General features: G+C 49.6%; 51 protein-coding genes, 1 tRNA gene and 1 other RNA gene (2 of these 53 only partly in view). 41 read left to right on the top strand and 12 right to left on the bottom strand.

Translation table 11 applies throughout. The annotated features are described in order from the left end of the window. The 3 genes in view from AR333_RS20450 to larA are tightly spaced (at most 49 nt apart) and all read right to left on the bottom strand, a layout consistent with a single transcriptional unit that may run on beyond the window. On the bottom strand, positions 1–12 hold the 5' end (the start) of the coding sequence (locus tag AR333_RS20450; RefSeq protein WP_068777220.1) for a gluconate 2-dehydrogenase subunit 3 family protein. Its footprint begins 585 nt before the window's first position; only the first 12 of its 597 coding nucleotides appear in the window; it begins with the start codon at positions 10–12; the stop codon falls past the left edge of the window. 5 nt (positions 13–17) lie between these two features. Then, a complete protein-coding gene (locus AR333_RS20445; protein WP_068777219.1) occupies positions 18–410 on the bottom strand; it encodes a hypothetical protein in 393 nt (130 codons plus the stop codon). A 49-nt stretch (positions 411–459) separates the two neighbouring features. Further along, positions 460–1,698, bottom strand: a complete 1,239-nt coding sequence (gene larA / locus AR333_RS20440; protein ID WP_253735922.1) for a nickel-dependent lactate racemase — start codon at positions 1,696–1,698, stop codon at positions 460–462. Between the two features lie 99 nt (positions 1,699–1,797). On the opposite strand from larA, the gene AR333_RS20435 reads away from it, so the two are divergent. From AR333_RS20435 to AR333_RS20320, 24 genes are all read left to right on the top strand, one after another. Continuing rightward, positions 1,798–2,850, top strand: a complete 1,053-nt coding sequence (locus AR333_RS20435) for an MraY family glycosyltransferase (protein WP_367584858.1) — start codon at positions 1,798–1,800, stop codon at positions 2,848–2,850. A 216-nt stretch (positions 2,851–3,066) separates the two neighbouring features. After that, positions 3,067–4,167, top strand: a complete 1,101-nt coding sequence (locus tag AR333_RS20430; protein ID WP_068777218.1) for a CdaR family transcriptional regulator — start codon at positions 3,067–3,069, stop codon at positions 4,165–4,167. Between the two features lie 91 nt (positions 4,168–4,258). Further along, complete coding sequence (locus tag AR333_RS20425; protein WP_068777217.1) at positions 4,259–5,383, top strand: ABC transporter ATP-binding protein; 1,125 nt, start codon at positions 4,259–4,261, stop codon at positions 5,381–5,383. Positions 5,384–5,526: 143 nt separating this feature from the next. After that, on the top strand, positions 5,527–6,468 hold the full coding sequence (hprK, locus tag AR333_RS20420; RefSeq protein WP_068777216.1) for an HPr(Ser) kinase/phosphatase: 942 nt from the start codon (positions 5,527–5,529) through the stop codon (positions 6,466–6,468). Between the two features lie 59 nt (positions 6,469–6,527). Further along, positions 6,528–7,460: a prolipoprotein diacylglyceryl transferase gene (gene lgt, locus AR333_RS20415; protein ID WP_068777215.1), complete on the top strand. Its 933-nt coding sequence runs from the start codon at positions 6,528–6,530 to the stop codon at positions 7,458–7,460. Positions 7,461–7,564: 104 nt separating this feature from the next. Beyond that, on the top strand, positions 7,565–8,218 hold the full coding sequence (gene ppaX, locus AR333_RS20410; protein ID WP_068777214.1) for a pyrophosphatase PpaX: 654 nt from the start codon (positions 7,565–7,567) through the stop codon (positions 8,216–8,218). After that, positions 8,215–8,751, top strand: coding sequence for a DapH/DapD/GlmU-related protein (locus AR333_RS20405; RefSeq protein WP_068777213.1), 537 nt, complete (start codon positions 8,215–8,217; stop codon positions 8,749–8,751). The genes ppaX and AR333_RS20405 overlap by 4 nt, the downstream gene beginning before the upstream one ends. Positions 8,752–9,060: 309 nt before the next feature. Continuing rightward, positions 9,061–10,266 carry an ATP phosphoribosyltransferase regulatory subunit gene (locus AR333_RS20400; protein WP_068777212.1) on the top strand — a complete coding sequence of 402 codons (1,206 nt, stop codon included), beginning with the start codon at positions 9,061–9,063 and terminating at the stop codon, positions 10,264–10,266. A 12-nt stretch (positions 10,267–10,278) separates the two neighbouring features. After that, complete coding sequence (gene hisG / locus AR333_RS20395; RefSeq protein WP_068777211.1) at positions 10,279–10,920, top strand: ATP phosphoribosyltransferase; 642 nt, start codon at positions 10,279–10,281, stop codon at positions 10,918–10,920. Between the two features lie 110 nt (positions 10,921–11,030). Then, complete coding sequence (gene hisD / locus AR333_RS20390) at positions 11,031–12,311, top strand: histidinol dehydrogenase (RefSeq protein ID WP_068777210.1); 1,281 nt, start codon at positions 11,031–11,033, stop codon at positions 12,309–12,311. Between the two features lie 113 nt (positions 12,312–12,424). Further along, positions 12,425–13,048 (top strand): imidazoleglycerol-phosphate dehydratase HisB, encoded by a 624-nt coding sequence (hisB, locus tag AR333_RS20385; protein ID WP_068777209.1) that lies wholly within the window; start codon positions 12,425–12,427, stop codon positions 13,046–13,048. A 1-nt stretch (position 13,049) separates the two neighbouring features. Beyond that, positions 13,050–13,658 (top strand): imidazole glycerol phosphate synthase subunit HisH, encoded by a 609-nt coding sequence (gene hisH / locus AR333_RS20380; RefSeq protein ID WP_068777208.1) that lies wholly within the window; start codon positions 13,050–13,052, stop codon positions 13,656–13,658. A gap of 75 nt (positions 13,659–13,733) precedes the next feature. Then, entirely contained in the window at positions 13,734–14,468 is a 735-nt protein-coding gene (gene hisA / locus AR333_RS20375; protein WP_172798912.1) for a 1-(5-phosphoribosyl)-5-[(5-phosphoribosylamino)methylideneamino]imidazole-4-carboxamide isomerase, read from the top strand. Between the two features lie 67 nt (positions 14,469–14,535). After that, entirely contained in the window at positions 14,536–15,294 is a 759-nt protein-coding gene (hisF, locus tag AR333_RS20370) for an imidazole glycerol phosphate synthase subunit HisF (RefSeq protein WP_068777206.1), read from the top strand. Continuing rightward, positions 15,291–15,995, top strand: coding sequence for a bifunctional phosphoribosyl-AMP cyclohydrolase/phosphoribosyl-ATP diphosphatase HisIE (gene hisIE / locus AR333_RS20365; RefSeq protein ID WP_068777205.1), 705 nt, complete (start codon positions 15,291–15,293; stop codon positions 15,993–15,995). Before hisF ends, hisIE begins: the two co-directional genes overlap by 4 nt. Positions 15,996–16,323: 328 nt before the next feature. Next, positions 16,324–17,271 carry a ribose-phosphate pyrophosphokinase gene (locus AR333_RS20360; RefSeq protein ID WP_068777204.1) on the top strand — a complete coding sequence of 316 codons (948 nt, stop codon included), beginning with the start codon at positions 16,324–16,326 and terminating at the stop codon, positions 17,269–17,271. Positions 17,272–17,345: 74 nt separating this feature from the next. Then, entirely contained in the window at positions 17,346–19,097 is a 1,752-nt protein-coding gene (locus AR333_RS20355) for a lipopolysaccharide assembly protein LapB (RefSeq protein ID WP_068777203.1), read from the top strand. Positions 19,098–19,239: 142 nt separating this feature from the next. Further along, a complete protein-coding gene (gene trxB, locus AR333_RS20350) occupies positions 19,240–20,187 on the top strand; it encodes a thioredoxin-disulfide reductase (RefSeq protein WP_068777202.1) in 948 nt (315 codons plus the stop codon). Between the two features lie 170 nt (positions 20,188–20,357). Then, positions 20,358–21,305, top strand: a complete 948-nt coding sequence (locus AR333_RS20345; RefSeq protein WP_068777201.1) for an ROK family glucokinase — start codon at positions 20,358–20,360, stop codon at positions 21,303–21,305. Positions 21,306–21,371: 66 nt separating this feature from the next. Further along, positions 21,372–22,259 (top strand): RNase adapter RapZ, encoded by an 888-nt coding sequence (rapZ, locus tag AR333_RS20340; protein WP_068777200.1) that lies wholly within the window; start codon positions 21,372–21,374, stop codon positions 22,257–22,259. A gap of 12 nt (positions 22,260–22,271) precedes the next feature. Beyond that, complete coding sequence (gene yvcK, locus AR333_RS20335; RefSeq protein ID WP_068777199.1) at positions 22,272–23,258, top strand: YvcK family protein; 987 nt, start codon at positions 22,272–22,274, stop codon at positions 23,256–23,258. A gap of 6 nt (positions 23,259–23,264) precedes the next feature. Further along, a complete protein-coding gene (gene whiA / locus AR333_RS20330) occupies positions 23,265–24,206 on the top strand; it encodes a DNA-binding protein WhiA (protein ID WP_068777198.1) in 942 nt (313 codons plus the stop codon). Between the two features lie 273 nt (positions 24,207–24,479). Beyond that, positions 24,480–24,749 (top strand): HPr family phosphocarrier protein, encoded by a 270-nt coding sequence (locus AR333_RS20325; RefSeq protein WP_068777239.1) that lies wholly within the window; start codon positions 24,480–24,482, stop codon positions 24,747–24,749. Between the two features lie 151 nt (positions 24,750–24,900). Next, the gene (locus AR333_RS20320) at positions 24,901–26,661 is read left to right on the top strand and encodes a copper amine oxidase N-terminal domain-containing protein (protein WP_068777197.1); all 1,761 of its coding nucleotides are present in this window, start codon (positions 24,901–24,903) and stop codon (positions 26,659–26,661) included. Between the two features lie 109 nt (positions 26,662–26,770). Here AR333_RS20320 and clpP read toward each other — a convergent pair whose 3' ends face one another. Next, the gene (gene clpP, locus AR333_RS20315) at positions 26,771–27,370 is read right to left on the bottom strand and encodes an ATP-dependent Clp endopeptidase proteolytic subunit ClpP (protein ID WP_068777196.1); all 600 of its coding nucleotides are present in this window, start codon (positions 27,368–27,370) and stop codon (positions 26,771–26,773) included. A 232-nt stretch (positions 27,371–27,602) separates the two neighbouring features. Here clpP and AR333_RS25070 point away from each other — a divergent pair, with 232 nt between their 5' ends. Both AR333_RS25070 and AR333_RS20310 read left to right on the top strand, forming a co-directional pair. Next, positions 27,603–27,854 (top strand): hypothetical protein, encoded by a 252-nt coding sequence (locus AR333_RS25070; RefSeq protein ID WP_172798901.1) that lies wholly within the window; start codon positions 27,603–27,605, stop codon positions 27,852–27,854. Then, positions 27,838–28,176 (top strand): DUF2085 domain-containing protein, encoded by a 339-nt coding sequence (locus AR333_RS20310; RefSeq protein ID WP_253735921.1) that lies wholly within the window; start codon positions 27,838–27,840, stop codon positions 28,174–28,176. The genes AR333_RS25070 and AR333_RS20310 overlap by 17 nt, the downstream gene beginning before the upstream one ends. A 176-nt stretch (positions 28,177–28,352) precedes the next feature. Here the strand turns inward: AR333_RS20310 and AR333_RS20305 are convergent. Next, positions 28,353–28,424: transfer RNA gene (locus AR333_RS20305), tRNA-Arg, on the bottom strand. A 245-nt stretch (positions 28,425–28,669) separates the two neighbouring features. Between AR333_RS20305 and AR333_RS20300 the strand changes: the two genes are divergently transcribed. The 11 genes from AR333_RS20300 to ssrA all read left to right on the top strand — a co-directional run bounded on the left by AR333_RS20300 (position 28,670) and on the right by ssrA (position 42,400). After that, positions 28,670–29,698 carry a sugar-binding transcriptional regulator gene (locus AR333_RS20300; protein WP_068777194.1) on the top strand — a complete coding sequence of 343 codons (1,029 nt, stop codon included), beginning with the start codon at positions 28,670–28,672 and terminating at the stop codon, positions 29,696–29,698. A 54-nt stretch (positions 29,699–29,752) separates the two neighbouring features. After that, positions 29,753–30,757: a type I glyceraldehyde-3-phosphate dehydrogenase gene (gap, locus tag AR333_RS20295; RefSeq protein WP_068777193.1), complete on the top strand. Its 1,005-nt coding sequence runs from the start codon at positions 29,753–29,755 to the stop codon at positions 30,755–30,757. Between the two features lie 435 nt (positions 30,758–31,192). Further along, positions 31,193–32,374, top strand: a complete 1,182-nt coding sequence (gene pgk / locus AR333_RS20285; protein WP_068777191.1) for a phosphoglycerate kinase — start codon at positions 31,193–31,195, stop codon at positions 32,372–32,374. Positions 32,375–32,397: 23 nt separating this feature from the next. Continuing rightward, positions 32,398–33,150 (top strand): triose-phosphate isomerase, encoded by a 753-nt coding sequence (gene tpiA, locus AR333_RS20280; protein ID WP_068777190.1) that lies wholly within the window; start codon positions 32,398–32,400, stop codon positions 33,148–33,150. A 1-nt stretch (position 33,151) separates the two neighbouring features. Then, complete coding sequence (gene gpmI / locus AR333_RS20275) at positions 33,152–34,693, top strand: 2,3-bisphosphoglycerate-independent phosphoglycerate mutase (RefSeq protein WP_068777189.1); 1,542 nt, start codon at positions 33,152–33,154, stop codon at positions 34,691–34,693. A 159-nt stretch (positions 34,694–34,852) separates the two neighbouring features. After that, positions 34,853–36,145: a phosphopyruvate hydratase gene (gene eno / locus AR333_RS20270; protein ID WP_068777188.1), complete on the top strand. Its 1,293-nt coding sequence runs from the start codon at positions 34,853–34,855 to the stop codon at positions 36,143–36,145. 57 nt (positions 36,146–36,202) lie between these two features. Further along, positions 36,203–36,943 carry a M50 family metallopeptidase gene (locus tag AR333_RS20265; protein WP_068777187.1) on the top strand — a complete coding sequence of 247 codons (741 nt, stop codon included), beginning with the start codon at positions 36,203–36,205 and terminating at the stop codon, positions 36,941–36,943. A 183-nt stretch (positions 36,944–37,126) separates the two neighbouring features. Continuing rightward, the gene (gene secG, locus AR333_RS20260; RefSeq protein WP_068777186.1) at positions 37,127–37,366 is read left to right on the top strand and encodes a preprotein translocase subunit SecG; all 240 of its coding nucleotides are present in this window, start codon (positions 37,127–37,129) and stop codon (positions 37,364–37,366) included. Between the two features lie 547 nt (positions 37,367–37,913). Further along, positions 37,914–41,048: a ribonuclease R gene (rnr, locus tag AR333_RS20255; RefSeq protein ID WP_084783883.1), complete on the top strand. Its 3,135-nt coding sequence runs from the start codon at positions 37,914–37,916 to the stop codon at positions 41,046–41,048. 336 nt (positions 41,049–41,384) lie between these two features. Beyond that, entirely contained in the window at positions 41,385–41,864 is a 480-nt protein-coding gene (gene smpB / locus AR333_RS20250; protein WP_068777185.1) for an SsrA-binding protein SmpB, read from the top strand. A 170-nt stretch (positions 41,865–42,034) separates the two neighbouring features. Beyond that, positions 42,035–42,400: a transfer-messenger RNA gene (gene ssrA / locus AR333_RS20245) on the top strand. An 848-nt stretch (positions 42,401–43,248) separates the two neighbouring features. Here the strand turns inward: ssrA and AR333_RS20240 are convergent. The 3 genes from AR333_RS20240 to AR333_RS20230 form a co-directional block, all read right to left on the bottom strand. Continuing rightward, the gene (locus tag AR333_RS20240) at positions 43,249–43,836 is read right to left on the bottom strand and encodes a dihydrofolate reductase family protein (RefSeq protein ID WP_068777184.1); all 588 of its coding nucleotides are present in this window, start codon (positions 43,834–43,836) and stop codon (positions 43,249–43,251) included. A gap of 75 nt (positions 43,837–43,911) precedes the next feature. Further along, on the bottom strand, positions 43,912–44,880 hold the full coding sequence (locus AR333_RS20235; protein WP_301336132.1) for a sigma-70 family RNA polymerase sigma factor: 969 nt from the start codon (positions 44,878–44,880) through the stop codon (positions 43,912–43,914). Between the two features lie 624 nt (positions 44,881–45,504). Next, on the bottom strand, positions 45,505–46,431 hold the full coding sequence (locus AR333_RS20230) for an NAD(P)-dependent oxidoreductase (protein WP_253735920.1): 927 nt from the start codon (positions 46,429–46,431) through the stop codon (positions 45,505–45,507). A gap of 326 nt (positions 46,432–46,757) precedes the next feature. Here AR333_RS20230 and AR333_RS20225 point away from each other — a divergent pair, with 326 nt between their 5' ends. After that, a complete protein-coding gene (locus AR333_RS20225; protein ID WP_172798907.1) occupies positions 46,758–47,363 on the top strand; it encodes a TetR/AcrR family transcriptional regulator in 606 nt (201 codons plus the stop codon). 313 nt (positions 47,364–47,676) lie between these two features. Here AR333_RS20225 and AR333_RS20220 read toward each other — a convergent pair whose 3' ends face one another. The 4 genes from AR333_RS20220 to AR333_RS20210 form a co-directional block, all read right to left on the bottom strand. Continuing rightward, complete coding sequence (locus tag AR333_RS20220; RefSeq protein ID WP_367584863.1) at positions 47,677–48,255, bottom strand: oxalate:formate antiporter; 579 nt, start codon at positions 48,253–48,255, stop codon at positions 47,677–47,679. Further along, positions 48,159–48,464 (bottom strand): nucleotidyltransferase domain-containing protein, encoded by a 306-nt coding sequence (locus AR333_RS25815; protein WP_367584845.1) that lies wholly within the window; start codon positions 48,462–48,464, stop codon positions 48,159–48,161. The genes AR333_RS20220 and AR333_RS25815 overlap by 97 nt, the downstream gene beginning before the upstream one ends. A gap of 239 nt (positions 48,465–48,703) precedes the next feature. Further along, positions 48,704–49,288: a TetR/AcrR family transcriptional regulator gene (locus AR333_RS20215; protein WP_068777182.1), complete on the bottom strand. Its 585-nt coding sequence runs from the start codon at positions 49,286–49,288 to the stop codon at positions 48,704–48,706. A gap of 249 nt (positions 49,289–49,537) precedes the next feature. After that, on the bottom strand, positions 49,538–49,990 hold the full coding sequence (locus tag AR333_RS20210; RefSeq protein ID WP_068777181.1) for a VOC family protein: 453 nt from the start codon (positions 49,988–49,990) through the stop codon (positions 49,538–49,540). Between the two features lie 350 nt (positions 49,991–50,340). On the opposite strand from AR333_RS20210, the gene AR333_RS20205 reads away from it, so the two are divergent. The 3 genes from AR333_RS20205 to AR333_RS20195 all read left to right on the top strand — a co-directional run. Next, entirely contained in the window at positions 50,341–54,981 is a 4,641-nt protein-coding gene (locus tag AR333_RS20205) for an S-layer homology domain-containing protein (protein WP_068777180.1), read from the top strand. A gap of 651 nt (positions 54,982–55,632) precedes the next feature. Continuing rightward, entirely contained in the window at positions 55,633–56,907 is a 1,275-nt protein-coding gene (locus AR333_RS20200) for a BNR-4 repeat-containing protein (RefSeq protein WP_216638990.1), read from the top strand. A gap of 274 nt (positions 56,908–57,181) precedes the next feature. Then, positions 57,182–57,671, top strand: partial view of a sensor histidine kinase gene (locus tag AR333_RS20195; RefSeq protein ID WP_068777179.1) — the 5' portion only. 1,304 nt of this gene lie beyond the right edge of the window; 490 of the gene's 1,794 nt are visible here — the first part of the coding sequence; its start codon is at positions 57,182–57,184; its stop codon lies off the right edge, out of view.

Here is a 57,671-nt window from a genome sequence, read left to right as displayed (position 1 = left end):
CATTTTTCTCATGAATGCTACCTCCCGTAAATGGCGATAAGCCCCAGTAAACCTATAGCCGTATAGAGCAGCGGCATAACGACCGGAGGGCCTATCAGAAAATTGCGCGGAGCGTAATCTCCGACTCTTTTACCGACGCCTTTAACATGCAAATAAAATCCGTATAGACCGGATAGAACACCAAGCCACATGCAGATATGAAAAAGTGTGAAAAGCCAAGAGCGGTTCAGAAGGACCAGGGCTATCCCGACTACAAAGTAGAGGGGTGCACTGATGACAGGAGCCAGCATGATTTTCTGATGAAAGTTTTGCCGATAATGCGACATGGTCACCTGAACGGCGACCAGCAGATAAGCGGCAGAAGTAAATAAAACAAGGGTGCGGTCTAAGGTCCAATCAGTCCATACCATAGAGAAGTCTCCTTTTTATACAAGCTGCGAAGTGGCGTAATACTCGGAATTATTCGGTTTTGCTAAAAGTAAGCCCTCCATAAGGCATGAAGGCGATATCTGCAGCAGTATCTGAGGCCCAGGCGGCAATTGTCTCCTCCAGGGAGACAACAGGTTTGAAGCCGATCAGCTCAATAAGGGGAGGCGGTACGTCCGAGTACAGGAACACCTGCCTGTCCTGCAGGATCGTATGGATTTGTTCCAGCTTGTGAGCGCCGAGGACGAATCGCTTGCCGAGTTCTTGAAGCAGTTTTTTACGATCGGGATGATCTTCGACTGCCTCGGCAAACTTGGGATGCCCATACAGTTCTTGGCAGCGCGCAACAAGAAGAATACGGCCGCCCTTCTTCACGAAAGCAGCCGCGTTTGTCAGTGTTTTGACAGCTTGATAGAGCTGGGCGTCTTTGGGATAGCCGCCTGCCGATACAATCACGGCATCGTAGAGCCGGGAACGCCGGACAAGAAAGGCGGAGTTGGCCAGCTTCACTCCTGCGGTGTGAGCGAGGGCCACGTCTCCCGCAAATACACCAAGGAGCCGGCGCTCCATGTCCACCACCGTATTAAGCAGGAACGGTGCGGGCACAAAGCGGAGCGCCTCCTCCAGATCGCGGTGAAGAGGATTATCGACGCAGCCTGGCTTGGCCTTATAAGACTTGGATAAGGCATGGTGCAGCTCTATGGAGCGCCTGGAGGCGGCACCTGGCATCAGGGCTTTCACACCGCCGGAAGACCCCACGAGCAGGTGAGGTTCGATGTTGCCGGTGATGATCAACATCCCCGCTTCAACAACTGCGCGGTTCAGCTCTATCGGTGTTCCGAGCGAGGTTGTGCCGACGAATACGCATTCCTCCGCGTTGGAGGAATGGTTGAGCACGCGGACACGCTCATAGACATCGTCACCTGTCAGCCGCCGCAGCTCACTCTCGCTCTGCTGCCGGTGCGTTCCGAGCGCAACCAGCACGGTGACCGCGTCATCCGGAATGCCTGCTGCGCCTAGCTCTTCCAGCAGCGGAGGAAGAAGGCGTTCGCTGGGGCTGAGTCTGGTGCCGTCGCTGATCAGGATGACGGCTGAACGTTTGCCGGACGCAAGCTGCCGCAGCGGCGGGCATCCGATAGGCGCCCGAAGTGCACTTTGTATCGCCTCATCCGGTAGGGGATCAGGCAGCGCGGGAGCAATCAACCGGGGTAGACGACTCTCCGGCCAGGAGATGTTAAGCTGCTCCGTTCCATAGCACAGTTGGAGTATCACAATATCGCATCCTTCCAACTTCTATTTTTTCCAGAAACAGCCTGTTTAACCGTTAGCGGCTGGAAATTAAACAATCTTAATTCCCAGGGAGCAAGAAGTATGGGGGATTTTCAAATAGGAGACGCTAACAGTGCGGAGAAGCGAAGGGCGGCTTACGAGAGAGGCTTGCTCCGTAATTGTGAAATGCCGGCAGGGGGTAACCTATTGCAATATTTTATTTCTTTATTGATCAGCTTCGCAGTCGTCATGCTGCTGGTTCCCATCTTGAGAAAGTTTGCGCTAGCCACGGGATTTGTAGATCGTCCTAACAATCGGAAAATACATAGTGCTCCTATTCCGCTGCTGGGTGGAGTTGCTATTTATATCGCCTGCGCGGGTTCGATTTTGTTGTTCAGCAGAAACAGCGACCTTACGAAAGCGGTTCTCATCGGGGGCACGATTCTAATGCTAACAGGCTTGACCGATGATTGGTTTAAGACCAGGGGCAAAGATTTCCCGGTGTGGCCGCGGTTATTGATCTATATCGGCGTTTCGACAGTTCCCCTATGGTTTGGGATCGAAATCATCGGTGTTTCCAATTTACAATTCACGGGAATGGTTTTTTTTCCGGTCTGGCTTGTCTGGCTGGCTACGATGGCGTGGGTTTTTGGAATTACGAACATGATTAATTTTATTGACGGGGTAGATGGTTTGGCCTCGGGGATTGTTACGATTGCCTCTATAGCTCTGCTTGTTGCGGCACTGGTCAAAAGGCAGGAGGATTCCGCCATGCTGGCTGCAATCCTGGTCGGAGCGGGTCTTGCATTTCTTGCCTTTAACTTCTATCCCGCTAAAATTTTCATGGGAGATGCAGGCGCTATCTTTCTGGGATACACCATTGCAGTCGTTGCGATTGATGGCGCTTTTAAAAGTGCGACTTTCGTTTCCATTCTGGTTCCAGTTCTGGCATTGGGCGTCCCGATTATGGATACCGTCATTGTTTTTACAAGAAGACTCCTTAAAGGAAATGGACTCCATCATGCGGATAAACTTCATACCCACCACAGTTTGATGAAATGGGGACTTTCACAGACTCAGACGGTCTCGTTTCTTTACCTCATCGGTGCACTGTTCTCATTGCTGTCTATTATTGTCGTTCTGATGGGGATTTGAGACTTTCTTCATGGCAATCGCTGGTGCAGCCTGGCCTGGATTCGGATATCCGATGAAAGGCTTTTTTCTTGGTATATAAGGAATAAGTTTGTTTGGATGAAAGGGAACAGAGGGATGCTGTCTTCGTTCCCATGAAGTGAATCGCTTTCTTACCTGTGTTACAATAATAGGAAGCAACGCAGCAGCTTCGATATTACACAGAGGGAGCTAACTCAGATGGATTGGGAAAGGCTGAAGAAACAATTGGAGTCGATCGGCAAAAGTCCGGTCCGGCTGGTTACAAAAAAACCGGCAGAGTGGGAACGTATGACGCAAAGCGGCGAAAAGCCGCCTAAAGATAAAGGAAGCTTTCTGATCGATAAGGATGTGTATTTCCTTCTTCAGAAGGATGATCAGCAGATTCAGGCTATCTCCATCCCGGAGGAGAAGCTTCATGGCAATGAACGAAGTCTCATCGAATGGATTATCGAATCATCTCAGCCGGAGAAGAAACAGCGGAACATGCTTTTTCTGGAGGAAGAGAAGAAGCTCGCTGCGGTTCGGAGCTGGCTCCTGGAGCATGCGGATTCGGAAGGCAACGTAGAAATGCCGGATTCCATTGCATCTCAGGCGTCCCTGTACTCCAATAAAATTCCCTTTCTTCTATATGGGGATTATTCCCCTAATATCCGTGTATCCTACCGGGAATTAAAGAAGTTATTGGAGACATTTTTTGATACCGAAATCATCCTGGTTCCTCTTCTTGAGAAAGAGTGGCTGATTCTCGCTCCGGATAATCTACTGAATGTCAGCCAAGAGGACAGGCTGGATGTCCAGGAGGAAAGCACGGAGCAGATGCTGGATGCCCTTGCTTCCGGTCTGCATGAAATGCTGGCGAGTGAATGGGTAGGTGAAAGCCATCTGGGCGTCCACTATCCGATTCAGCCTGCACAGTCGCTTCTCAGCTCGATGGTATCGCTGCGCGGTACGATAATGCTGGGCCGCCTATATAACATGGCCAGCAATATTCATATGCCGTGGCACCTGCAGATGGAGAAGCTCCTTCACCAAATTCCTGAGCTGGAGAAGAACCAATTCCTGGAGCAGGTGCTAAAGGATTATGCCCTGGATTCGGAGACGCAGTCTACGCTGGAGCATTTCTTCGCTCTGGATTGCAATGTCAGTGAAACGGCAAAGAAATTGTATATCCACCGGAATACACTTTTGTACCGTCTGGATAAGTTCAAGAACGAAACCGGTCTTGATGTAAGGACGTTTCATGATGCGGTTCTGGTTAAGCTTGCTATCGTATTGTACAAAGTAACAAAAAGAAAGTGAGTTTTTTGTGAAGATTGTGCATAGTCAATCTCCGGGTATTTAGGCTAAGATGAACCTATACAATGAATTCAAGAACCAGGGGGAATGAACTATGGCAGGCGTTCGTCTTAACCATATCGTAAAGAGGTACCCAGGCAACAATGAAGCAACCGTTAAGGATTTCCATCTTGATATTCAAGATAAAGAGTTTCTAGTATTAGTAGGAGCATCCGGTTGCGGTAAATCCACAACACTGCGGATGATTGCCGGTCTTGAAGAAATCTCCGAAGGCGAACTGTACATCGGCGACCGACTTGTGAATGACGTAGCACCGAAAGACCGCGACATCGCGATGGTGTTCCAGTCTTACGCCCTGTACCCGCACATGAACGTATACCAGAACATGGCATTCGGTCTTAAACTACGTAAATTCAAAAAAGCCGATATCGACGCACGCGTGCGTGAAGCGGCTAAAATTCTCGATATTGAACACCTTCTTGACCGTAAACCGAAGGCTCTCTCCGGTGGTCAGCGTCAGCGTGTTGCCCTGGGCCGCGCAATCGTCCGTGAACCGCAAGTGTTCTTGATGGATGAGCCGCTTTCCAACTTGGATGCTAAACTTCGTGTACAAATGCGTGCTGAAATCTCCAAGCTTCACAAGCGTCTTGGCGTTACGATCATTTACGTAACACATGACCAAACAGAAGCAATGACAATGGGAAGCCGGATTGTCGTTATGGACAAAGGCATCATTCAGCAAGCAGCTTCACCGGAAGAGATCTACAACTTCCCAGTTAACATGTTCGTTGCTGGATTTATCGGATCCCCTTCCATGAACTTTGTCAGCGGCTCGCTGAAAGACGAAGGCGGCTCCCTGCACTTCAAAGCTAAAGGCGTTGACGTTGTGATTCCGCAAGGTAAAGCTCAAGTACTTCGCGACAAAGGCTATGCAGGCAAAGATGTTGTTCTGGGTATTCGTCCAGAAGATATCCATGATGAGCCTGTATTCCTCGAAGCATCTTCCAACACGGTTGTAAATGCTTTGATCGAAGTATCCGAGAACCTCGGTCACGAACTGCAAGTTCACCTTGCCGGTATCGGTGAAGGTACAGTAGTTGCCCGTGTTGACGGACGTTCCGGTCTGAAAGACGGCACTAACGTTAAACTTGCTCTGGATATGAACAAAGTTCATTTCTTCGACAAAGAAAGCACACATTCCATCCTGCTTAACGGATAAGAATGTCTTATAAAGGCCAGTCCATTGCGACTGGCTTTTTTATTATTTTCAACAAGTTGCAGGAGGAATGAGCGGAGCAGGTTGATTTTGACCCGGCAGTTGAATTACGATGGAAGCAATGGGAAAACAAAGGGGAATGAACCATGGGCAAAAAAGTGAGAGTTTTAGAACTGGTTGAACAGTTCAACCTGGAGGTCATTTGCGGGGAGGAAGGTCTGAAACGGACCATACCTGTAGATGATCTGTACCGCCCAGGTCTAGAAATGGCAGGGTATTTTAATTACCATCCGCAGGAGCGGGTTCAACTGCTTGGCCGGACAGAGATGTCCTTCTTTGAAACGCTGGATGAGACAGTCCGGCTTCACCGGGCCCAGCAGCTCTGTGCCAGTGAAGAAACTCCCTGCATTATCGTAACCCGTGGACTGGATATTCCGGCAGAGCTAGTGGAAGAAGCGAAGAAGCATCAGCTTCCGGTTCTGCGCAGTCAGGTAGCTACAACCATTCTAGCAAGCCGTATAACGAATTTTCTTGAGAATAAGCTGGCTCCTTCGACTACCATTCATGGTGTCCTTGTCGATGTATACGGAGTCGGAATGCTGATTACAGGCGGCAGCGGCATCGGTAAAAGTGAGACGGCTCTTGAGCTCGTTAAGCGCGGTCACCGCCTTGTTGCGGACGACGCGGTAGAAATCCGGCAAACGGCGGATAACATTTTATACGGGAACGCACCGGATCTGATCCGTCATTTGCTTGAAATTAGAGGCGTAGGCATAATTAACGTGATGACACTTTTCGGGGCAGGCGCAGTACGTAATGTGAAGAAGATCTCGGTGGTAACACGGCTGGAGACTTGGCAGCAGGATAAACAGTATGACCGCCTTGGATTGGATGAAGAGACAACACGTATTATCGAAACGGACGTTCCGCTTATTACGATTCCGGTACGCCCGGGCAGAAACTTGGCTGTAATCGTGGAAGTGGCGGCGATGAACTACCGGTTGAAGCGGATGGGATTCAATGCGGCGCTTCAGTTTACAAACAAATTGACGGAGACGCTGGCAGAAGATCTGGATGATCTGGACTAAGACCGGCAGGGATAGAGTCTGTTTTATTTAGGAAAGGTATAGGAGGAATACAACCGTAGATGATTAATCCAATCGCTTTTTCACTGGGACCTATCAGTGTGCACTGGTACGGAATTATACTCGGCACCGCTGCGCTTGTGGGCCTGCTTCTCGCCATCCGCGAGGGTAAACGATTCAATATGGAACCCGATTTTTTCATGGATCTGCTTCTGATCGGGGTTCCATCGGCTATTATCGCGGCGCGCATTTATTATGTAGCTTTTCAATGGGAGAACTATAAGAACAATTTTGTTGATGTTTTTAAAATCTGGGAGGGCGGAATCGCGATCTATGGTGCGCTTATCGGCGCTATTATCGGCGCACTCTTCTATGTCCGGCGTAAAGGCGTATCCTTCTGGCGAATTGCGGATATTTGCGCTCCGGGCTTGATTGTGGGCCAAATGATCGGCCGCTGGGGTAATTTCATCAACCAGGAAGCCCACGGCGGTCCGGTTCAGGAATCATTCCTGCGCGGGACGCTCCATCTGCCGGACTGGATCGTGAATCAGATGAATATTCAGGGAACGTTCTACCACCCGACATTCTTATACGAATCACTGTGGAATCTGGCAGGCCTGCTGCTCCTGTTCTGGCTTCGCCGCAGACCGTTCCTTCGTGCAGGCGAATTGTTCATGAGCTATTTTATCTGGTATTCGCTGGGCCGCTTCTATATCGAAGGCCTTCGCACGGACAGCTTGGATTTCACGGGCCCAGAATGGCTCGCATCCTTGATGAACAGCCTGTGGTCCCCGATGTCTCTGCTATTCGGTGAAGCCGGCGCGATGACTTATGGGGGGAACATTCGGATTTCCCAACTGCTTGCCCTCCTCATTATATTTGCGGCTATCGTCATTATTGTCGTGCGCCGTAAGATTGTGCCTGGGCTGCCTAAGTACAGCGATCCGATCGAAAGAAAAGCAATCAAACCGGTGTCTGCAAACAGCGGAAAATAATAAAGATGGAACGATCAAGCGTGCTGCAAGGTGCAAAGATGTACAGAAGTCCTGTTATTCGGAGCCTATCGTGCAGGTAGTGAGCCTATTCTAAGGAGTACAACATGAAGCATACGGTATTGTTTGATTTGGATGGTACGATACTTGATACCAATGAGCTGATTATCCGTTCATTCCTGCATGCGCTGGAAGGGAGGGCCCCAGGCCCTTTTTCAAGGGAGCATATTATCCCGCACATGGGTCGTCCGCTGGTTGATCAGCTTCAGTTTTTCAGCGGTCTGGATGAAGTGAACGATCTTTTGCTCATGTATAGGACGTATAATCTGGAGCATCACGATGAGTTAGTCCGGCCATTTCCACATGTAAAAGAGGTACTTGCCCGGCTGCATGCTTATGGCGTCCGAATCGGAGTTGTCACGAGCAAAATACGCAAGACGACCATGCTCGGTCTTGAATTGTGTGAGCTGCTGCCTTACATACACAGTATCGTGACCGTGGAAGATGTCGTGCAGCCGAAGCCGGATCCTGAAGGGATACTTAAGGCTCTGCAGGAGCTGGAGTCTGAGCCGGTGCAAGCTATCATGGTAGGCGACAGTCACTATGATATTGAAGCAGCCCAAGCTGCAGGAGTCGATGCAGTCGCCGTCAGTTGGTCATTGAAGGGCGAAGAATATCTGAAGCAATATTCGCCTGAACATATTATCGGAGACATGAGAGATCTATACACACTGTTCGGCATTCCGGAGGAGAGCTCTTGAGAAAGACTGAGAAATATCCCGTCGAAGGGCCGAATGCCCTATGGCAGATTTACCGGACAGTCAGTAAGTGGAAAGCTGTCAAAAATTTTGCATGGATACAAATTAGCCGCTACTGCCCTTCACTTCCCGTAAAGAATTGGATATACCGGCGTATGCTTGGTATGCAGGTAGGGGACCATACGGCGTTTGCCCTGATGGTAATGGTGGATGTATTTTTCCCTGAGAAAATTAAAATCGGGTCTAATACCATTATTGGGTATAACACCACGATCCTGGCTCACGAATACCTGATTCGCGAATACCGTCTGGGCGAGGTGAATATCGGTTCCCATGTGATGGTCGGAGCCAATACAACGATTCTGCCGGGTGTAACGATCGGCGATTATGCGGTTATCGGTGCCGGCTCGGTCGTGCATAAGGACGTTCCTCCGCATACTTTCGTTGCGGGCAATCCGATGCGGGTCATAAGGAGCAATGCTTCAGACGGGTTAGCGGGAACGGCGGATGTGTCTGATCCTTTAACGGATCAATGACGTGAGAAGTGGAAGGAAATCAGGTCTTATACAAGCAGTTTGTCTTCTGGGGGGAGGACGAACTGCTTTTTTGTTGTGGGGAGAGGACAATATGTATTTAGGACGAATTAATAATAAGGCACATGAAAATAGGCCCTTTCAATCAAGGCGGAGGGCGGCTAGTTAAAATAGACGGGGATAAAGAAACGAAGGAAATTGACGGACCTAATATTCCGTGATAAACTTACGAAATAACTTCAATTTGGTAGTATGGTAGCGCACTAAAGTGCGGTAAAAAATAGAAGTGCACCGGTAGCAGGAGGGACAGTTATGTCTAAACCGAAAGTATTTGAGAAGCCTACTGGCTTTAAGGATCTGCTCCCGGAATCTGTAGCAAGATTCCGTCAGGTCGAATTTAACGTGCTCGAATGTATGGAGCGGTGGGGCTACAATCAAATTGTTACGCCTACGCTGGAATTTTACGACACGGTCGGCGTAGCAAGCTCTATCGAAGACCGTAAACAGTTTAAACTCCTGGATCGTAACGGCAAGACACTTGTCCTGCGATCCGATATGACGGCGCCTATTGCGCGAGTGGTTGCATCGCTGCTCCGGGAAGAGCGGCTGCCTGTAAGGCTGTGTTATCACGGCAATGTCTTCCGCGCTATGGAAGAAGAAGCGGGCCGTGACTCGGAATTCATTCAGACGGGCGTTGAACTTGTCGGGGACGCCTCCGCCGAAGCGGATGCGGAGGTCGTTGCACTGGCGATTGCCTGTCTGCAGGCGGCGGGTGTTCAAACATTTAAGTTTGCACTGGGACATGTAGGCTTTCTGCACGGATTGTTCGAGGAAGCTTTGAAGGATTGCCCGGATGCACAGGTAGAGCTTAAGAGCTTCCTCCTGGGCAGAGATTATGTGGGTTATCGCAATGCAATCCGCCAGCTTGATATCGATGAATCCCGCCGCCAAGAGCTGGAGAGCATTCTCAGGCTGCGTGGAGGCAAGGATATTTGCGAGCAGGCGCTAGCAGTAACCGCAGATCCTACGGCACAGACAGCCATTGACCATCTGTGCAAGGTATGGAACGTGCTTGAAGATTATGGAGTTAGCGAGCATGTCTTGATCGATTTAACAATGATCGGTAACTTCTCTTACTACACCGGTCTTACATTCGAGGGTTATGCAGCCGATCTCGGATTTCCGCTGTGCAGCGGAGGGCGTTATGACAATCTGCTGGCGCAGTTCGGGCGTCCGGCTCCGGCTACAGGCTTTGCGCTTAAGACGAACCGGATACTGGAAGCTGCCGGGACCAAAGATGTGTATCAGCCAAGCCGGGTGCTCATCGTATATACGGCGGAACATCGGCGTGATGCCCTCCACCATGCTCAGACACTGCGGGCAGAATCAGGGAATCAAATTATAACTCGCCTTATTCCCGACCATACATCATGGGATGCGGGCCATATCGACAAGCTTGGGGACGGCCGAAGCAGGCTGGACGGCGTCTTGTACACAGACGTTATCCCCTTTGTATAGGAGGCAGGACGGATGCAGGAAATGCTCAAAGTAGCCATGCCTAAAGGGCGTATTTATAAACAGGCCTTCAAACTGTTCCGCCGTGCGGGATTGCCGATGCCGGAGGATAGTGGAGATGACTCACGCCGCTTGATCGTGACATTCCCGGAAGCGAATATGGAATTCATTCTGGCAAAACCGGTTGATGTGCCTACTTATGTGGAGTACGGTGTAGCCGATATCGGAGTTGTCGGCAAAGACGTGCTGATGGAAGAGAACAGAGATGTGTATGAACTTCTTGACCTCGGGATAGCACGATGCCGGATGTCGGTTATCGCAATGCCAGACTGGCAGCAGGTTCTGAACCCGCGTGTCGCTACCAAATATCCGCGTGTCGCATCACAGTATTTCCGTGAGAAGGGCCAGCAGGTTGAGGTCATTAAATTGAACGGATCCATTGAGCTTGCCCCGATGATCGGGCTTGCGGACCGCATTGTGGATATGGTGGAAACCGGCCAGACACTGCGCGAGAACGGGCTGGTTGAATATGAGGAAATCTTCCCGATTACAAGCCGTCTGATCGCAAACCGCGTCAGCTACCGGATGAAGAACGAGCGCATTCAGCAGCTCTGCGATGCTCTGCAAGCAACCATCGCCCTGCCTGAAGAGGAATAAGAGAACGGAACGCAAGGGTGTATATAAAATAATTCGGCTATTCAGCCCGCGGGGACTGTAAGGCCTTATATAAAATCGACGGCACTCCCGTCAGGAAAGGATGATGGCGTATGAAGATCGTTGATGCGAATGAATTTAAGCTGGACCGCGAAGTCGATTACGGTACACCGGAGCAGAACGAAGCGGTAAGAACGATCATCGCTGCGGTCCGCAGCGAGGGCGACCGGGCACTGAGGCGCTTGTCGAAAGAGTTCGACGGTGTCGACTTGCAGGAACTCCGCGTGAGTGAAGCGGAGATAGAGGCGGCTTATGACCATGTAGACGCCGAATTTATCGAGGCCCTGCGTCAAGCGGCCGCCAATATCCGCGCATTCCATGAGAAGCAGAAGCGCGTATCCTGGATGGACCTGCAGGACAACGGCTCCTTGCTGGGCCAAATCATCCGGCCGCTCCAGCGGGTCGGATTGTACGTCCCCGGCGGCAAGGCGGCTTATCCGTCCTCCGTTCTCATGAACGCGATTCCGGCGCTGGTCGCCGGGGTTCCTGAGATCGTGATGGTGACGCCTCCGGCTACAGCCGGGGAAGAGGGCATCAACCCGCACATCCTGGTGGCGGCAGCCGAGGCCGGCGTGCGGGAGATCTACCGCGTCGGCGGCGCACAAGCCGTCGCCGCACTTGCCTACGGCACGGAGTCGATCCGTGCGGCGGATAAGATCGTCGGTCCCGGCAATATTTATGTCGCTCTCGCCAAACGCGCGGTGTTCGGCGTTGTCGACATCGACATGATTGCGGGACCGACGGACATCGTGGTCCTGGCCGATGAAGCGGCGGACCCCGAATTCATCGCCGCGGACCTGCTGGCCCAGGCGGAGCACGACGAGCTGTCACCGGCTATTCTGGTGACGCCCTCACGCACACTTGCCCAGCAGGTGCGCAGCGAGGTGGAGCGGCAGCTGGGCTTGCTGCCGCGTAAAGCGATCGCCGCCGTATCTGTGGCGGAGAAGGGTGCCATCGTGGTCGTGGCCGACCTCGATGAAGGCATTCGCGTGGTCAACGCGATTGCGCCGGAGCATACGGAGCTGCTCGTCGCGGACCCGTTCGCGGTGCTGCCGCGGATCGAGAATGCCGGCGCCATTTTTCTCGGCGCCTACAGCCCCGAGCCCGTCGGCGATTATTTCGCCGGCCCGAACCATGTCCTGCCTACCAACGGAACGGCAAGATTCTCTTCGCCGTTGAACGTGGATGATTTTATAAAGAAATCAAGTGTTATTTCTTATAGTAAGGAAGCGCTTCTGGCAAATGGCCGGCAGATTATGACGTTGGCCCGCAATGAAGGACTTGAAGGGCATGCCAGGGCGATAGAGGTACGGCTGCAGAAAGAAGGCAAGTAAATCTCTCTGCGATCCCGTGATAAGACGCGTTGAAGAACACTATGGGAAACCGGGCTGAGATCAGCGAGATGGAGCATTTATAAGAAGCCGGGTTTGAAAGAGGAGGAGCGGAAATGGGAATCGAGACAGAAGCAGGAACGGGAAAAGCCGCCGTACGGTCGGCAAGTGTAGCCCGGAAGACGAATGAAACGGATATCACGCTGTCTTTTGGAGTGGATGGTACAGGTATTACGGATTTAACGACCGATGTTCCTTTTCTGAACCACATGCTGGATTTGCTTACGAAGCACGGTCAGTTTGATTTGCAGGTGAATGCCCGCGGAGACATTGAGATTGACGACCACCACACCGTGGAAGATATCGGAATCTGCCTGGGACAGGCTTTGAGAGAGGCACTTGGAGACAAGCGTGGAATTAAACGGTATGCCAGTGTATTCGTACCGATGGACGAGGCACTTGCTCAAGTGGTGATCGACATCAGCAACCGTCCGCATTTTGAATACCGCGCAGAATATCCTTCTCAGCAGGTAGGCAGTTTCACAACGGAGCTGGTTCAAGAATTCTTATGGAAGTTCGCTTTGGAAGCGCGTATTACCCTTCATGTTATCGTCCATTACGGGCAGAACACGCATCACATGATTGAAGCGGTATTTAAGGCGCTCGGACGTGCACTTGATGAAGCTACCGTCATCGATCCGCGGGTTCAGGGTGTCCCTTCTACGAAGGGAGTTCTCTAGCATGATCGCCATCATCGATTACGGCATGGGTAATCTGCATAGTGTCAGCAAAGCCGTGGAACGGCTCGGCTGCGCATCTGTCGTAACGGCTGATCCGAAGGTTTTGGCGGAAGCGGATGGTCTAATTCTGCCGGGGGTAGGAGCATTCGGCGATGCGATGGAGCAGCTGCGCTCTCTGGAATTGGACCGGCTGCTGCAAGGGCTCACTTCCGATGGCAAACCGCTGCTGGGGATCTGCCTCGGCATGCAGCTTCTTTTCACAACCAGCGAGGAGCATGGAGACCATGAGGGTCTTAATCTCCTTCAAGGCAAGGTGGTTCGCTTTCAAGGCGATTACAAAGTGCCTCATATGGGTTGGAACCAGCTGGAGTACCGGCAGCAAAGTCCGCTTTTCGAGGGATTGGAAGAAGGGCATGTTTATTTCGTCCATTCCTATCATGTGAAGCCGGAAGACGATAAGGACCTGCTTGCCGTAACGGATTATAATCAGCCGGTAACGGCTATCGTCGGCCGTGGTTCTATTTATGGCATGCAGTTTCATCCGGAGAAAAGCGGAGATCTGGGTATGCAGCTGTTGAACAATTTTGTCCGGTTATGTGGAAGTAAATAAAGTACACGGGTAACACGGTTCATGCAATCGGATAGGAAAGCAGGCCCCCGAAGGCCTAGACAGGTGGAGGAATAAATAATGTCTTTTATCATATACCCGGCAATTGATATACGGGACGGCAAATGTGTCCGTCTTGTCCAGGGCGATTATAACCAGGAAACAATCTATAACGAAAATCCGCTGGCAGTGGCTGAAGAATGGGAAGCGCAGGGCGGACAGTGGATTCATCTGGTTGACCTGGATGGAGCGAAAGCAGGCCATCCTGTTAATGATAAACTGATCGGCGAGATTGCCAAAAGCGTGAAGGTACCGGTGCAGGTCGGCGGCGGACTGCGTACCGAAGAAGATGTAGACCGTCTGCTATCCCTGGGTGTATCAAGGGTTATTCTCGGTACGGCAGCGATCGAGGACCGCGCCTTCGTTCAGAAACTCCTTGCTAAGCATGGAGAAAAGGTAGCGATTGGCATTGATGCGCGGGATGGTCTGGTAGCAACGCGAGGCTGGCTGGAGACATCCGCAGTAAAGGCGGAGGATCTGGCCGTACAGCTTGCTGAGCATGGCGCCAAGACATTTATCTTCACGGATATTTCGCGTGATGGTATGATGGGCGGACCGAATGTAGAGGCGATCGTCCGTCTGGCACAGGTTTCGGGTCAGACCGTAATCGCATCGGGCGGGGTTAGCCAGACAAGTGACCTTCAGAAGCTCGCTGCCGAGCAAACGAACGGAGTCGGCGGCGCGATTGTCGGCAAAGCACTATACACCGGCAGCATCCAGTTGAAGGACGCGTTGGAGCTTGTCAAACAGTAGCAAGAAAAGTCAGAGAACTGACTGGAATCGGGCGGACTCCGCAATATTTATGAAAGGGGAAGGTCATATGCTGGCTAAACGGATTGTTCCCTGTCTAGACGTGAAAGACGGACGGGTCGTCAAGGGAGTTAACTTTGTGAATCTGAGAGACGCCGGCGACCCGGTTGAACTGGCCTCGATCTATGATCGGGAAGGTGCGGATGAACTGGTCTTCCTCGATATTTCCGCGTCGGTTGAAGGACGGGCGACGATGGTTGAAGTCGTTAAGAAGACGGCAGGTGAAATCACCATTCCCTTCACGGTCGGCGGCGGAATTTCGAATACGGAGGATATGAAGCGTCTGCTGCGTGCGGGAGCCGATAAAATCGGGATCAATACAGCCGCGGTTCTGAATCCTCAGCTCGTTTCGGACGGAGCCCGCAGGTTCGGCTCCCAGTGCATCGTTGTCGCTGTCGATGCGAAATACAACGAAGCTTGGGGCGAGTGGGAAGTCTATACGCACGGCGGCCGCAATGCTTCCGGCATCAAGGTTCTGCAGTGGGTGAAGCAGATGGAAAGCATGGGTGCCGGCGAGCTGCTTCTTACCAGCATGGATGCGGACGGTACGAAGGACGGCTTTGATTTGCCGCTGACCAAGGCGGTTACGGATTCCGTGAGAATACCTGTTATTGCCTCAGGCGGCGCAGGGAACGAAGAGCACTTTTATGATGTGTTTACGAAAGGCGGGGCGGACGCAGGTCTCGCCGCAACGATTTTTCACTATAAAGAATTGACGGTACAAAGCGTAAAAGACAGTCTGAAGCACAAAGGAGTGGAGATTCGATGATTAATGCGCAGCTAGATCGTATCCGTTATGATGCCCAAGGACTTGTACCCGCTGTTGTACAGGATGCTGTTAGCAAAGATGTGTTAATGCTCGCTTATATGAACGCCGATTCGCTTCAGCGTACAGTTGATACAGGCAAGACCTGGTTCTGGAGCCGTTCACGCGGCGAGTTATGGAACAAAGGGGCAACTTCGGGACACACCCAGCAGGTTGTATCGATGAAGTATGATTGTGATGCGGACACCTTGCTCGTGCTTGTGAACCAGACAGGACCTGCTTGCCATAACGGAACGTATACTTGTTTCAGTACGGAGATTGAGGTGGCGGGTGACGCGGGTGTGAAGAAAACTGACCTCAATAGTGATTCCCCGGACACCGGTAACGGTGATCCGATATCGGAAGGGGACAGATTCTCGATCCTCTCGAAACTGGAATCCGTCATCGCCTCGCGTGAAGCGGAGAGACCGGAAGGGGCTTATACGACTTATTTATTTGAGAAAGGAATCGACAAAATTCTCAAAAAAGTCGGCGAAGAAGCGGCAGAAGTTATTATCGCGGCTAAAAACCGTGACCATGACGAACTACGTTATGAAACAAGCGATTTGATCTTCCATCTAATGGTGCTTATGCGTGAATCCAAGCTGCCTCTTGATGACGTGCTGGCAGAGCTGGGACGGCGTCATATAAGCAAATCCAAGTAAATGAAAAAGAGCGGTCTCTGAACCTTACCTGCTAATTGGCAGGGAGAGGAACGGATGCCGCTTTTTTGCTTCCTTGTTCATAAACTAGTCACAATTACCCACGAATTGGCTGCGGCCGTGCTTTTTAATTTCGACATGTTTCATGTATAATGGTGTGGGGTATAAAATCCCCCTTATAGATGAAGAAGGATCAACTCCTTCAGCTTAGTTACTCAGACGCTGTAAGCGTATTAATGTATGCGCAAAGCACAGCGGTATAATAATAAGAAATTGATCAGATTGACCCTGTGTACGATCCCAATTTATCAAAAACATATCGGAGGTAACCATGGATTCCAACATTAAAATTTTCTCCGGCTCTTCAAACCCGAAGCTGGCACAGCAAATATGCGACGAGCTGCACGTACCGCTTGGTAAAATCAAGCTGTCCCGGTTTAAAAGCGGGGAAATTTATTGTTTGTATGAAGAAGGTGTACGTAACTGTGATGTATTCTTGGTTCAAACCTTCTCTCATCCGATCAACGAGCATCTGATGGAATTGCTGGTAATGATGGATGCGGCCAAGCGTGCATCTGCACGTACGATTAACTTGGTTCTGCCTTACTATGGTTACTCCCGTCAAGAGAGAAAAGCAGCTCCCCGTGAGCCGATTTCTGCGAAACTTGTCGCGGATCTCGTTGGAGCTGCAGGAGCTGACCGCCTTATTACGATTGACCTGCACGCCCCGGCAATCCAAGGTTTCTTCGATATTCCGGTTGACCACTTAACGGCTCTGGATCTGATCAGTGATTACATCACGAAGAAGAATATCGTAGATCCGGTCATTGTATCCCCGGATGCCGGACGAGCTACAACTGCGGAAAGACTTGCGAATATTCTGGATGCCCCGTTTGCTATGATGTTCAAGAAGCGCCCGGCTCATAACGAAGCTGTCATTACTCACGTTATCGGAGATGTGGAAGGCCGTACGCCGATCATTATCGAGGATCTCATTGATACCGGAACGACTATTGTCAACGTAGTAGAAGGACTCAAGGAACGCGGAGCTAATGATATTTATGTGTGTGCTACACATGCCGTGTTCTCCGGTCCTGCCCTGCAGCGGCTTGATCACCCTAACATTCGTGAAGTTGTTATTACGGATTCCCTTGCGATTCCGGAAGAACATCCGGAGCGTTTTAAAGTCTTGTCCGTGGCTCCGCTGCTCTCGCATGCGATCCGTATCGTTAGTGACGGCGGCTCTCTATCCTCGCTGTTTAAGTACGGCGGCGTTTAAAACGTGTTTTTGAAACCTCGGGGACTATGCTATACTGGATCATATGATCTCAAAGTACCGGAGGTGCCTACTTCATGGAAAAGAAAAAGCGTGTCTCCGTAAAGCCGGAACCAAAAATAATTCCTATCAGCATGGATGCCACGTTCTTTTTCGAAAGAGCGGTTCAATCGCTCGATCGTTTCCATTATGATAAGGCGTTGAAATACTTCCGGCGTGCGGTGGAATACGAACAGGATAACCCGGTCAACCATTGTAATCTGGCAGGTGTTCTGTCGGAACTTGGCAAATACGAGGAATCTAACGAGATCCTGAAAGAAGTTCTGGATCGGATTGATTCCTCTATGACCGAGTGTTATTTCTATATGGCTAACAATTACGCCAATATGGATCAGCATGAACTGGCGGAGGAAGCGCTTGTTCGTTATTTAGAGAATGATTCAAGTGGCCAATATTTAGAAGAAGCCGAAGAAATGCTCGATTTCCTCAGCTATGAACTGGAACGTCCGACTAAGCTGAAGACAATTAAATCCCGCGAGGGATTGTACGAGCATGACCAGGCGCGACTGCTGCTGGAAGAAGGCAAATTTGCGGAAGCGGTTCGCCTTTTGGAGCAGATCGTCGAGGAACACGGCGAATTTTTAGCGGCGCGTAACAATCTGGCGCTGGCCTATTACTACACAGGTCATTTTCAGAAGTCGCTGGAAGCGATTCTGGAAGTACTGGATATAGATCCCGGCAATCTTCATGCCTTGTGTAATCTGGCAATTTTCTACCAGCACTTGGGGCGCAAGGAAGAACTCGCCGAGCTGTCCATAACCCTTCGCAAGACTTTTCCGTTCCAACAAGAACATGTCTTTAAGCTGGCTACGACAATGGGGATTCTAGGCGACCATGAGAAAGCGTATCAGCTTTTTAGACGTCTTCACAAGACCAGCGAGACGTCTCTTGATCCTTGCCTGTATCACTACGCGGCAGTGGCTGCTTGCAATATCGGAAGATTTCATGAGGCCAGAAGTTTCTGGAAACAGGTGGATAAGCTTGACCCGGGTTCGGACATCGCGAGATTCTATCTGGAACAGTTGAACCGGCGCTCGGACGACCGTCCTATGTCGCTGAGCTACCACTATCATCTGCCTTTTGAGGAGCAGTTCCGGCAACTGGAGCAGTCTCCTGAATCAATCCCGGATCAGATAGCCAAAGATCCTCTTGTCAGGAGTTCATTCTTCTGGGCACTCCGCCATGGAGATGTCGAAACGAAGCTTCAAGTACTACAGACATTCGGACACATTGGCGATAATGAAGTAAAAGAAGCGCTGTCTGAATTTATCGCAGATCCCAAAGAAGACGATTACCTGAAGAAGGTCGCCTTGTTTGTCCTGCGTAGTATTGGTGTAGATGAACCGCTGGAAGCGCATTTGGATGGCGGGTTAAAGACGATTCAGAGCACGGTCCATGCAGCAGATCTCCCTAAATGGGAGCCGAAATGGCAGGTTGTGATGGAAACCGCCCACCGTCAAATGCACCAGCGTTATGATATGATTCAACAGCATGACCTGCAGACGCTGTGGGTAGAATATTTGAGCAGGGTTTATCCGAGTGTTCCGCGTATTACAAAAGTGGAGGGCTGGTCGGCCGCGCTTGAATATCTCGTTGCCAAAATGCACCGCCGGTCCGTTTCCTATCATGAGGTGGCCAGCCGCTATCATACAACCGTGTCAACAGTGAGTAAGAACGTGAAGCTTATTGATGAAGCATGCGGTTTGAAGGAGAAGATGGACGCCATTCTTCCGAAGCTTTGGAGTGTGGATAACAAGGGCAGTGAGTAAACAACTTGCATACAATAGTAATTTAAATTAGAATTATTTTAAATAGAGAATGATTGCAGCGAAATAGAATCCGGGCCATTCTGCAAGCAACTGTATATTATGTCTTTGCAGAATGACTCATTTGAAGGAGGAGAGGTCATTTATGTATAAAACAATCGTTGTGGGAACCGGCCCCGCCGGTTTAACAGCTGCCATCTACCTGGCACGCGCTAATCTCAATCCATTGGTTATCGAAGGACCTGAACCCGGCGGGCAGTTAACCACAACTACCGAAGTCGAGAACTTCCCGGGCTTCCCTGAAGGAATCATGGGACCGGAACTTATGGATAATATGCGCAAGCAGGCTGAGCGTTTCGGTGCTGAGTTTAAAACCGGCTGGGTGAATAGCGTTGATATGTCTAAACGTCCGTTTAAACTGTCTGTAGAAGGCATGGGAGAGATCGAGGCGGAATCCCTGATCATCTCCACGGGCGCCTCCGCTAAGTTGCTGGGAATCGAGAGCGAGCGCGAGAACATCGGCCGCGGCGTAAGCACATGCGCAACCTGTGACGGGTTCTTCTTCCGGGGGAAGAAAATCATTGTCGTAGGCGGCGGAGACTCGGCTATGGAAGAAGCGAACTTCCTGACGCGTTTCGCATCGGAAGTTAAGGTGGTTCACCGCAGATCGGAGCTCCGCGCTTCCAAGATTATGCAGGATCGTGCGCGTGAGAATGAGAAAATCACTTGGAACCTTAATGCTACTCCGCTTGGAGTTGTAGCAGGTGACAAAGGTGTTACAGGCCTCAAGGTGCGTAACAATGAAACAGGAGCTGAAGAAGTACTGGAGACCGATGGCATCTTCGTAGCGATCGGACATACTCCTAACACAGCTTTCCTGGGAGGTCAGATTACTACGGACGAAACGGGCTACATTCTCGTGAAACCGGGTACGACCGAAACCAATATTCCGGGTGTATTCGCTTGCGGGGATGTACAAGACTTGAAATACCGTCAAGCGATTACAGCTGCCGGAAGCGGATGTATGGCTGCTCTAGACTGTGAGAAATTCCTGGATGGACATATGGTTCATGACTGGAGCAAATCCTTGTAATTTAGAATTTCACTAACCTATAAAAAGACGTGGAACGGCTCAGAACCTTCCACGTTTTTTCAATTTGCGATCCTTGACCTTCCCAAATCCTTGGCTTATAGTGGGTACAGGAGCCGTACGAAGTAGTGCGAGACCGGAAATAATTTAACTCTTCACTGAGGTGACATTGCATGACACAACGGATTTATGTCGGAGTGGATTTAGGGGGCACCAGCATCAAGGTAGGCCTCTGCGACGAAGAAGGCAAGCTGGTTCAGACTTTTGAAGGCCCGACCGGTACCGAGCATGGTCCCGACTATGTGCTTGATCGTATTGAAGAATACGTCCGCAAGCTGGTTAGCGATTCGGCGTATGAATGGGAGCAAGTAGCGGGAATAGGTGCGGGGATAGCCGGATTCTTGGATATCCCGAACGGATTTGTAGAATTGTCTCCAAATCTGGGCTGGCGTAACGTCGCAGTCAAGAAAACCCTAGAAGAAAAGCTCGGCAAAACCGTCACGATAGATAACGACGCTAACGTCGCGGCGCTTGGAGAAGCGTGGGGCGGTGCAGGCCGGGGGATTGCGAACCTAGTCTGTTACACACTTGGAACCGGTGTCGGCGGAGGCATTATTATAAACGGCAAGATTTATCAAGGTTACAACGGAATGGCCGGCGAGCTAGGTCATATGTCGGTTGTACCGGATGTGGAAGCGATCGCTTGCAACTGCGGACAGACGGGTTGTCTGGAGACCGTTTCTTCAGCAACGGGTATTGTAAGAATGGGCAATGACGCTAAGGAACGGGGAGACCGCACCAGTTTAGCTCTGATTGATACAATCACAGCCAAAGATGTGTTTGATGCGGCTAAAGCCGGAGACGAAGTGTCCACCCGGATTGTTAACCGCGCCGCATTTTATATCGGGAAATCTATGGCTGCTGTTGCAATTACGGTTAACCCTCAGCGCTTTATTCTTGGCGGAGGCGTTTCAAAAGCCGGTGAGATTTTATTTAATCCGATTCGTGAAACGTTCCACAAATTAGCGCCTGAACGTGCGTATAGCGGTGTCGAGGTTGTCCCGGCCACACTGGGTAATGATGCCGGTGTTGTAGGTGCGGCAGGCTTGAACTTGCGCTAGATCTTTGGTCTGATATGGCTTCCGCCCTACTGGGTACCCCTAAAACGGATGAGGGAAGGTGAACTCATGGAAGAAAGCAATGCGGCTGCCAAGCTTGTGATTATTACCGGGATGTCGGGCGCAGGCAAAACGATCGCTGTACAAAGCCTCGAAGATCTCGGGTTTTTCTGCGTGGACAACTTGCCTCCGGTGCTCATTCCTAAATTTGCAGAGTTAATTGAGCAATCCCATGGTAAGATCGGCAAAGTAGCACTTGTAATTGATCTCCGGGGCCGTGAGTTTTTTACGGCGCTGCAGGAATCGCTGCGTTCGATCAAAGAAGATTACACGTTGACCTATGAGATTCTGTTTCTTGATGCGACAGACTCCACACTAGTTCAACGCTACAAAGAGAGCCGGCGTCGTCATCCGCTTGCTCCGAATGATGCCCCGCTTGAAGGTATTCTTATGGAGCGGAAGCTGCTGGAAGAATTGAAGGGGCTTGCTTCGCAGGTGATTGACACCAGCACCATCAAACCGGTCCAGCTCAAACAGAAAATTGCTTCACGGTTCACCAATCTGGAACGTGACAGCATATCTATAAATGTCATCTCTTTTGGATTTAAATATGGCATTCCTATTGATGCCGATCTGATTTTTGATGTGCGATTCCTCCCTAATCCGCATTATATAGATACACTGAGGCCTCATACAGGTCAGGATGGGGAAGTCTATGATTATGTGATGAAATGGAATGAAACGCAGGAGTTTCTGGCTAAATTGCTGGATATGCTTCATTTTCTTGTTCCCCAGTACAAAAAAGAAGGCAAAAGCCAAGTTGTTGTGGGCATCGGTTGTACGGGCGGTAAGCATCGGTCCGTAGCTATTGCAGAGTATTTGGGCAAAGTTATGGGAAATAGCGAGACAGAATTCGTCAGAGTCAATCATCGAGATGCGGAACGCGACCGACCATAAGAGGGTGAAACGATGTCTAAAGTATACTCCCCTGCTGACATTCCGCGGATTGTCGTCATTGGAGGCGGCACAGGTCTGTCTGTCATGCTTCGAGGGCTTAAACAAAAGCCTCTGGACATAACGGCCATTGTTACGGTAGCGGATGACGGTGGAAGCTCGGGGATTCTCAGATCGGAGCTTCATATACCTCCTCCGGGCGACATCCGCAATGTGCTTACGGCACTTGCGGATGTCGAGCCGCTGCTTTCCGAGATGCTGCAGTATCGCTTCTCGGCCGGCACCGGACTCGCCGGCCACAGTCTGGGCAATTTGATTCTCGCGGCGATGAAGGACATTACCGGTGATTTCGTTACCGGTATACGTGAGATGAGCCGCGTGTTCGCCGTCCGTGGACGGGTGCTTCCCGCTTCCCGGCAGGCGTTCTCTCTGAAAGCGATCATGGAGGACGGCTCCGTTGTGGAAGGGGAATCGAAGATTCCCAAAGCAGGCGGAAAAATCCACCGAGTTCTACTTGAACCTGCGGACGTTACTCCTCTTGAGGAAGCGATCGAGGCGATTCAGGAGGCTGATGCGATTCTTTGCGGGCCTGGCAGCCTGTATACCAGCATACTGCCTAACCTGCTTGTTCCGGGAATTGCAGAAGAGATTTTGAAATCAAACGCTGTAAAAATGTTCATTTGTAACGTGATGACCCAGCCGGGAGAAACGGACGGTTACTCTGTAGGGGACCATTTGGCCGCTGTACACGAGCATCTGGGGCATCACCTGTTTGATTATGTCATTGTAAATAACGGGGAGATTCCTCCCCAGGTACAGAACAAATACGCCGAGAAGGGTGCCAAGGCCGTCCATCTGGATCTTGACGAAGTGACGAAGCGGGGTTATCACGTCATTGCCGACAAGCTGGTACTGTTCCGGACCTATCTGCGTCACGATGCGGATAAATTAAGCGAGCATATTTACCAGATCGTAGAAAGCTGGATGCTCAGGAAGAGGTGAGTCCCCATGTCTTTTGCGGCGCAGACCAAGAAAGAATTAACGTTAATCGAAGCGGATGACTGTTGTGAGAAAGCAGAGCTGTCGGCGCTTATCCGGATGAATGGCTCTGTACAGCTTACCAATCAGCGTGTTGTTCTCGATATTTCGACGGAAAACGCCGCGATCGCCAGGAGGATTTACTCGCTTCTTAAGAAGCGGTACAAAATTCATATGGAACTTCTCGTCCGTAAGAAGATGCGGCTGAAGAAGAATAACGTCTATATCGTCCGGGTTCCGAATCAGGTCCAAGAAATGCTCCAGGATCTTCATATTGTGTTCGAAGGATTCCAATTCACCCCCGGGATCGACAAGAGTATCGTCAAGTCGAACTGCTGCCGGAGAGCTTACCTGAGGGGTGCGTTTCTTGCGGGAGGTTCCGTTAACAATCCGGAAGGTTCCTCCTATCACCTTGAGATTGCTTCCATGTACCAGGAGCATTGCGAGGCTCTCTGCCAGCTGGCTAACCGTTTTGAGCTTAATGCCAGATGTATAGAGCGCAAGAAGGGCTTCGTTTTCTATATCAAGGAAGGCGAGAGAATTATTGAATTCCTAAGCATTATCGGCGCCCACCAGGCACTGCTCCGTTTTGAAGATGTGCGGATTATGAAGGACATGCGTAACTCAGTGAACCGGATCGTGAATTGCGAGACGGCTAATTTGAACAAAACGATCGGTGCTGCCGTGAGGCAAATCGACAATATCCGGCTCCTCGAGAGAGAAATCGGTCTTGAGAGCTTGCCTGACAAGCTCAGGGAAGTTGCTGAAATTCGCCTGAAGCACCCGGACATGAACCTCAAAGAGGTTGGAGATATGCTGCGCGGCAGCGTCAGTAAATCTGGCGTAAACCACCGCCTTCGTAAAATCGACGAAATGGCCGAGAAGATACGTAATGGTGCGCCAGCCAGATAACAATGGGCCTTAGGAACTTTTTTCTAGAGTATTTCGTTCTAAAATGGTATAATCTAAAGCAGAATACACATTTTACGGCTTTCGCGGTATTTCATAGACAAGCGCCGCCGGACGCAAGATCCCCAGTTTCGTTGGCCTTCTATACAGATATGAATAGAAATCATCATGCCTGATGCCTAACCGACATAAGTTTACCGTAAGGGGAACCTCCGAGCGATTATGCCGGGGATGCTGTATATACTGCAAATTAAGAACGTAGGGGGAATCCATTCCATGTCGAGACGCCCAGTAGTGGTGAAGTTGAAAACAGGTCTTCACGCCAGACCCGCTGCTTTGTTTGTACAAGAAGCGAATAAATTTTCGTCCGAGATTTTCGTAGAAAAGGATGAAAAGAAGGTTAATGCCAAGAGTATCATGGGCATTATGAGTTTGGCGATCAGTACTGGAACTGAAATTTACATAAGCGCAGAAGGTTCGGATGCAGAACAGGCTGTAAACGCTTTAGTATCTCTAGTCAGCAAAGAAGAACTCGAAAATCAATAAGGCCTGCAGCTTCCTGACAAGGGAGCTTTTTTATTTTGGCACGATAAGAAACCTTTTCCAATCCAAAAGCGTCTAAGAAATGGGCGAATGATCGGAAAAGGTTATTTGTCATGTCTTTTTATAGAAAAAAGCACGGAAAAGGAGTAGGAGAATGGTTCAATGGAAAAAAGAAGTATCGCTTCTGACCGCGTTAATGGTGCTGCTTGCAGCAGTAATCCTGCCGGCTCAAGCGAAGGCGGTATCGACCTCGTCCTCATTGATTGTCTTATATCTGGACAATAAACAAGCTTTTGTTAATTCAGAGCAGTTGGAATTGGAATCCCCTGCAACCATCATTAAGGACAAGACATTCGTTCCGGCTAAGTTTCTTGGCGACAGTTTTGGCTTCCCGGTTGTCTGGGATGATGCCGCCCGTACCATTACGATGCAGCCGCCGGGCTACAAAATCGTACTGAGCAGTGATCTCAAAAAAGCTTACATTAACGGAGAAGAGGTTCCATTTGATACCGTGGCTGCCATCAAGAACGGCAAGCTCCTCGTGAAGCTTACTTGGGTAGCGGATTACATGGGCGCGAAGTATACGTACTACGGCGATTCCCGTAAGGTTGAAATTGTACATGTACCGAATCCTGGCGGTATTTATGACCCTGGTAAGAATAATTCCAATCCGGTAGCCAAATTCACTACACACAAGGAGAAGTACCGGCTTGGGGAAACGATCAAATATATTGATCTCAGCTATGACCCCGATGCCGAAGGTCTTCCTAAATTTGAATGGACCGGCAAAAAAGATGCTTTTTTCAAAGCAGGGACTTATCCTGTCTCCCTGAAAGTATCGGACCGCAATGGCAATGTAAGCAAGGCTTTCACCAAGAACATCGTTGTCGAGGATGTACCTTATCTGTCAGAAGCGGAATATCCGGTCTACCACCAATCCATCGGAAGCTTCTACAAACTGGACTGGAGTACGCTAACCTCTTATTTCTACAACCTGCCGCAATTGACTAAAGATGTGACTAATGTGACCGGTCGTAAGCTGCTTGTCAGCGACAGTCCGGAGACGTTCACAGAGCCAGGTATTCTATACCAGGACACGGTAGGCGGCAAATCCCGTCTATATGTGGACCACATTAATGGAACCGATAAGAAGATGACCTTTGCCATTCTGGCAACGAATACGACGGACAAGCCTATTACTGTCAAAACGACTAACAAAGGCGAAGTATGGCCTTCCGTTTATGCTAACCTGATTGGAAGCGAAGCTTCCGTCGATTTCCTCCTCGGTAACACGTACAACGAGAAAATGACAATTCCGCCGAAGGATACCTTGGTGTACCGTCAGCTTCCTGACTTTTACCCGGGTTACGGCGTTAACCTGTTCTACGATTTGGAAACGGACGGAGATGTCCAGTTCTCATTCGTAGCTACAGAGGAATTGTCAGCGGAGACGCTGAGCCAAAGCAAGCATCTTGCTTTTAACGGCCATGTCAGGGGTACCTTCGACGTCTCGGAGATTAAATGGGATATAGACGGGACATCTTTCACCAAACCGTCCAGGCTCATTATAGGGGACGGGAAGACAGACCCGTTTGTTGACGGATACGACGTAATGCGCAAGGAGAACGTGAAGAACGGCGGCAACTACGGCGTCGTATACAAAATTCACGCGGATAAGCCTCGCAAGATGGCTATCATGCTGCTCGCACGCGGAGGCGTCTTTAAGGGGCCGATCAAAATCAACGGTGAAATCCAGTCGATTCCTTACTCCGGCGTGATTACAGCCTTTGACGGCATGCAGATTCTGCACCGAACTACGGGTAACGAGAAGTCTCTGGATATCGAGTTTACGCCTCCGGCAGGCTCTGCATTCCCGGTTGATCTCATTTTCTATCCGCTAGATGATCTGGATTGATTCATACTTACATTATTCGCCCAATGAATAAAGAGAAAACCCCGGATAACCGATCATGATCGGTTATCCGGGGTTTCTTGCATGCTGTTAAAGCAACAAGAAGGCATTCTTACACGCCGACGCCTGCGTCAGTTTTCTCAATCACTTTGTCGATGAGTCCGTAAGCGGCAGCTTCTGCTGCGCTCATGAAGTAATCGCGGTCGGTATCCTTGTCAATACGCTCCAGCGGCTGGCCGGTACGTTCAGCAAGAATTTTGTTCAAGTTCTCACGCATTTTGAGAATACGTCTAGCGCGAATCTCGATATCTGTCGCTTGACCTTCGGCTCCGCCGAGCGGCTGGTGAATCATGACTTCCGAGTTCGGCAGCGCATAACGCTTGCCTTTGGCGCCTGCAGCGAGCAGGAAAGCGCCCATAGAAGCAGCCATTCCTACACAAATTGTAGAGACATCTGATTTGATGAACTGCATGGTGTCATAGATCGCCATTCCAGCTGTGATAGAACCGCCGGGGCTGTTAACATACAAATGAATATCTTTGTCCGGGTCCTGTGCATCCAGGAAAAGCAGTTGAGCGATAATCGCGTTGGCAACCTGATCGTTCACCGGTGTTCCCAGGAAAATAATACGGTCTTTAAGAAGACGGGAGTAAATATCGTAAGCGCGTTCTCCTCTTGCATCAGGCTCGACAACCATTGGAATAAAACTCATCTTGAACCCTCCTTAGATAATACGCCACTATAACTGCGTTAAATTTCAGTATCTACAAATATGATAACGAAAAAACGTCCCAAGGTCAAGAAAGGTCAAACTTATTTGGAAAAAGCTCTCTTTCCTTTCCCCGAGAGGGCTGTGAACGAAACATTTTTTTTACGCAACTCGTATACATGGTAGGAAATATATGGTGTTTTCGAGACAGTTATATCAAAAAGGGGGAGTGGTTTTGTTTTTTCTTATTCTAACTCTGTGGCTTATTCTGCTGATTGCCGGAATTGCCTTGGCTTCAAGCAGCAGCGTGGCAGGAATCATCCTTATAGCGGCGGGTCTCCTCATCTTAGTGCTGCAAATTTTCTACTATCGGAGAAGGTCTGGGCGAAGTGCGGCTAGTGATTATTGCGGTGATATTCCTGTGATCAACTTCCTGAATTGCGATGGAACCGACAAGGGTGGGCTGGATTGTGATTGTTGTAAGTAAGTTCCTGGCAGCAGTGCCGTGTCACCGGATGAGTTCACGCTCATTCCGTCTGCGCGGCGTACAGCTTCCTTTGTGCGCCAGATGTATGGGAATCTTGCTTGGGTACCTGGCGCTGCCTCTGTTTTTGCTATACAGAACGGAGTATGAATATAAGATAGGCCTGTTATTGTGCCTGCCCCTGCTTATAGACGGGTTTACGCAAAAATGGGGATGGAGAACAAGCAGCAATATGCTGCGGATGGTTACAGGGCTGATGTTCGGGGTGGGGCAATGTATCGTCATTGCCGCTTCCGTCGCCATCTTGATACGTGTTCTTTCTTAAAGGAGGAAGCGGCTGAGTTGCAGCCTTGCCGTGATTAATGGAGGACATTGTCAGATTTATTAATACAAAGAAGCGGGAGGTAGACATTGTGAATGGAAGGATAGACTTAATAGGGAGCAGGTGAATTAAAAAAAAGCCCTTGTCCGAAGACAAGGGCTTTTCCTAACAATCTTATACGCGCCCGCGAGGAATCGAACCTCGATCTCAGGCTCCGGAGGCCTACGTCATATCCATTGGACCACGGGCGCATGTTGTTTCAATAAGTAACAGCAATGGTTATTATATGATAGGGGTATAGAAAAAGCAAGTCTTTATGCCCATTTTCTTTTTTTAGGCTTCCTTCATAAAAAATCAAACTTTGCACGCATTGATTCTTTTATACGAACTGGGTATAATGATGTTGTGCAAGGCAAGTTTTTTTTAATCTATGTGGGACTTAAAATGCACTCGCGGGACATAATGAGTCCAAGAAAGCTTTTTAGGAGTGTATTACATGAGAGACATTCTCGACATTCAAAAGCAGCTATTGCCGGATATGCTGGAGGTTATGAACAAAAGGTACCGAGTTCTCCAGCATATTCTTCTCCTTGGTAGCGTAGGCCGCAGAACGCTGGCCAGTGCGCTGGATATGACAGAGCGGGTGCTGCGGAGCGAAGTGGATTTTCTTAAAGGTCAGGGTCTGATCGAGACAGAAACCTCAGGAATGCGCATCAGCGAGTCAGGGCGTGAGCTGCTGGAGAAGCTGCAGCCGCTTATCAAGGAAATGCTCGGACTCAGCGAGCTGGAGAAACGGATTCGCGAGCATTTTGGTGTCGAGCAGGTCGTTGTCGTGGCCGGAGATTCGGACACTTCTCCGTTCGCCAAGAAGGAGCTGGGCCGTGCTGCCGCACTGATGCTGCGCAAGCACGTCACCAAGCACGATGTGATCGCCGTAACCGGCGGCTCGACCATGGCGGAAGTAGCCGAGCACTTGTCTACGACGAGTGCGCTCAAAGGCAGCCTATTCGTGCCGGCTAGAGGCGGTCTTGGCGAAAGCGTGGAGCTGCAGGCGAATATGATCGCCTCGAAGATGGCGAAGAAGACAGGCGGCAAGTACCGGCTGCTGCATGTACCCGACCACCTGCGGGAGGAAGCCTATCAATCACTGATTCAAGAACCGAATATTCACGAGATGATGGATGTTATACGGAGCTGCCGTATCGTTATCCACGGAATCGGAGATGCTTTAGTCATGGCGCGAAGGCGCAAGGTAGATTCGGATTCCATTGATAGTCTCCGCAGTGAAGGTGCTCTTGCAGAAGCCTTCGGATACTATTTTGACCCGCAGGGCAGGGTTGTACACAAGATGCCGACAGTCGGACTCCGGCTCGAGGATATCCAGCACTGTGAAGTCGTAATCGGTGTTGCCGGCGGGTCAAGTAAAGGTGCGGCTGTCGCTTCGGTTTTAAAATACGGCCAGGAGGACATTCTGGTAACGGATGAAGCGGCAGCTGTGGAAATGCTCAAACATGCGTTATCTTGACGGGCCATAGGCACGTCTTGAAATATATATTTCACTATGGGAGGAATCACAACAATGGTTAAAGTGGGTATTAACGGATTCGGTCGTATCGGACGTAACGTGTTCCGCGCTTCTCTGAACAACGCTGAAGTAGAAATCGTAGCAATCAATGATCTGACGGACGTAAGCACGCTTGCGCATTTGCTCAAGTATGACACGACTCATGGCGTACTAGATGCAACAGTTGAAGCTGGCGAAGGCGAGATCAAAGTAAACGGCAAATCTATCAAAGTATTTGCTGAGCGTGATCCAGGAAACCTGCCTTGGGGCGAATACGGCGCTGAGATCGTTGTAGAATCCACAGGTATCTTCACAGCTAAAGAAAAAGCGGAAGCTCACCTGAAAGGCGGAGCTAAGAAAGTTATCATTTCCGCACCTGCAACTAACGAAGATATCACAATCGTTATGGGCGTAAACGAAGACAAGTATGATCCGTCTGCTCATACTGTAATCTCCAATGCTTCTTGTACAACTAACTGTCTGGCTCCTTTCGCGAAAGTACTGGACGACAAGTTCGGTATCGTAAAAGGCATGATGACGACTGTTCACTCCTACACGAATGACCAGTCCGTACTCGACCTGCCACACAAGGATCTTCGCCGTGCACGTGCGGCAGCTGAGAACATTATTCCTTCAACAACAGGTGCTGCTAAAGCTGTTTCCCTGGTTCTTCCACAGCTTAAAGGCAAGCTGAACGGTATGGCTATGCGCGTTCCTACACCTAACGTATCCGTAACGGATCTGGTTGTTGAGCTGGACAAAAACGTAACGGTTGACGATGTGAACAATGCACTTAAAGAAGCGGCTAACGGCCCGCTTAAAGGCATTCTTAACTACTCCGACGAGCCGCTTGTATCGAGCGACTACAATGGTGACCCGGCTTCCTCCACAATCGACTCCCTGTGCACAATGGTAGTCGGCGACAACATGGTTAAAGTTGTTTCCTGGTACGATAACGAGTGGGGCTATTCCAACCGTGTTCTTGACCTGGCTGCTTTCGTCGCTAAAAAAGGTCTGTAATTCACAAATAAGCAAGGAAGAAGAGGAGAAGAAATTCTCCTCTTCCCATTGCTTACGGGTTACAAACGGATCGTTAGAACTTCCCGGCTTTACGCTAGAGAAGCTTTCCTCAGGAAAGCCTGGCCAAAAGGCTTGCGAAGAAGGTTTTCCTGAACGGAAGCTTGCCATTATTTGAGAACGTGTAATGGAACAGGTATGCTTAGTAGAGAACAAGACAAGAGGTATGCTTACCGTTCTCGGGGTAAAAGTTTACCTGTGGCTTCAGTTTGTCCGAGTGGCGAACTGCTCCGTATTTACGAGAATAGCTTTGTTGATGCTTACAATGGTAGCCTTCATACGAAGGGTAATCCATGCTTGCGATGCCAGCCTTTTAGAAGGTTTAGCCCATGCTTACGACGCCAGCCTTCGTCCAGAAGGCTATGAGGAGGAATTTTCATGAACAAGAAAAGTGTTCGCGATGTGGAAGTAGCCGGTAAACGTGTATTTGTACGTGTAGATTTCAATGTACCTCTCGAGAATGGTCAAATTACGGATGACAATCGTATCCGTCAAACCCTGCCGACGATTAAGTTCCTGATCGAAAAGGGCGCAAGAGTAATCTTGGCGAGCCACCTGGGCCGTCCTAAAGGTCAAGTGAATGAAGATCTTCGTCTGACGCCGGTTGCGGCTCGTCTATCCGAACTTCTGGGCCAGCCTGTTGCAAAGGCTGACGAAGCTGTGGGTGAAGCCGTTCAAGCGAAGGTAAACGAGCTGAAAGACGGCGACGTCCTACTTCTTGAGAATGTACGTTTCTACGCAGGCGAAGAGAAGAACGATCCGGAACTGGCTAAGCAGTTTGCACAGCTGGCTGATCTGTTCGTCAACGATGCTTTCGGCGCAGCGCACCGCGCACATGCATCGACGGAAGGCATTGCTCATCTGCTGCCGGCTGTATCCGGTCTTCTTATGGAGAAAGAGCTGGAGGTTCTAGGCAAAGCGCTGAACAACCCGGAGCGTCCGTTCACTGCTATCATTGGCGGTTCCAAAGTTAAGGATAAGATTGATGTTATCAATAAAATGCTTGAAATTGCCGATAACATTCTCATTGGCGGCGGTCTTTCCTACACTTTCTTCAAGGCACAAGGCCATGAAATCGGCCAGTCCCTGGTAGATAACGAGAAGCTTGAGCTGGCACTCGGTTTTATTGAGAAAGCGAAGAAGCTGGGCAAGAACTTCCATCTGCCGGTAGATATCGTCGTATCGGATGATTTCAGCGCCAACGCGAACACCAATATCGTAAGCGTTGATTCCATTCCTGCCGACTGGGAAGGCATTGACATCGGTCCTAAAACCCGTGAAATCTACGCGGATGTGATCAAGAACTCCAAACTGGTGGTTTGGAACGGGCCGATGGGCGTATTTGAAATTGAGCCATTCTCCCACGGTACCCGTGCAGTGACTCAAGCATGCGCGGAGACTTCCGCATACACCGTAATCGGTGGCGGTGATTCTGCGGCAGCGGCTGAGAAATTCCACCAAGCTGACAAAATGGATCACATCTCGACTGGCGGCGGTGCTTCCCTTGAGTTTATGGAAGGCAAAATTCTGCCGGGCGTAGTCGCACTTAACGATAAGTAAGATTGAGAGGAGCTCAACCAATCATGAGAAAACCCGTTATTGCAGGCAACTGGAAAATGTTCAAAACCGTATCCGAAGCGACCAGCTTCGTGAATGATATAAAAGGTAAAGCTGAAGTAGAAGGCGTAGAAAGCATTATCTGTGCTCCATACACCAATCTGCCGGCTCTTGTTGAGGCTGTAAAAGGCACGGCTATTAAAGTCGGTGCGCAGAACCTCCATTTCGAAGATAATGGCGCATTCACGGGCGAAATCAGCGGCGTAATGCTGAAAGACCTCGGTGTAACTCACGTGATCATCGGCCACTCCGAGCGTAGAGCTTATTTTAACGAAACCGATGAGATTGTGAATAAAAAAGTACTTGCTGCATTCAAACATGATCTGACACCTATTCTGTGTGTAGGCGAAAAGCTGGAAGAGCGCGAAGCCGGTCAAACCAAAGAAGTATGCCGTGTTCAAACGGAAGGTGCTTTCAAAGGCCTCAGCGCCGATCAGGCTAAAGAAGTTATCGTTGCCTATGAGCCGGTCTGGGCCATCGGAACAGGTAAGTCTTCCACTTCGGAAGATGCAAATGAAGTTATTGCTTACATCCGTGAGCTGGTTGCTTCCCTGTACGACTCCTCCGTTGCGGATGCTGTCCGTATCCAATACGGCGGCAGCGTGAAGCCGGGCAACATCGCAGAATACATGGCACAGCCTGATATCGACGGAGCTCTTGTTGGCGGTGCGAGCTTAGAGCCTGTATCCTATATCCAACTGGTTGAGGGGGCGAAGTAAGATGGCAACTAAACCCGTAGCGTTAATTATTCTTGACGGCTTCGGACTTCGGGGCGAAGCACACGGCAATGCCGTTGCGCAAGCCAAGAAACCGAACTACGACCGCTATTGGGGCCAGTTTCCTCATACGACGCTGACCGCTTGCGGCGAAGCTGTAGGTTTGCCGGAAGGCCAAATGGGTAACTCTGAAGTAGGGCACCTGAACATCGGTGCCGGACGAGTTGTTTATCAAGATCTCACACGGATCTCTAAATCGATTCGCGATGGCGACTTTTTTGACAACCAGACGCTGAACGGTGCCGTTCGCCATGCGAAGCAGAACAATAAGAAGCTGCACCTGTACGGATTACTCTCTGATGGCGGCGTACATAGCCACATCGCGCATTTGTTTGCTCTCCTTGAGCTGGCCAAAAACGAAGGCTTGGACGAAGTCTATATCCACGCATTCCTCGATGGCCGCGATGTAGCGCCCGATTCGGCGAAGAACTACATGGAGCAGCTGCAGGCGAAGATTGCAGAAGTAGGCATCGGCAAGGTAGCAACGGTGCAAGGACGTTATTACGCGATGGACAGAGACAAACGCTGGGAGCGGACGGAGAAATCTTACCGCGCAATGGTGTATGGCGATGGCCCGCGTTATACAGATCCTGTGCAAGCTATTACGGAATCATATGAGAAGTCCGTATTCGATGAATTCGTCATGCCTACCGTAATTGTGAATGAGAATGACCAACCTGTCGGGCTTGTTGAATCGGGGGACGCAGTTGTGTTCTTTAACTTCCGCCCAGACCGTGCGATCCAACTGTCCCAGGTATTTACGAATAAAGATTTCCGCGGATTCGACCGCGGCGAGCAGTGCCCGCAGGATCTGTACTATGTCTGTCTGACATTGTTCAGTGAAACGGTCGAAGGCTATGTCGCGTATAAACCGAAGAATCTCGATAATACGCTCGGTGAAGTTCTGGCTCAGAACAACATGCGCCAGCTGCGTATTGCCGAGACGGAGAAGTATCCGCACGTTACGTTCTTCTTCAGTGGAGGACGGGATGTTGAGTTGCCGGGTGAGACACGTATTCTCATTCCTTCGCCTAAAGTCGCCACTTATGACCTGAAGCCGGAAATGAGCGCTTACGAAGTCGCCGCGGCCGCTGTCAAAGAAGTGAATGAGGACAAGCAGGATGTCATCATCCTGAACTTCGCCAACCCAGACATGGTAGGCCACTCCGGTATGCTGGAGCCTACGATCAAAGCCGTTGAAGCGACTGACGAATGCCTCGGTCAAGTCGTGGAAGCGATTCTGGCCAAAGGCGGAGTTGTCTGCATCACGGCCGACCACGGCAATGCGGACCTTGTACTCGATGATTCCGATCGTCCGTTCACTGCACATACCACGAACCCGGTTCCCTTTATCGTGACTTCGAATGATGTGAATCTGCGTGAAGGCGCAGTATTGGCTGACATTGCTCCCACTCTGCTGCACCTGCTTAAGCTGCCGCAGCCGCCGGAAATGACAGGTCTATCCATTATCGAAGAGAAAAAATAACCGTAATCCTTGTGATTTACCCTACAACAAAAGCTTTCGGGAACCATTCCATGTTAGAACCAGCATCTTATTTTGATCGGTAAGGTGCGCGCTGCCCTTAAAGGGAATGAGTTCCCGAAGTTTTTCATACACATAACCTGTTAAGGAGTGTTCAATCAAATGACTATAATTTCTGACGTTTATGCTCGCGAAGTACTGGACTCCCGCGGTAATCCTACTGTTGAAGTAGAAGTATATCTGGAATCCGGCGTAGTAGGCCGTGCAATTGTTCCTTCCGGCGCATCCACTGGCGCCCATGAAGCTGTTGAACTTCGCGATGGCGACAAAAGCCGTTACCTCGGTAAAGGTGTACTGAAAGCTGTTGATAACGTAAATTCCATTATCGCTCCTGAAATTATCGGTCTGAACTCTCTGGATCAAGTATCCATCGATAAGAAAATGATCGAGCTTGACGGAACGCACAACAAAGGTAAACTGGGCGCTAACGCGATTCTTGCCGTGTCCATGGCTGTTGCCCGCGCTGCCGCGGAAGCAATGGAACTGCCTTTGTATGTTTACCTGGGCGGATTCAATGCCAAGACTCTTCCGGTTCCAATGATGAACATCATCAACGGTGGAGAGCATGCCGATAACAACGTTGACGTTCAAGAGTTTATGGTTCTGCCTGTAGGCGCTCCTTCTTTCAAAGAAGCACTGCGTATGGGTGCTGAGATTTTCCACCACCTTAAATCCGTACTTAAAGATAAAGGCCTGAACACGGCTGTGGGCGACGAAGGCGGCTTTGCTCCGAACCTGAGTTCCAACGAAGAAGCGATCCAAACCATCATCACAGCTATCGAGCGTGCAGGCTACAAGCCGGGCGTAGACGTATTCCTGGGTATGGACGTAGCTTCCACCGAGTTCTTCAAGAACGGCAAATACGAGCTCGCTGGCGAAGGCAAATCCTTTACACCGGCTGAATTCGTTGACCTCCTTGCTTCTTGGGCTGATAAATACCCGATCCTTACAATCGAAGACGGTTGTTCCGAAGACGATTGGGAAGGTTGGAAGCTGCTTACAGAGAAACTGGGTGGCAAAGTACAACTGGTTGGCGACGATCTGTTCGTTACGAATACAGAGCGTCTGTCCAAAGGTATCAACGAGAACATCGGTAACTCCATCCTGATCAAAGTTAACCAAATCGGTACGCTGACAGAAACTTTCGATGCGATCGAAATGGCAAAACGCGCAGGTTACACGGCTGTTATCTCCCACCGTTCCGGTGAAAGCGAAGACAGCACAATTGCTGACATCTCCGTTGCTACGAACGCTGGCCAAATCAAAACAGGCGCACCGTCCCGTACGGACCGCGTTGCAAAATACAACCAGCTGCTTCGCATCGAAGATCAACTCGAAGGCGTTGCTCAATACGCGGGTAAAGATGCATTCTACAACCTGAAAAACTTCAAGTAAGCCAATCTTTCATAAGGTTAATTGTTAACCTTGTATTGCCGGAGAGGGGATCAGTCTATGAGTGCTTGGGTAAAAACGATTTTGCTCTTAATCGCTTCCGCCTTGTTGACTCAATTCATCCCTTTCTCCGAATATTTCCGCAACCTGGACACCATGATTCACGAGTTCGGGCATGCTGCTATGACGATGGCCTTATCGGGTAAAGTCATGGCGATTGTGCTCAATGCCGACCACAGTGGGGTCACCTACTCATCGGTCAGTTCCTCGTGGAAACTCCTTCCCATTTCAATGGCGGGGTATATCGCGGCGTCCTTGTTTGCGGTTTTTCTTTTCTGGGCTTATGCACGCGGCAAGCAAAGATTGGGTCTTCAGTTAATGACGGGAGTTGCGATTCTATCGCTCATCCTGTTTGTCCGCAACACCTTCGGTGTGGGCTGGCTGATCGGCTTCATCCTGCTTAATATTCTCGTCCTTGCCTTTACGAGCGGATTTATACGTAACGCTTACTATCTGATCATTGCCTTCCTGTGTCTGGAGGAGTCTGTATATGGGCCTTTGACGCTGACAATGCTGGCTGCCGGGAAACCCAGCCAAGCCGGAGATGCTACGAATCTGGCTTCGTTTACAGGTATACCTGCGATAGGCTGGGGAGTCCTGTTTCTAGTTTTTTCGCTTTGGTGTGCCAAAACAGCCATCCAGTATTTTCTGGGAGGTTCGAAGGGCTCACGAAGCCGAAGTGGAGGCGGAAGGAAAGCAACCTCATCTTCTTCTGTTTATGTGCCACAGCACCGGGAGTAAACTGCCGGTTGCTGACTATCTAATAGCTGCCATGTAACCCGCGAGACCTAAAGCCGGGCTGAATTTTATGTAAAGATACGAAGTGACTCTTCTAAATCCATCCATTATCTTGCAGAATCCCTCTGAATATGATAGAATTTCTATGCATATTCTAAAATAAGTACTTGCTAATGAGGTGTCGAATTGGTCATTTTCCTTAAAGTAGTGTTGATCATAATTTCAATCGCTTTAATCGTAACCGTTCTTCTACAAAAAGGTAAAAGTGCTGGACTTTCCGGAGCCATCAGCGGTGGTGCTGAGCATTTGTTCGGCAAGCAGAAGGCAAGAGGCATGGATTTGGTTCTAGTACGTATCACTACCGTCCTGGCCGCTATCTTTATCATCTTGACTGTACTCGTTGCATATGTAGTTAAAGCCGGGTAACAATTGAACAACATGCAAATAAATTGCAGACAGCAGGGGAATGCTACTCCTGCTGTTTTTTTCATGCCTCTTTCTGGCTGCCTATTTGTGGTAAGCTGTAGGAGTAGGATGTTCGAGGTTTATGAACAGGTTATGATTTAGATCTTTCCGGCTATACTGATTAGTAACTTACGTCCGGCTGTTATGGATCAGCGTAGGCTTGACTGAATGGGCAGCAGCGCAAGTGCCTGTAAAAGGCCTTGTACGAAGACGGAAAGCTGCAAGAGTAGAATCAATCAAGTAAATGCGCCGCCCCCTACCCCTGCGGGCCAGCTTAGCTTTGGGCTAAGACAAGCCGCAGTTAACACACCTTCTCGCTTTCAGCCACTGTATGCCCCGTAACCGGCAGCAGGAATCGGAACTTCGCGGAAGCAACAGGATTCTGGAATTGCTGATTATCTTGATGCGCAAGCGACTACAGCGCTTCCAGCAGCGGCTAAACCTGTTCAAAGGATACGTTATCGGGTATGAATACGGAGGAGCTCAACCTAATAAGAAGGTGACAACTATGGTAACAGAGCAGGATATTTTGAATTTTATGCGTGAAAATGCGTACAAGCCCATGACATATCAGGAGCTTGAGAAACATTTTGGCATCGGCAGCGCTTCGGAATTTAAGGATTTCGTGAAACTGCTGAATGATCTGGAGCAATCCGGTCATGTACTTCGTACGCGCAATGAGCGGTATGGGGTACCGGAGAGGATGAATTTGATCCGTGGACGCCTGCAGGCTCATCCCAAGGGCTTCGGCTTCCTGATTCCCGACGACAGGGATCATCCGGATGTGTACATTCATGCGAATGATATGAATACCGCTATGAACAGCGACATCATTCTTGTGCGCGTCACGAGTAAGGGCGCGGCCGGCGGTAAGCTGGAAGGCGAGGTTGTACGTGTCGTTATTCGCGCGAATACGCGCATCGTGGGCACGTTCCAGAATCACGAGAGCTACGGATTCGTCGTCCCCGACGATAAAAGAGTGCAGCGGGATATCTTTATTCCGAAAAATGCCTTTATGGGAGCGGCTGACGGTCAGAAGGTCGTCGTTAATATCATTCAGTACCCGGAAGGCCGCGCAGCGGCGCAGGGCGAAGTGATTGAGATTCTGGGGCACAAGGATGATCCGGGTGTAGATATCCTGTCGATTATCCGCAAGTTCCAGCTTCCCGAAGCGTTCAGCGAAGAAGTGATGGAGGAAGCCGAAAGCGTGCCGGACTCCATCACTGAAGAGGAGATCGTCAGCCAGAATCGCCGAGATCTGCGCGGCAAGCGGATCGTAACCATTGACGGGGAAGACGCCAAGGACCTCGATGATGCCGTTAACGTAGAACGCCTGCCCAACGGCAATTATCTCCTTGGTGTTCATATCGCAGATGTCAGTTATTATGTGACGGAAGAATCTGCACTGAACCAGGAAGCTTATAACCGCGGCTGTTCCGTCTATTTGGTGGACCGGGTAATTCCGATGCTCCCGCACCGGTTGTCCAACGGGATATGTTCCCTTAATCCGCAGGTAGACCGCCTGACCATGTCGTGTGAGATGGAATTCGATGCGGCTATGAATGTCGTGCGGCACGATGTTTTTACGAGTGTAATCCGGACTGCGGAGCGTATGACCTATAATAATGTACGAAAGCTGCTTACGGAGGAAACACCTGATCCGGAGCTGATCGAACGTTACGGTTACCTGGTTGACGATTTCCGTCTCATGGAAGAACTGGCGATGAAGCTGCGTAACAGACGAATTCAGCGCGGCGCGATTGATTTTGATTTCCAGGAATCCAAAATTATCGTGGATAAAGAAGGCACGCCGGTTGATATTATCAAGAGGGAACGCTCAATTGCCGAGATGATCATTGAAGAGTTCATGCTGGCGGCGAACGAAACCGTTGCGGAGCATTTCCACTGGATGAAGGTGCCGTTCCTGTACCGGGTCCACGAAGATCCTGATGCAGAGAAGCTGGCGCATTTTATGGAGTTCATTACGAACTTCGGTTATGTGGTGCGCGGGCGCGGGAATACCGTACATCCAAGAGCGCTTCAATCCCTGCTGGAGGAGATCAAAGGGGCCAAAGAGGAAACGGTCATCAGCACGGTGCTGCTCCGTTCGATGAAGCAGGCGCGTTATGATGCAAACAGTCTGGGTCACTTCGGCTTGGCAGCGGAGTTCTACTCCCACTTTACTTCTCCGATCCGCCGGTATCCCGATCTGATTATTCACCGGGTGATCCGCGAGGTGCTTGAGAACGGCGGAGGCCTGTCCGATAAGCGCCAGGAGTACCTGAGAGGACGGATGGACGATATTGCCGAGCAATCCTCGCAGCGTGAGCGTATCGCCGTTGATGCAGAGCGTGAGACGGATGCTTTGAAAAAGGCGGAGTTTATGCTCGATAAAGTCGGCGAGGATTTCGAAGGGATTATTTCGAGCGTGACGAGCTTCGGCATTTTCGTGGAGCTGGAGAACACGGTTGAAGGCTTGATCCGTTTGAGTGATCTGACCGACGATTATTACCATTATCATGAAATGCAGCATGCGCTTATCGGTGAGCGGACGTCTAAGATCTACCGGATCGGTGATGAGGTTAAAGTCCGCGTCAGCCGCGTAAATATGGACGAGCGGACCATCGACTTTGAAATGGTCGATATGAAACCGCGCTCCAATAAGTTCAGTATGCTGGACCGCAAGAAAAGCGGAGACCGCGGACGCGGCGGCCCTAAGAATCGTGTATCCGGCGGAAGAGGCGGTAAAGGCGGACAAGACCGCGGACGCGTGCGCGATGTGCTTGTAAAGCCGAGTGATACTCCAGCTGCCGGTGCAGCAGCCGAAGAAGGCGGCGGCCGTAAACGCCGCAAGCGGAAGAAGAAAAGCACGGCAGGTGAAGGCGCACCGATGGCAATTACGCCTGCGGTAAGAGCATCAGAGCCCGGGAGCGAGAGTCTGACGCAGGAAGGCACAGGCACCGGACGTAAGCGCAGACGCCGTAAAGGCGGTGCACAAGCGGCCGGAGAAGCCGGATCAGACAACCGCGAAGTACACGGGCTCGAAGGCGGCGCTGATCAAGGCCGTGTTGAGCAGGGCGAGAGAAGAGCAGGCAATGCTGAGGCTGGCGATGGCGGAGGTCGTAAACGCAGCAGACGCCGTAAGGGCGGTGCTTCAGCCGAAGCGGGCAATGCTGGCGAGTTTGTGAGTCCGGAGAGCGGCCGTGCAGGACGCATTGATGGCGCTGCGGGCGAAGCTGGCGTAAGCGAGAGAGCGGGCCGCAGAAGCGGCGTGAATGGCGATGCCGGTACGAGCGTTGCCGCACGCAGCGAAGGCGGCAGACGCCGCAAGAGCGGTACACCTGGCGAAGCGGGCGGGCGCGGCATTTCACTGCGCGGAGATGCAGGCGCTAGCGGTGAGACCGCGCGTGATGACGCTGGCGAGCCGGGACAGCGCAAGCGGGGCCGCGGCGCAGCTGGAGATGCTGCGCCTGGCAGAGGCGCGGGCAGAGGCCGCAGCGACGGCGCTCCGCGTCCACTGGCGCCTTACTCCGGCGACTGGGCGAAGTCGGTGAACGCTCTGACGAAGACGGTACGCGGAGACCGGCACACGCCGGACGGGCGCGATCCGTCGGAGAACAGACGTCCACGCGGCCGCAGGTAGGCTGGCGGGACAGGGCTGCGGGTGCCGGCCGATAGAAGAAACGGCCGTTTCCTTGGAACGAGGGGCGGATGGACTTTGATTAGACGCTCATCGTTCCGTTCGGAATTTGCAAGCCTTGTGATAGTCGCTGCTATTTGCTGACCTATCACAGTCACAGATGTAAGCCTGGAATTAAGATAACCGCCCGCCCATGCGGCAGCAGCTCTATGCTGAATTGCCGTATGGTCCGGGCGTTTCTTGATTTTTAACGGAGATGTTGATAAAATAAAGAACACTCCGCTTTTTCAAAAAGGCACAGATGGGGTAAGAATAGCATGAACGACTGGAGGGATAACCGTGGCTAAGAAGGCAGACAGTAAGGTGCTTGCACAGAACAAGAAGGCGTCTCACGACTATTTTATCGAAGATACGTACGAGTGCGGCCTGGTGCTGACTGGCACGGAGATTAAATCCCTGCGGATGGGCAAAGCAAATATTTCGGATTCGTTCGCAACGATCCGCAATTCCGAAGCGTTCGTGCACAATATGCACATCAGTCCTTTTGAACAAGGGAACCGCAACAACCCGAGTGATCCGACAAGAGCGAGAAAGCTGCTTCTGAAGAAAGCGGAGATCAACAAGCTGATCGGTGCTTCCAAGCAGGAAGGCTACACACTGGTTCCGCTGAAGATTTACGTCCGCAACGGATACGCCAAACTGCTCATTGGACTCGGTAAAGGTAAGAAACAGTACGACAAGCGCGATACCGCGGCCAAACGCGATGCGCAGCGGGACATTCAACGAGTGCTGCGTGAGAAGCAGAAAGTCGCCAGGTAATAAGTAATTGAAGTAAGTACTATACCAGTAGTGGGAAACGTCTTCTGGACTTCCAACGATCTTCACCTGCTTTTTGCGTGAGATGTGGTATAATAAGTGGAGTAAGGCAAGCAGCAACAAACAGCATCCGGCTCGATGAGCCGTTGCATCCGCAGTTCCTTTTCTATTACGGGGGCGTTTATGGATTCGACGGGGGTAGTTCGAGCATGGGTAGCGGGTAGTGGGGACGCGTCCGCTTCATCAACGCTAAAGCCTATTAAACGGCAAACAACAACAAAACTACGCTTTCGCAGCCTAAGAAACTGTGTGCGTGCTTCTATCTAGCATCGTCCATGTGACTAGAATAGGGGCTAACAAGTAGTGGACTACGCTGTCTCATCTCCGCCTGGGGTGAGCTGAAGAAGACAATCAGGCTGACCTTAGCGATAGCCTGTTACGGGGCGCTTGCTAGGGTGACATCAAATCCGTGACTACACCCGTAGAAGCTTATGTGTCGTTATCTTCGGACAGGGGTTCGACTCCCCTCGCCTCCATACGATTACAGCAGAAGGTCCCAGCCGAGAGGCTGGGGCCTTTTTGCTGCTCTAGGGAGGCAGGAGGAGAACCCCGGGGGTTCAGTCCGCGCGGACCGAAGCGTATGCGAAGGGAGCACGGGATTGAAATGTACCGCTAAGGTGGTCAACGTTGAGTTGTCCTTGTAAGCAGGTTAAATGGACATTTCAATACTCCCCTCGCCTCCATACCGATTACAGCAGAAGGTCCCAGCCGAGAGGCTGGGGCCTTTTTGCTGTTTTGTGGGGAGGCAGGAGGAGAACCCCGGGGGTTCAGTCCGCGCGGACCGAAGCGTATGCGAAGGGAGCACGGGATTGAAATGTACCGCTAAGGTAGTCAACGTTGAGTTGTCCTCGTAAGCAGGTTAAATGGACATTTCAATACTCCCCTCGCCTCCATACCGATTACAGCAGAAGGTCCCAGCCGAGAGGCTGGGGCCTTTTTGCTGTTTTGTGGGGAGGCAGGAGGAGAACCCCGGGGGTTCAGTCCGCGCGGACCGAAGCGTATGCGAAGGGAGCACGGGATTGAAATGTACCGCTAAGGTAGTCAACGTTGAGTTGTCCTCGTAAGCAGATTAAATGGACATTTCAATACTCCCCTCGCCTCCACCAACCTTACTAAAAACGAACACGATATACTTACTTGGTGGATTTGCAGTAACGAATTGGTTCAACTAATGAAAAGACAGTTAGGCGTTCAAGCTAACTGTCTTTTCATTTTTGGGACGTATAGTACTACTGTGTTGAAACAATTATAGTATAGGCTGACGGTCCATTGCACATTATCAAATGGGTAACTGTTTGTGTTGACAGTAATGATCTGCCGGGTTGAGCTAAGCTTTAACGGGTCTGTAGGTTACCAAGAGGGAACCAACCTTAAGTGTTTTGACGTCCACGAGATGGAATTCCTTCTGCTCATTAAGATTGTCAAACAGATGCTCACCTACGTTGACCACAACCGGGTGCATGACTATCTGATATTCGTCAATAAGATTTGCGTTTGCAAGTGATCGCACGAGCGTTGGACTACCGAAAATAACAATGTCGCCACCGTCACCATTTTTTAGGTCCTTAATTTGCTCTTCTATATTACTGCCAGTCAATTGTTTTGGAGCTTTAAATTCTCCCCATTTTAGACTTTCGTGTGGGCGCGCGCTTGTTACAACGAGTTTGTGGGCGTTGTTTATCTTATCACCCAGGCTTGAACCTCGAGTATTCGGCCACTTTCTAGAGAGGTCTTCGTAGGTTCCGCGGCCAAGCAAAATGGTATCAGCTGTCTCGAAAATATTTAATAGATACTGAGAACCTTCCTCAATGCCAGCGCTATTTCTCCAAACCGCCCAGTTGGTTTTGTCCTCGTTTGGGTCGCCAGTGACAACTCCATTAATAGTACTATGAATGAATAGAATGATTTTACGCATGAACTATCGTCCTTTCTATCTTTGATATTCGTAATTTTGTTTCTCATTTATTTAGACGAAATTAGATTACGATATTCATCGGTGTATTTGTGCAGGAAGCCCAAATCGGGAAAATAATTTTGTATTAATGAAATTTTGGACGTGGTATATTTGCTTGTCCTTTATTTCAATCATGTGAATACCCCAGGGTACCAAGTAGGAGTCTTCACCGCTTGGCACATACTGTGCGAAAGCAGGATAACCCCCATTCGCAGTAATAGGCAAAAACCGGGATCCCTTACAATGCCAGCGTGTAAGCACAAAAAACTTGAACAAATCGTCTTTGCCGCGTACCCACATTGCGAAAGGCGGCATTGACAGACGGCCTTCCTCATGAAACAACGCTACCAGCGCATTGATATCAAATTGTTCGAAGGCTTCCACATACCGTGATAGCAGCTCACGATCAGGTTCGACATCCATCATGCTAAACTCGTTAGAATGAAGTTTCTCTCGGTCCATCGTTTCTCTGGCTCTTTGCAGGGCGCTGTTAACCGCTGCCGGCGATATTCCTAAAGTTTCTGAGATCTGTTTGGAGGACCACTCGAATACATCCTTCAAAATAAGAACCGCACGTTGACGGGGGGGTAAGATCTGTAAGAGTGTAATAAAACAGAGTTCAAGGGTATCTTTGCGAATGAAAATATCTTCCGGACTCCCCGAGAAATCAGGGGCAGGCCAAATCCAAGCTGAGTCGGGAAACTTCTCTAGGAGTTCGACGATAGGTACCGCTGGGTCGGATAGGTCAACGGGACGTGTGCGGCGTTTGGCTTGTCTAAGCTTGTCCAGGCATAAGTTTGATGCAATACGATAAACCCATGTTTTAAATGAGGAATCCTGCCTGAATGAATGCCAACTTTGCCAAACACGAATAAAGGTTTCCTGAACAGCATCGTCTGCGTCATCGATGGATCCTAGCATTCTGTAACAGAACGATGTTAACTCAGGCTTTAAGTTCTCAAATAACTGAAGCTCTAATGTTGTTTCGTTCATCTTGGCCTCCATTTGACGGGCGAAACTCCCTTTTCACACACGCCACAGAACCGATAGTCTCCATTTAAAAAAATGAAAAAGCACTACCTAAATAAGGGGGGGGGGAGGGACTTTCTCACGCATCTCTGAATATTACGGTAGCTTCGTTTTAAGAGTAGCATAACTCGGTTCCCATGAACATTTTTTAAGAGGATATTCCATCCGCTTTGTTTACTGTACGCTTTTTCCTTGCTTGCACAAAAAAACAAACGGCACAGGGCTTTTTCCCATGCCGTTTCGGATTCCATTTTCCCGGTGGTGTCTCTGGTCTTTACTTAATGACATTGTTTTATTTAGGGGTTCTTTTTATATGAGTGTCTAGATTACCCTTTGAAAATATCTCCAGTATATCTTTCGCTTTTTGTTGTCCGAATAGCTGGAATTTGTGGATACGGCGTTTCAATGCAAGCCAAGTTTGAGGTTGAGTATTATAAATAGTGGTGAAGTGGAAAATATGTCTTTAACAGTTATAGCTTGTCAATTGCTTAGCGTACGTTTTCTGCGTTTTGTTGGCGGTACCCTTACGGTGACCCCATAAAGATCAAGTCTTAGACGTTTAGGAACTTGCTCTTTTCATATTAGCCACGGAATTTGTTACTATCGTTCATTTCTCTGGTGTTTCATTCGTTCAAAGATGCGAAGAGGATTGTCGTCTCCGTAACCCTCTTCGACCAATTGATCGTAGATAGCTTTTATGGGTGTCAACCAATCGAAAACTATGTCCAATTCCCGGCTAGCTTTGAGGATGTTTCCAATGGATGACTGATTGATTTTGAGATTGTAACCCTCAGTTGCGTAGTCTGCTTCATCGAGTGCACGTGCTTGGTCGAGGTCGGTAAGAATAGGCGTGATCACGTTGTTGAACCATGCGGATGCGTACGGTTGGAATTCCGATGCAGAGATGTTGGCCGTTCTCATCAAGGCGTTGGCGTGGAGCCAACTGTGCGTAGCGCCATAGAGCATGCTGAGCATTGCTACGTCATATAACATTGGCACACCAGGATCTTCACTGAGATATGTAATGTTGCCTCCTAGGATTTTTAGAATGGGCTCGTGGGCCTTGAAGAGATCTTGTGGTCCGCCGAATATAATGAGGGCTTCGGGCGATCCAATCATTTGTGGCACTGCCATAATTGCCCCTTCGAGATATTTGGCACCGTTTTTTGCTGCCCATTTGGCCGCCTTGCGAGCATCTTCGGGTGTTCCTGAAGTGAGATTGATAATGACACGACCAGAGAGATTGTCACCTATGGGATCAAGAAGCTCATACATGACCTCGTAAGTCGACACAGAGACGACCACCACTGATGTCGCCGACACTGCATCTGCAAGCTTTTCCGCGCGAACAGCTCCATTTTTGACAAGGTCATCAGCCTTATTGGCCGAGCGATTCCAGATAGTTGTTGGGTGCCCCCCCTTCAAGAACGCCCCAGCTAGCGCTTGGCCCATGTAACCTAAACCGATGACCGTCACGGGCATATGGATTTCTTTTTTACTGTGGTTTTTTATCGTATTGTTCATCATCTATCTCCTTTCCATGTCCTTAAAGGTTATTCTAAAGTAGGACAACATGAAGTTTTTAATATACAAAATAAGGTGGTAATAAATATCTGTTTATTTAATATCTTCTGCCGTGTGCTGATCAACTCAGTTAATTCAATTATTGAATTGCCTCCTTTTTATGGGTTTGACTTAATTAGAATGAAGTGAGTACAATACTAGAAATTGAACGAACTCAGAAGGTAAGTTACTGCTATTAAGTGGACTCGGGTCCGTTTATTGGGAGTCTAACAAAGTCATTATTTTTTGTCAATAAAGAATTCAATTTTTTTGTAGAGAAGGGGAAACAAGTGGCTGTTAGAAAAGAAAGACAGGATGCTGTAGAAAATAGAAGACTTATTTTACAAACTGCAGAGGTTCTCTTTGAGAAGCATGGTATAGACAATGTGAGTATGCAAGAAATTGCTCAAACAGCCGGTATTGGAAAAGGGACTTTATATCGGAGATATAAAGATAAAGGGGATTTATGTTCAGATTTGGTTCAAAAACGTTTTTTGTATTTTCAGAAACAGGTAACTGCTTATTTAGCCGATACGGACAATTGTTCCCCTATAGTTCAGTTACAGAAAGTTTTGCGTGAATATGTAAATATGGTTGAGGAACTATCAAGTTGGTTAAAAGTTATTCAAACATATGATAGTTTAAAAGGAAGATCGGCTACTTATTTTTGTTCAGAACCTTATGTTTTCATGTATGAAACCATCTATAGTCTGCTAACAGAAATGGAGAAACAAAAATTAATAAAACTTATTGATTTATCTTATACAACAGATGTTTTTTTATCTGCTCTAAGTCCTGATTTCTATTTATATCAACGGCAAGAGAAAGGATACTTACAAGACGATATCCTTGAAAAGTTTTACTCTCTTTTACTGAAACCTCTAATCAAGGAATAAACGATCATGAAACAAGGGCGAAGAGCCCCGCGGTCAATGTTGTCAGGTTAAGCTCGATCTCCTGTAAACTCCGTCCGCGCGGACCGAAGCGTATGCGAAGGGAGCACGGGTTGAAATGTACCGCTAAGCTGGGCAACGTCGAGTTGTCATCGTAAGCAGGTTAAATGGACATTTCAATACTCCCTCGCCTCCACGAATACTATGAGAAAGAGCACCGTATTATGATATTATCCCCTTTTAGTAGACAAGTGCTTAAATAGAGCACTACAGTTTACTTGGAGGGGATAATATCATAAGGTGCTCTTTTTGCATTCTAATTAATCAACGAAGCATAGACCTTTTCAAGGTAAGCAATAGAAACATGTTCCGCTTCTTCTTTTAAAAGTATATCAGAATGTTGGCGCAAGTGTTGATAGAGGTGGATAGTGCTTTTTAACGCATGGTAGCAACTCTCGAAGCTGTGTAAAGGGATCGTCTTTTTTAGATCTTCTATTTCACTGATGCCATACTGTTCCAGCTTTCTAACGCCTCTAGGTTGTTGACCATTACGCATCAAAACCAAAGGACCTAATGCAACACTGCGAATAAATGTAATATGATCGATCAATTCAAACCATTCTCCTCTTCCTAGCTTCGTGGCGCCATAATGGATCCAGACCCAGAAGCGATCCTCTATCCATTGTGAATTAGGGTATGGAAATGAGGGAGAGGTTTCTTTAAAGATTTTACTGATTTCCTGATCTTTTTCCCATAAAATAAGCGGGTTTTCAATGCGTATTTCAAGCTCTTCCAATGTTACAAATTTAAGATCGACGTGCAGTGGCTCTGGTCCGTATAAGCAAATAACCACACGAGGTTCACCAACGTGTTCACCTGTGAATCCAGAAAGCAATTGCCCAATCCTTCTGCAATGAGAAGACGTTGATTCATGATTTGCTCCTGGTAGGCTGAGTTATATACGATGATAAGGTCTAAATCACTATACTCATCCATGGTGTTCGTCATCATCGAACCACCAGCAAGGAGACCTCGAACTCGTCGATCTTGACTAAGTTGTTCCTTTGCTTGACACACGAATCGTTTGTGTACAGGTAAAAGCATGTAAAGCGCCCCTTATAACATGAACCAAAAAATGGGTATTATGCCGATTTATCATCTTAAATGAACTTTGTCAATTATAAACGGGGCGAGACTCGGGTGACATCAAATCCGTGACTACACCCGCAGAAGCCTGTGTGGCGTGATCTTCGGATAGGGGTTCAAATCCCCTCGCCTTCACCATGTAAAACCACATCCGCATGAGAATGTGGTTTTTGCTTTCTCTTACATTTTCATTCAACTTAACTCCTAAAACCATTCAACATATGGGAGATGATGATCTTGGTTTCCGCCAATGCTTGCTCATAATCCGGCATTTGTGCAATCCAGAGCGCTGATTCATTCAAGGCCCCAGACAGACAATGAGTCATGGCTTCAATCGACCCATCTTTGAGGCATCCCTGCTCCTCCATTGTTTGCAGCTGCCCCCGAAGTAAACGCATGGAGTTGTGCTCGTCCATACTCCGCCAAGTTTCCCATCCCAATACAGCGGGTCCGTCCACGAGCATAATGCGCTTGTTCTGAGGTTCAACTGCGGCAGTTACGAAGGCAATGCACCCAAGGAGCAGCTGCTCCCATACATCCTCACTTTTCGCTGCTTCCGTCTCAATTCTTTCTGCAACGTCTTTTTGAACCGACTCCAGTACAACATGAAAGAGACCTTTTTTGTTCTTAAAATGGTGATAGAGTGCCCCTCGCGTTAGCCCGGACTCCTTGGCGATATCCTCCAAAGCTGAGTCCGCATACCCGTGTTCGGTAAAAAAATCTCTGGCAACTTCTATCAATCTCTTAATGGTTTCATTGGTTTCTTCTTTGTTTTTTCTCATAAACGATGTGTCTCCTGTCTCGATCTCTTCAAGCCCATTAATCAGACTGCTTTCAAAGCTTCTCTAAAAGTGCAATTGTCGCAAGACCTCCCTTGATTACGTGAATTCGTTTTGCCCAAGGAAGACGCGGGCGGGTTCCTTCACTAACTAAACGGCGGACCTGAGGGTTCGCACCGCGACTATTGATTTAGCTGATCTATAGTATCTTCTAAGTGAACTTCAAGATAAGAACGGATGGCACCGTAGTACTCATACCATTTCACCATCGTTATTAGTCAACCATATCTGTTCTGCATATTTAGCACTCTCAGTTTCTGATGGAGGGATAATTTGTATGATATCAATTAATACACCATTAGGGTCGCTGGTTATAAAATGCCGCTGTCCAAATTCTTCATTACGAATATCGAGCTGCAAGGGCAGTTTCTCATCTATGATAAGCCTTTTATACTCTGAATCCACATCATCTACTTCAAAATTTAGAATCAAACCTTGGACTCTCTTTTGGTAAACAGGGGGTATGGTAGGGTGTGATGCGTCCAACAGAGCTAATTCATAAGAGACTTTACTATTAGTCAGTTTAAGGCTCACATACCAGTCGGCTTCATAAACCTTTTCGAATTGAAAATAGGTGGAGTAAAAGGTTGAACTCAAGGCAACATCATCCGTCAATATAACAGGATAGAAGCTTGTAGTGATCATTGGTAAACATCCCCTTTAGTCTTAATTTGGCCTTATCATAACATACATACTGTTTGTATGTAAATATACAAACTCTTAATTAGCGCTCGCGCACCGTACAAAGAAATGTGTCCAAGGATTGAGAATATTATAGTTCTCTAGGACAAGGCATAACTCTCATCCCATAGGTCTCTTCATTATAAAATTGCAGAAGTCAGGGCGAAACCCGCTAATTCAATCTGTGTAGTGGTAATTTTCTCCAAAATGTCACCTGAGTACCAAAAGTTGTCACCATCTTCCCTATAATTTGAAAACGCTTCCATCTATAATGTATTTGTTCCAATAAACTGGATTTGGAAAGGTGGATGTTAATGCGAAGTAATTTGGGAAGATTGAGCTTGTTCCTCGTCGTATGTTTGATCGCACTGTTGTTTCCGAAATGGGAAACGACGGCGCAGGCGGCTGGCGGCAGCGGGGGCTCAAGCGTAAGCGATGACGTATACGCGGTATCGCAGGACGGTAGTCTCCAATTGAAAGTAAATTACATCAACACCAATGTGGATGTCCCGCAGAAAAGTAACTATTTGGCTCTTTTTACAAGCGGGACACCTGTCACCAATGTGGCAGCTAACAGCAACGAAGTGTTTGTGAAAAGCACGAATGTTGCGCTCCAAGTGGATGCGCAAGGTGTTGTGCTCAAAGTGGTGGGCCCCAAGGGGGGAATTAATTCAAGCAATAACAAGCCGAATGGGTGGGATGTAAGTCAAAACATAGAAATCCCTTCGGGCGGGTTCGTTATTTTGGCTAACGACAACGACTGGTTAGGCAAAGACTTCCGTAAGGCGCTGTACAATGCGTTTCAAGCGGGCGATACGATTATCCTCGAGCGCGGCGGCATACCGGTCACGGCTGCGGATTTCATGGGACAGCCCAGCCTGCAAGTAGAAGCCCAGCCGGTTTCACCCGTAACTTCAGCTGCGCATGACGTGAAGGGAAAAGTGCTTAACTACACGACGGGTAGCGGGCTGTCGGTGAAAGTAGGAGATGTAGCGGCTCCAATCGGTGCGGATGGAACGTTTAGCCAGACCGTGACGCTGGAGGAAGGAGTTAATAAGATTGCTGTCAAGCTGCTCAAAAATGCGGATGTTCTACAGGAAACTCCGCTTGAGATCGTCTATCAGCAAACGAGCGGCGATTTGATTGAGATCGAGGCTCCTCCTATAGACATAACGATTAACGTTGAAGGACCTAAGAAGACGATTAACTACATCGACAAGGATGTAACAGGGATTCCGAATATCATTGCCCTGTTTACGACCGAATACGGTTCGAAAATACTAATTCCCGCCAGCAACGTGGCTATTCAGGTCGATGCGAGCGGAACAGTGACCAAGATGATCAATGCGGCCAACGGCAATAGTACGCCTTCGTGGGTCGGGGGCGAACTCGAAATTCCGCAAGGCGGCTTTGTTCTTATGGCTCAAGATAACAGCTATAGCACTTACGATATCAAAAAATATGTGGCGACCAAATTTAAAGTAGGCGATTTGGCTAAGCTGCGTAAAAACGGCAATGTCGTCCCCGTAGCTGACCTGATGAGCGGTACAGGCGCAGTCCCAAGACTGCAACTGGACGGTCTCACGATGCTTACAACAGATGATACACAAACGACGATTACCGGTAAAATCACGAATCCGGCAGAGGCTTTACTGACGATCGGCGGGCAAGAGGTTGTGCTGCAGGCAGACGGTACCTTCCGCCATACAGCGGCACTTGTGGCTGGACCGAATTATATCGACGCGGTTCTGTCCAAGAACGGGAAGGAGCTGGACCGCAGATCGATCGTCGTATTTAGCAGGCCTTCCCTCACGAAGGACAAGCAAATTATCTTGTGGGTGGACCAGGCGTCCAACGCGAAAAAGTTCAAGACGAGTGAAAGCGTCTTACACTTCCTCACCCAAGCGAAGGAAGCGGGCGTGACTGATATCGCGTTTGACGTCAAAGGGGTCGAAGGCTACGCCTCTTACAAGAAAAACGATCTGACTCAGCGTCCTTATGTCAGCGAGATGATTGATAGCGATCGGAGAGGCGCTCCCGATCTCGACCTGCTTGAATTGTTCCTGGAGCATGGACATGCACTCGGGTTGAAGATACATGCAGCATTTAACGTATTTGCCGAAGGCTCCATTGCGGTAAATGACTTTGCCGTGATTGATCAGCATCTGGACTGGGAAGAGCGGGTATTCCGTCCGGAGGATAACGGAGAAATCAAACGTCTCAGAGAAAGTGCTTACGGACAAAAGGGATTGTCCGGAGCTTCGGGCGGCGCGGCAGTGCTGTTCGTGAATCCTGCGAACGACGAAGTGCGCGACTACCAGTTGAAAACATTCGAGGAAGTGATGAAAAACTATAACGTCGACGGTATTATTCACGACCGGGGCCGTTATGATAACGAAACCGCCGAGTTCAGCGATGTGACGAAGGCCAAGTTCGAAGCGTTCCTGCAACAGCGGAACAAGACGCTTACGAATTGGCCGGACGATATCTTCCGTTATGTGAACGGCAAACGGGTAGACGGTCCGCTTATCCAGGACTGGTGGGAGTTCCGTTCCGGCACGATAGCCAGCTTTATGGAGGAATCACGCGCCTTGGTTGACCGCTACTCGGCATCCAAAGGTAAAAAGATCGAAATGTCCGCTTACGTAGGCGCCTGGTTCGAGTCTTACTATTTGAACGGCGTCCATTGGGGAAGCAAAGACTTCCGCTACGACAGCAGGCTGAAGCTGCCGAACGCTTCACTCTATACGGATGAGTATTATCAAACCGGTTATATCGATACGATGGATTTCTTAATGGTTGGAACCTACTACGGCACGACGCCGGAAATACAGCGGTACTTGACGCTGGATTCCATCGTAACGAACGGCGAAGTTCCGCTGTATGCCGGGATGGCACTGGTAGACTTGCAATCTCCTGCCCTGCAGCGGGAAATTTTCCAAACCGCGTTGGGCAGTTCGAACGGTTTGATGCTGTTCGACGCTTCTCTGGCCAACTGGCCGATCATTAAAGCGTCCATCGACAACCAAGAGTACGTAAAGAACTATCAGGTCGGCATAAGCAAGCCGGGCGATCCTTCTTCTTTTATTGAAGGCAGCTATTATAACGTCAGCCGGAATTCCGGCGACTTGAACGTCTACAACGAAGAATTCGGCTCATCGACCGGCGGAAACCGCTTTGGTGTCGAAGTTGTAGCCGATGCGACCGGCAAAGTAACCAAGGTCGTCAACAAATCGCAAGCGATCAACTGGAACTGGGGCTCTCCTGAAAACAATAACAGTGCTATTCCAGAGGGTGGCATGGTTATCTCCGGTCTCGACGAGAACGGAGTACGTACGAAGCGTCAGCTCTTGGCCAATTCGTACAATGTCGGGGACGACATTCGGTCCGCAGCTCTTTCCGGTTTCCTGGACTATGACGGGAAGACAGTAACGACAGCCAGTCCGCAAATCAAAGGGAATGTCAAACTTCTGGGGCCGGGAACCGAGGTCTCTGTAAAATTGAACGATACCGCTGCTAAGGTAGCTGCGAATGGCGATTTTACCGGCACCGTTAATCTGCAGCAAGGCAAGAACACTGTCACTTTCGCCGTGTACGTCGACGGAATGAAAACAAACGAGAAGTCGATCCAACTGACTTACACGCCGGGCGGTTCAGGTTCTTCTTCCCCAGGCAGCGGGACCGGAGGGGGAGCACCATCGGAGCCGAAGCTGGTTGACGGCGCTGTAATCTTGCCTGCGACCGCCGTTGAGACGAAAGATGCAGACGGCAAACCGGCTATGAAAGTGACGCTGGACAATAAGATGGTCACTCAAGCGATTGAAGTTATGAAGAAGCATGGCGTCAAAGAATTGATCGTCGACGTGCCTGCCACGAAACCGGTCGCTCTCGTCACGCTTCCCGCAGAAGAGCTCACTACGGTAGCTGACTCGGTAACAGGTGCAGTATTGATTGTGAAAGCAGGCGATGTCAGTTACCGGTTACCTGCCGACATGCTCGACGTCGCTTCGCTGGCGAAGGGGCTCGATGCCAAAACGGACGACCTCCAAGTCGTGGTAGCGGTTGAGAAGATAACCGGAGCGGACGCAGCAGCATTCAAGGACGCTGTGAAAGCGGAAAATGGAAAAATGTTGGGTGACCCTTACAATTTCCGTATTTTCGTACAAGCCGGCGGCCGATCCCTGGAGATTCATGATTTTGAAGACCGGTATGTGGAGGCTGCGATTAGCTTTTCGGGCCAAACACCAAGCCATGCAACTGCGGTGATGTTTGATTCGTCCGCCAGGGAGGCGACGTTCGTTCCCGCCAATTTCAAGCAGGCGGACGGAAAGACGATCGTCACGATCAAGCGGACCGGCAACGGCCTCTACGCGGTTGTCACCGCCGACAAAACTTTTGAAGATACGCAAAATCATTGGGCACAGGCTGATATCGACCTGCTCGCCTCCAAGCTGCTCGTGAAAGGTGTAACGGATCATGAATTTGCGCCTAATCGCTCGATTACCCGGGCTGAGTTTGCGGCACTGCTGGTCCGTACGCTTGGTCTCGTCGATGGACAAGGTAACGACTCTTTCAGCGATGTGGGTTCAGGTGACTGGTTTGAGACAGCGGTAGCTACAGCAGCCAAAGCAGGACTGGTTGATGGATACGAGGACGGCACGTTCCGTCCAAATCAAGTGATCAGCCGCGAGGAATTGGCTATTCTCGCCGCACGCGCCAATGACTTTGTGAATGATCAGTCCGCGCAAGGAAAACCAGGCGAATTGCAAGCATTCACGGACAGCGGCACAATCAGCGAATGGGCTATCCAAGCTGCTGCTTTTGCTGTCAGCAATGGCTTGATGAATGGAGTTTCCGACGGTGTATTCGCGCCGCATGAGCAATCGAGCCGCGCGCAAGCAGTCGTCATCTTGAAACGACTGGCTATTCAGCTCGGTTTGATGGATCGCAATTAATTGATACTTAACAATAAAGCGGGAGAATGGCCGAATGGTCGTCCTCCCGCTTTATTGTTGGTTATTTGCTGCGGCTTCCCCAAGCTGTCTGATTCGGTAATAGATTTCAGAACGTAAATTTACAATAGATTTGGTAAGATATCGGCTTTGGACGACCGTCCGGTGCTCTCAATGGTGGACGTGCCCAGCAACAGCAATATCATTGCCGTCGCGAGGGCAGTTACGCTGCTTTCGCGACGGCAGCCAAATATTAGAACAAGCACCCGGGCATGAAGTGAAGGCGGAGGCGCCGGACAAACTGGGATTAAGCCGGACCATTTACTGAATTATTTTCCTGACCGGTTCTAAAAATAGAGTAATTCAGGGGTAGAGAAAGAGCACGAACCTATGAAAGTGAAAGCTGGAAGACGTGACCGAAACCGGTGTCGTTTTTCTTATGGATAAGGGGCACAACGTGAAAATGAAGTGATTTTGTTCTATGGAACGCATTATTTTGTATATGACGATTCCGCAGGCCATCGTGCTATGATATCCATGACGTCGTCATGCTTATCAAGAAATGAAAGCGGTTACCATACTCGGCCGGGTAGAGCTCATGATTATGGCTAATAAGGTAGTTCAATTCATACACCCAGGGAGGCAAATAATGAAATGAAAAAAGGTATACGCCTGAAAATAGGGATGGCGGCGCTGATGCTGGCGGCACTCCTGCCTGCAGGAACGGGCAGTTCCGCTGCGGCATTGACCGAGGTGCCGTACGCCATGGATTCAAGCAACCAGGCGGGATGGTGGACGCCGCTCGAAACGTATGGAACCGGGTTGGAATACGCGTATATGGCCTATAATGCCCCCGGAAGCATCGAGTCAACGCACAAGGTTAACATCGCCCGTAGGGACGGCAACGGGGTATGGTCCAACATTCCGGTGATGGATGGAAGCAAGGTTGCGGAGTTCAGCGACAATGTGGGGCATAGCCAGCCGTCGATCGCAAGGGACGGCAGCGGAAGATTCCATGTGTTTGCTTCGATGCATGACACCGCTTGGAATTATTTCCGTTCCGATACGGCCGGGGGACCGCCGCAGAACCATTCCGCCGACATGCCGACGCCTGCCTCGTTCAAAGGCACGTATCCCGTCTTGACCACGGCGCCGAACGGGGACGTATACCTCTTGATCCGCTCCAGCGAAGATGCCGCCGGCTATCGGTCTGGGCAGCTGTTCCGCTGGGACAATGAGGCTGCGATATGGTCCAAGGTGGCCATAATCGGCTCGTCCTTGAACCGATCATTCTACCCCGATGATCTCGTGTTCGATGCGAACGGTGATCTGCATATCCTGTTCGAATGGTCCGCTTTTGCGGCCAGCGCACTGCGGCATGAATTGTCTTATATCAAATACAGCCCGTCTACCGGCAGCTTCTCCAAAGCAGACGGCAGCGCCGTCTCCCTGCCATTGAAGCCGGGAACCGCGGATATCATCCAGCCGCTCGCACCGACCGAAACGTATGTTCAATCAGGAAGCGATCCGGGAGGCCCCGGCGTTCAGAGCGCCAAGCTGGCCGTCAACCCGGCGGGCAGCCCCGTCGTCGCGTATCGTTATCGTGAAGAGGGAAGCAGCACCTTCTCCGTGAAGTATGCATCCTACAGCAGCGCCGGTTGGAATCTGCAAACGGCCTATAGCGCTTCGGAAACCAAAGCGGCTATCGATATCACCTGGGCGGGCTCGGTGCCTCGGGTGTATTACGCCAAAAGCAGCGGTACGGACCGCGCCTACATGGCTGTCCCTTCGGGCAGCGGATGGACCCAAACGTCCATTGCGCCAGGGAGGCCGATCGAGCGGCTTAGCGTGGAGCGAAACGACAAAGGCATCGATATTTTATACTTTGTGGATATCATGAACCGAAAGTTGTATTACGGCAGAAACTAAGTCCTGAATCCAAAGAAAGCTGCGAACCGCAGCTTTCTTTTTTATAACAAGATCGCTATCTCTAGAATCCGGGGCAAAGGTGCGTACTAGAGACCGGCGCTGCCGCTTCCTTGTTTGAGTGAGAGCGAAAACTGTGTCGGAAAGTGTCAATAGAACGATTTGATGCTTTTGATCGTCTCTGTACCCTACATATTTACGTTATTGCATGAACATTCTTATTTATAAACATCGTGTAAGATATAATGGAAGCACCAAGAGTAAAGGAGCCTACGTGATGCGGAAATGGCTAAGTCACCTCGTTCCCCACAAGCTGAAATACCGGTTGTTTGCCGTGTTTGCGCTCGTCATTTTGCTTCCGTTCAGCGTGTTAAATTTATACAACTATCAAAAAATCGAATCACTTGTACAAAAAAAAATCAGCGAGCAGAGCCACGAACAGCTGGATCATCTGCACCGATCGCTGGAGGACCAGCTTAGCATTGCATTCAAAACACTGATTTTCCTGGAGCAGGATTCGGAAATCAGGCGCATCCTGCAGCAGCCTCAGGAACGCTCGGTTCTGGACAACAAAGAGATCATGGAGGACAAATTCAAAGGGATCAACAACAGCTTTTTCCTGTATAATCCATCCGTCTATTTCACTCTGCTTGACAACAGCGGCCACGTATATACGTCTTACCCGCCAAATAAGTCCCTGAATTATAGCGAGATCGCTTCGAACCCGTCGTTCAAAGCGCTGGAGGAGACTAAAGGCTCCTACCTTT

It is taken from the genome of Paenibacillus sp. FJAT-26967 (genome assembly GCF_001541095.1).
In the GTDB taxonomy this organism is placed as follows: domain Bacteria; phylum Bacillota; class Bacilli; order Paenibacillales; family NBRC-103111; genus Paenibacillus_F.
The sequence above is the reverse complement of the archived record's forward strand: the minus strand, read 5'-3'. Positions and strand labels throughout refer to the sequence as shown.

What these genes read in the sequence shown, in the direction of transcription:
- hisG (WP_068777211.1), top strand. Translation starts at nt 10,279, where the DNA reads ATGCAGGAAATGCTCAAAGTAGCCATGCCTAAAGGGCGTATTTATAAA.
- rnr (WP_084783883.1), top strand. Translation starts at nt 37,914, where the DNA reads ATGGTAACAGAGCAGGATATTTTGAATTTTATGCGTGAAAATGCGTAC.
- trxB (WP_068777202.1), top strand. Translation starts at nt 19,240, where the DNA reads ATGTATAAAACAATCGTTGTGGGAACCGGCCCCGCCGGTTTAACAGCT.
- AR333_RS20240 (WP_068777184.1), bottom strand. Translation starts at nt 43,836, where the DNA reads ATGCGTAAAATCATTCTATTCATTCATAGTACTATTAATGGAGTTGTC.
- AR333_RS20445 (WP_068777219.1), bottom strand. Translation starts at nt 410, where the DNA reads ATGGTATGGACTGATTGGACCTTAGACCGCACCCTTGTTTTATTTACT.
- clpP (WP_068777196.1), bottom strand. Translation starts at nt 27,370, where the DNA reads ATGAGTTTTATTCCAATGGTTGTCGAGCCTGATGCAAGAGGAGAACGC.
- AR333_RS20320 (WP_068777197.1), top strand. Translation starts at nt 24,901, where the DNA reads ATGGTTCAATGGAAAAAAGAAGTATCGCTTCTGACCGCGTTAATGGTG.
- hisF (WP_068777206.1), top strand. Translation starts at nt 14,536, where the DNA reads ATGCTGGCTAAACGGATTGTTCCCTGTCTAGACGTGAAAGACGGACGG.
- AR333_RS20425 (WP_068777217.1), top strand. Translation starts at nt 4,259, where the DNA reads ATGGCAGGCGTTCGTCTTAACCATATCGTAAAGAGGTACCCAGGCAAC.
- AR333_RS20300 (WP_068777194.1), top strand. Translation starts at nt 28,670, where the DNA reads ATGAGAGACATTCTCGACATTCAAAAGCAGCTATTGCCGGATATGCTG.
- hisD (WP_068777210.1), top strand. Translation starts at nt 11,031, where the DNA reads ATGAAGATCGTTGATGCGAATGAATTTAAGCTGGACCGCGAAGTCGAT.
- AR333_RS20435 (WP_367584858.1), top strand. Translation starts at nt 1,798, where the DNA reads ATGGGGGATTTTCAAATAGGAGACGCTAACAGTGCGGAGAAGCGAAGG.
- hisB (WP_068777209.1), top strand. Translation starts at nt 12,425, where the DNA reads ATGGGAATCGAGACAGAAGCAGGAACGGGAAAAGCCGCCGTACGGTCG.
- AR333_RS20360 (WP_068777204.1), top strand. Translation starts at nt 16,324, where the DNA reads ATGGATTCCAACATTAAAATTTTCTCCGGCTCTTCAAACCCGAAGCTG.
- AR333_RS25815 (WP_367584845.1), bottom strand. Translation starts at nt 48,464, where the DNA reads ATGCTTTTACCTGTACACAAACGATTCGTGTGTCAAGCAAAGGAACAA.
- hisIE (WP_068777205.1), top strand. Translation starts at nt 15,291, where the DNA reads ATGATTAATGCGCAGCTAGATCGTATCCGTTATGATGCCCAAGGACTT.
- AR333_RS20430 (WP_068777218.1), top strand. Translation starts at nt 3,067, where the DNA reads ATGGATTGGGAAAGGCTGAAGAAACAATTGGAGTCGATCGGCAAAAGT.
- AR333_RS20400 (WP_068777212.1), top strand. Translation starts at nt 9,061, where the DNA reads ATGTCTAAACCGAAAGTATTTGAGAAGCCTACTGGCTTTAAGGATCTG.
- hisH (WP_068777208.1), top strand. Translation starts at nt 13,050, where the DNA reads ATGATCGCCATCATCGATTACGGCATGGGTAATCTGCATAGTGTCAGC.
- AR333_RS20200 (WP_216638990.1), top strand. Translation starts at nt 55,633, where the DNA reads ATGAAAAAAGGTATACGCCTGAAAATAGGGATGGCGGCGCTGATGCTG.
- rapZ (WP_068777200.1), top strand. Translation starts at nt 21,372, where the DNA reads ATGGAAGAAAGCAATGCGGCTGCCAAGCTTGTGATTATTACCGGGATG.
- yvcK (WP_068777199.1), top strand. Translation starts at nt 22,272, where the DNA reads ATGTCTAAAGTATACTCCCCTGCTGACATTCCGCGGATTGTCGTCATT.
- eno (WP_068777188.1), top strand. Translation starts at nt 34,853, where the DNA reads ATGACTATAATTTCTGACGTTTATGCTCGCGAAGTACTGGACTCCCGC.
- tpiA (WP_068777190.1), top strand. Translation starts at nt 32,398, where the DNA reads ATGAGAAAACCCGTTATTGCAGGCAACTGGAAAATGTTCAAAACCGTA.
- hprK (WP_068777216.1), top strand. Translation starts at nt 5,527, where the DNA reads ATGGGCAAAAAAGTGAGAGTTTTAGAACTGGTTGAACAGTTCAACCTG.
- gap (WP_068777193.1), top strand. Translation starts at nt 29,753, where the DNA reads ATGGTTAAAGTGGGTATTAACGGATTCGGTCGTATCGGACGTAACGTG.
- ppaX (WP_068777214.1), top strand. Translation starts at nt 7,565, where the DNA reads ATGAAGCATACGGTATTGTTTGATTTGGATGGTACGATACTTGATACC.
- AR333_RS20230 (WP_253735920.1), bottom strand. Translation starts at nt 46,431, where the DNA reads ATGATGAACAATACGATAAAAAACCACAGTAAAAAAGAAATCCATATG.
- AR333_RS20345 (WP_068777201.1), top strand. Translation starts at nt 20,358, where the DNA reads ATGACACAACGGATTTATGTCGGAGTGGATTTAGGGGGCACCAGCATC.
- AR333_RS20205 (WP_068777180.1), top strand. Translation starts at nt 50,341, where the DNA reads ATGCGAAGTAATTTGGGAAGATTGAGCTTGTTCCTCGTCGTATGTTTG.
- whiA (WP_068777198.1), top strand. Translation starts at nt 23,265, where the DNA reads ATGTCTTTTGCGGCGCAGACCAAGAAAGAATTAACGTTAATCGAAGCG.
- AR333_RS20235 (WP_301336132.1), bottom strand. Translation starts at nt 44,880, where the DNA reads ATGGAGGCCAAGATGAACGAAACAACATTAGAGCTTCAGTTATTTGAG.
- AR333_RS20215 (WP_068777182.1), bottom strand. Translation starts at nt 49,288, where the DNA reads ATGAGAAAAAACAAAGAAGAAACCAATGAAACCATTAAGAGATTGATA.
- AR333_RS20265 (WP_068777187.1), top strand. Translation starts at nt 36,203, where the DNA reads ATGAGTGCTTGGGTAAAAACGATTTTGCTCTTAATCGCTTCCGCCTTG.
- AR333_RS20210 (WP_068777181.1), bottom strand. Translation starts at nt 49,990, where the DNA reads ATGATCACTACAAGCTTCTATCCTGTTATATTGACGGATGATGTTGCC.
- gpmI (WP_068777189.1), top strand. Translation starts at nt 33,152, where the DNA reads ATGGCAACTAAACCCGTAGCGTTAATTATTCTTGACGGCTTCGGACTT.
- lgt (WP_068777215.1), top strand. Translation starts at nt 6,528, where the DNA reads ATGATTAATCCAATCGCTTTTTCACTGGGACCTATCAGTGTGCACTGG.
- AR333_RS20355 (WP_068777203.1), top strand. Translation starts at nt 17,346, where the DNA reads ATGGAAAAGAAAAAGCGTGTCTCCGTAAAGCCGGAACCAAAAATAATT.
- pgk (WP_068777191.1), top strand. Translation starts at nt 31,193, where the DNA reads ATGAACAAGAAAAGTGTTCGCGATGTGGAAGTAGCCGGTAAACGTGTA.
- AR333_RS20325 (WP_068777239.1), top strand. Translation starts at nt 24,480, where the DNA reads ATGTCGAGACGCCCAGTAGTGGTGAAGTTGAAAACAGGTCTTCACGCC.